43 protein-coding genes (1 of these 43 running past the window's edge) are annotated in these 44,084 nt (G+C 70.1%); 25 read left to right on the plus strand and 18 right to left on the minus strand.

Annotation, left to right across the window (positions count from 1 at the left end; genetic code table 11):
• The 15 genes from prmC to ACIBJB_RS43230 all read left to right on the plus strand — a co-directional run.
• A protein-coding gene (gene prmC, locus ACIBJB_RS43160) for a peptide chain release factor N(5)-glutamine methyltransferase (RefSeq protein ID WP_306976307.1) crosses the window boundary here: on the plus strand, nt 1–618 show its 3' portion. 222 nt of this gene lie to the left of the window's left edge; the window shows 618 of its 840 coding nt (coding positions 223–840); its start codon lies off the left edge, out of view; the stop codon is at nt 616–618.
• A 52-nt stretch (nt 619–670) separates the two neighbouring features.
• Nucleotides 671–1,318 carry an L-threonylcarbamoyladenylate synthase gene (locus ACIBJB_RS43165; RefSeq protein ID WP_057612085.1) on the plus strand — a complete coding sequence of 216 codons (648 nt, stop codon included), beginning with the start codon at nt 671–673 and terminating at the stop codon, nt 1,316–1,318.
• Nucleotides 1,315–1,986 carry a protein-tyrosine-phosphatase gene (locus ACIBJB_RS43170; protein ID WP_398939593.1) on the plus strand — a complete coding sequence of 224 codons (672 nt, stop codon included), beginning with the start codon at nt 1,315–1,317 and terminating at the stop codon, nt 1,984–1,986. Before ACIBJB_RS43165 ends, ACIBJB_RS43170 begins: the two co-directional genes overlap by 4 nt.
• A 112-nt stretch (nt 1,987–2,098) precedes the next feature.
• Nucleotides 2,099–3,340 (plus strand): serine hydroxymethyltransferase, encoded by a 1,242-nt coding sequence (gene glyA, locus ACIBJB_RS43175; protein ID WP_398939595.1) that lies wholly within the window; start codon nt 2,099–2,101, stop codon nt 3,338–3,340.
• A gap of 129 nt (nt 3,341–3,469) precedes the next feature.
• Nucleotides 3,470–4,792: an MraY family glycosyltransferase gene (locus tag ACIBJB_RS43180; protein WP_398939597.1), complete on the plus strand. Its 1,323-nt coding sequence runs from the start codon at nt 3,470–3,472 to the stop codon at nt 4,790–4,792.
• A 310-nt stretch (nt 4,793–5,102) separates the two neighbouring features.
• Complete coding sequence (locus tag ACIBJB_RS43185) at nt 5,103–5,534, plus strand: hypothetical protein (RefSeq protein WP_057612081.1); 432 nt, start codon at nt 5,103–5,105, stop codon at nt 5,532–5,534.
• A gap of 225 nt (nt 5,535–5,759) precedes the next feature.
• Entirely contained in the window at nt 5,760–6,581 is an 822-nt protein-coding gene (gene atpB / locus ACIBJB_RS43190) for a F0F1 ATP synthase subunit A (protein ID WP_398939598.1), read from the plus strand.
• 74 nt (nt 6,582–6,655) lie between these two features.
• Complete coding sequence (locus ACIBJB_RS43195) at nt 6,656–6,892, plus strand: ATP synthase subunit C (RefSeq protein ID WP_043683105.1); 237 nt, start codon at nt 6,656–6,658, stop codon at nt 6,890–6,892.
• Between the two features lie 41 nt (nt 6,893–6,933).
• The gene (locus ACIBJB_RS43200) at nt 6,934–7,476 is read left to right on the plus strand and encodes a F0F1 ATP synthase subunit B (RefSeq protein WP_398939601.1); all 543 of its coding nucleotides are present in this window, start codon (nt 6,934–6,936) and stop codon (nt 7,474–7,476) included.
• Nucleotides 7,473–8,288 (plus strand): F0F1 ATP synthase subunit delta, encoded by an 816-nt coding sequence (locus tag ACIBJB_RS43205; RefSeq protein WP_398939603.1) that lies wholly within the window; start codon nt 7,473–7,475, stop codon nt 8,286–8,288. The genes ACIBJB_RS43200 and ACIBJB_RS43205 overlap by 4 nt, the downstream gene beginning before the upstream one ends.
• Nucleotides 8,289–8,412: 124 nt before the next feature.
• Nucleotides 8,413–10,005: a F0F1 ATP synthase subunit alpha gene (atpA, locus tag ACIBJB_RS43210; protein WP_398939605.1), complete on the plus strand. Its 1,593-nt coding sequence runs from the start codon at nt 8,413–8,415 to the stop codon at nt 10,003–10,005.
• Nucleotides 10,006–10,025: 20 nt separating this feature from the next.
• Entirely contained in the window at nt 10,026–10,943 is a 918-nt protein-coding gene (locus ACIBJB_RS43215; RefSeq protein ID WP_392778471.1) for a F0F1 ATP synthase subunit gamma, read from the plus strand.
• Nucleotides 10,943–12,379, plus strand: coding sequence for a F0F1 ATP synthase subunit beta (gene atpD, locus ACIBJB_RS43220; RefSeq protein ID WP_398939607.1), 1,437 nt, complete (start codon nt 10,943–10,945; stop codon nt 12,377–12,379). Before ACIBJB_RS43215 ends, atpD begins: the two co-directional genes overlap by 1 nt.
• Before the next feature lie 110 nt (nt 12,380–12,489).
• The gene (locus tag ACIBJB_RS43225; protein WP_037721615.1) at nt 12,490–12,864 is read left to right on the plus strand and encodes a F0F1 ATP synthase subunit epsilon; all 375 of its coding nucleotides are present in this window, start codon (nt 12,490–12,492) and stop codon (nt 12,862–12,864) included.
• Between the two features lie 142 nt (nt 12,865–13,006).
• Nucleotides 13,007–13,453, plus strand: a complete 447-nt coding sequence (locus ACIBJB_RS43230; protein WP_057612075.1) for a DUF2550 domain-containing protein — start codon at nt 13,007–13,009, stop codon at nt 13,451–13,453.
• Between the two features lie 5 nt (nt 13,454–13,458).
• Here ACIBJB_RS43230 and ACIBJB_RS43235 read toward each other — a convergent pair whose 3' ends face one another.
• From ACIBJB_RS43235 to ACIBJB_RS43245, 3 genes are all read right to left on the minus strand, one after another.
• Nucleotides 13,459–15,282, minus strand: a complete 1,824-nt coding sequence (locus ACIBJB_RS43235; protein ID WP_398939610.1) for a glycosyl hydrolase family 18 protein — start codon at nt 15,280–15,282, stop codon at nt 13,459–13,461.
• A gap of 118 nt (nt 15,283–15,400) precedes the next feature.
• The gene (locus ACIBJB_RS43240) at nt 15,401–16,042 is read right to left on the minus strand and encodes a response regulator (protein WP_398939611.1); all 642 of its coding nucleotides are present in this window, start codon (nt 16,040–16,042) and stop codon (nt 15,401–15,403) included.
• Nucleotides 16,039–17,202 (minus strand): sensor histidine kinase, encoded by a 1,164-nt coding sequence (locus ACIBJB_RS43245; protein ID WP_398939614.1) that lies wholly within the window; start codon nt 17,200–17,202, stop codon nt 16,039–16,041. The genes ACIBJB_RS43240 and ACIBJB_RS43245 overlap by 4 nt, the downstream gene beginning before the upstream one ends.
• 150 nt (nt 17,203–17,352) lie before the next feature.
• Here ACIBJB_RS43245 and ACIBJB_RS43250 point away from each other — a divergent pair, with 150 nt between their 5' ends.
• A complete protein-coding gene (locus ACIBJB_RS43250; RefSeq protein ID WP_398939616.1) occupies nt 17,353–17,883 on the plus strand; it encodes a hypothetical protein in 531 nt (176 codons plus the stop codon).
• Here ACIBJB_RS43250 and ACIBJB_RS43255 read toward each other — a convergent pair.
• Nucleotides 17,880–18,452: a cob(I)yrinic acid a,c-diamide adenosyltransferase gene (locus tag ACIBJB_RS43255; protein ID WP_398939618.1), complete on the minus strand. Its 573-nt coding sequence runs from the start codon at nt 18,450–18,452 to the stop codon at nt 17,880–17,882. The two genes, ACIBJB_RS43250 and ACIBJB_RS43255, sit on opposite strands and share 4 nt — an antisense overlap.
• A gap of 318 nt (nt 18,453–18,770) precedes the next feature.
• Between ACIBJB_RS43255 and ACIBJB_RS43260 the strand changes: the two genes are divergently transcribed.
• From ACIBJB_RS43260 to ACIBJB_RS43270, 3 genes are all read left to right on the plus strand, one after another.
• Entirely contained in the window at nt 18,771–19,619 is an 849-nt protein-coding gene (locus ACIBJB_RS43260; protein ID WP_398939620.1) for a 3-hydroxyacyl-CoA dehydrogenase family protein, read from the plus strand.
• Nucleotides 19,620–19,770: 151 nt separating this feature from the next.
• Complete coding sequence (locus ACIBJB_RS43265) at nt 19,771–20,094, plus strand: STAS domain-containing protein (protein WP_031040714.1); 324 nt, start codon at nt 19,771–19,773, stop codon at nt 20,092–20,094.
• A 230-nt stretch (nt 20,095–20,324) separates the two neighbouring features.
• Complete coding sequence (locus ACIBJB_RS43270; protein WP_398939622.1) at nt 20,325–22,862, plus strand: ATP-binding protein; 2,538 nt, start codon at nt 20,325–20,327, stop codon at nt 22,860–22,862.
• 74 nt (nt 22,863–22,936) lie between these two features.
• On the opposite strand, the gene nucS is transcribed toward ACIBJB_RS43270, so the two are convergent.
• On the minus strand, nt 22,937–23,620 hold the full coding sequence (nucS, locus tag ACIBJB_RS43275) for an endonuclease NucS (protein WP_398939624.1): 684 nt from the start codon (nt 23,618–23,620) through the stop codon (nt 22,937–22,939).
• Nucleotides 23,621–23,876: 256 nt separating this feature from the next.
• Between nucS and ACIBJB_RS43280 the strand changes: the two genes are divergently transcribed.
• Nucleotides 23,877–24,269 carry an SCO5389 family protein gene (locus ACIBJB_RS43280; protein WP_007384741.1) on the plus strand — a complete coding sequence of 131 codons (393 nt, stop codon included), beginning with the start codon at nt 23,877–23,879 and terminating at the stop codon, nt 24,267–24,269.
• An 84-nt stretch (nt 24,270–24,353) separates the two neighbouring features.
• Here the strand turns inward: ACIBJB_RS43280 and ACIBJB_RS43285 are convergent, their stop codons facing one another.
• Nucleotides 24,354–25,382: an LLM class flavin-dependent oxidoreductase gene (locus ACIBJB_RS43285; protein ID WP_387722929.1), complete on the minus strand. Its 1,029-nt coding sequence runs from the start codon at nt 25,380–25,382 to the stop codon at nt 24,354–24,356.
• 223 nt (nt 25,383–25,605) lie between these two features.
• Between ACIBJB_RS43285 and ACIBJB_RS43290 the strand changes: the two genes are divergently transcribed.
• Nucleotides 25,606–25,947: an ATP/GTP-binding protein gene (locus ACIBJB_RS43290; protein ID WP_311714566.1), complete on the plus strand. Its 342-nt coding sequence runs from the start codon at nt 25,606–25,608 to the stop codon at nt 25,945–25,947.
• A gap of 4 nt (nt 25,948–25,951) precedes the next feature.
• Here ACIBJB_RS43290 and ACIBJB_RS43295 read toward each other — a convergent pair whose 3' ends face one another.
• From ACIBJB_RS43295 to mce, 7 genes are all read right to left on the minus strand, one after another.
• Complete coding sequence (locus tag ACIBJB_RS43295) at nt 25,952–26,830, minus strand: ABC transporter permease (RefSeq protein WP_398939627.1); 879 nt, start codon at nt 26,828–26,830, stop codon at nt 25,952–25,954.
• Entirely contained in the window at nt 26,827–28,110 is a 1,284-nt protein-coding gene (locus ACIBJB_RS43300) for an ATP-binding cassette domain-containing protein (protein ID WP_398939629.1), read from the minus strand. Before ACIBJB_RS43300 ends, ACIBJB_RS43295 begins: the two co-directional genes overlap by 4 nt.
• A gap of 112 nt (nt 28,111–28,222) precedes the next feature.
• Nucleotides 28,223–28,993 (minus strand): ABC transporter permease, encoded by a 771-nt coding sequence (locus tag ACIBJB_RS43305; protein WP_398939631.1) that lies wholly within the window; start codon nt 28,991–28,993, stop codon nt 28,223–28,225.
• A gap of 2 nt (nt 28,994–28,995) precedes the next feature.
• Nucleotides 28,996–29,964 (minus strand): ABC transporter ATP-binding protein, encoded by a 969-nt coding sequence (locus tag ACIBJB_RS43310; protein ID WP_398939634.1) that lies wholly within the window; start codon nt 29,962–29,964, stop codon nt 28,996–28,998.
• A 151-nt stretch (nt 29,965–30,115) separates the two neighbouring features.
• Nucleotides 30,116–31,051, minus strand: coding sequence for a hypothetical protein (locus ACIBJB_RS43315; RefSeq protein ID WP_057612062.1), 936 nt, complete (start codon nt 31,049–31,051; stop codon nt 30,116–30,118).
• 183 nt (nt 31,052–31,234) lie between these two features.
• On the minus strand, nt 31,235–35,146 hold the full coding sequence (gene scy, locus ACIBJB_RS43320; protein ID WP_398939660.1) for a polarized growth protein Scy: 3,912 nt from the start codon (nt 35,144–35,146) through the stop codon (nt 31,235–31,237).
• Between the two features lie 232 nt (nt 35,147–35,378).
• Entirely contained in the window at nt 35,379–35,819 is a 441-nt protein-coding gene (gene mce / locus ACIBJB_RS43325) for a methylmalonyl-CoA epimerase (protein ID WP_007384751.1), read from the minus strand.
• 148 nt (nt 35,820–35,967) lie between these two features.
• Between mce and ACIBJB_RS43330 the strand changes: the two genes are divergently transcribed.
• Entirely contained in the window at nt 35,968–37,170 is a 1,203-nt protein-coding gene (locus ACIBJB_RS43330; RefSeq protein WP_398939637.1) for an acetyl-CoA C-acetyltransferase, read from the plus strand.
• 34 nt (nt 37,171–37,204) lie between these two features.
• Nucleotides 37,205–38,161, plus strand: coding sequence for a methylmalonyl Co-A mutase-associated GTPase MeaB (meaB, locus tag ACIBJB_RS43335; RefSeq protein WP_398939639.1), 957 nt, complete (start codon nt 37,205–37,207; stop codon nt 38,159–38,161).
• A gap of 24 nt (nt 38,162–38,185) precedes the next feature.
• Here the strand turns inward: meaB and ACIBJB_RS43340 are convergent, their stop codons facing one another.
• A complete protein-coding gene (locus tag ACIBJB_RS43340; protein ID WP_398939641.1) occupies nt 38,186–38,818 on the minus strand; it encodes a PepSY domain-containing protein in 633 nt (210 codons plus the stop codon).
• Nucleotides 38,819–38,943: 125 nt separating this feature from the next.
• Between ACIBJB_RS43340 and ACIBJB_RS43345 the strand changes: the two genes are divergently transcribed.
• The gene (locus ACIBJB_RS43345) at nt 38,944–39,612 is read left to right on the plus strand and encodes a response regulator transcription factor (protein WP_398939643.1); all 669 of its coding nucleotides are present in this window, start codon (nt 38,944–38,946) and stop codon (nt 39,610–39,612) included.
• Nucleotides 39,609–40,997 carry a sensor histidine kinase gene (locus ACIBJB_RS43350; protein WP_398939645.1) on the plus strand — a complete coding sequence of 463 codons (1,389 nt, stop codon included), beginning with the start codon at nt 39,609–39,611 and terminating at the stop codon, nt 40,995–40,997. Before ACIBJB_RS43345 ends, ACIBJB_RS43350 begins: the two co-directional genes overlap by 4 nt.
• A 13-nt stretch (nt 40,998–41,010) precedes the next feature.
• Here the strand turns inward: ACIBJB_RS43350 and ACIBJB_RS43355 are convergent, their stop codons facing one another.
• From ACIBJB_RS43355 to ACIBJB_RS43370, 4 genes are all read right to left on the minus strand, one after another.
• Nucleotides 41,011–41,487 carry a MarR family winged helix-turn-helix transcriptional regulator gene (locus tag ACIBJB_RS43355; protein WP_053851684.1) on the minus strand — a complete coding sequence of 159 codons (477 nt, stop codon included), beginning with the start codon at nt 41,485–41,487 and terminating at the stop codon, nt 41,011–41,013.
• Between the two features lie 92 nt (nt 41,488–41,579).
• Nucleotides 41,580–42,377, minus strand: a complete 798-nt coding sequence (locus ACIBJB_RS43360) for an AIM24 family protein (RefSeq protein WP_398939647.1) — start codon at nt 42,375–42,377, stop codon at nt 41,580–41,582.
• Nucleotides 42,374–43,024, minus strand: coding sequence for an AIM24 family protein (locus ACIBJB_RS43365; protein ID WP_398939649.1), 651 nt, complete (start codon nt 43,022–43,024; stop codon nt 42,374–42,376). Before ACIBJB_RS43365 ends, ACIBJB_RS43360 begins: the two co-directional genes overlap by 4 nt.
• A 1-nt stretch (nt 43,025) precedes the next feature.
• Nucleotides 43,026–43,658 (minus strand): AIM24 family protein, encoded by a 633-nt coding sequence (locus tag ACIBJB_RS43370; RefSeq protein WP_031051516.1) that lies wholly within the window; start codon nt 43,656–43,658, stop codon nt 43,026–43,028.
• Between the last annotated feature and the right edge of the window lie 426 nt (nt 43,659–44,084).

Genomic DNA, 44,084 nt, shown 5'->3' on the forward strand with positions numbered 1-44,084 from the left:
CGGTACCTCGAACTCCAGGTGGGACCCGGTGTGTTCGTGCCGCGGCCCGAGACGGAGTCCGTGGTCGGCTGGGCCATAGACGCCGTACGCGCGATGGACGTCGTCGAGCCGTGCATCGTCGACCTGTGCACCGGCTCCGGCGCCATCGCGCTCGCCCTCGCCCAGGAGGTCCCGCGCTCCCGCGTGCACGCCGTGGAGCTGTCCGAGGAAGCCCTGCGGTGGACCCGTAAGAACGTCGAGGGGTCGCGGGTCGACCTGCGGCAGGGCAACGCCCTGGACGCCTTCCCCGACCTCGACGGCCATGTCGACCTGGTCATCTCCAACCCGCCCTACATCCCGCTCACCGAGTGGGAGTACGTCGCTCCCGAGGCGCGGGACTACGATCCCGAACTCGCCCTGTTCTCCGGCGAGGACGGCCTCGACCTCATCCGCGGTCTGGAACGGACCGCACACCGGCTCCTGCGCCCGGGCGGCGTCGTCGTCATCGAGCACGCCGACACCCAGGGCGGCCAGGTGCCGTGGATCTTCACCGAGGAGCGGGGCTGGGCCGACGCGGCCGACCACCCCGACCTCAACAACCGCCCCAGGTTCGCGACGGCCCGCAGGGCGATGCCGTGAGCCGCACTCCCCAGACTTCAGAGCAGTACGTGTACGAGGAGGCCCGCTAGATATGGCACGGCGATACGACACCAACGACGCGACCGACCGCACGACCGGTCTGCGCGAAGCCGCGTCCGCCGTCCGCCGTGGCGAGCTCGTGGTCCTCCCGACCGACACGGTGTACGGCATCGGCGCCGACGCGTTCTCCTCCGAGGCCGTCTCCGACCTCCTGGAGGCCAAGGGCCGGGGCCGCAACATGCCCACCCCCGTGCTGATCGGCTCCCCGAACACCCTCCACGGTCTCGTCACCGACTTCTCCGAGCTGGCCTGGGAGCTCGTCGACGCCTTCTGGCCGGGCGCGCTCACCCTCGTCGCCAAGCACCAGCCGTCCCTGCAGTGGGACCTGGGTGACACGAGGGGCACGGTGGCCGTCCGGATGCCGCTGCACCCGGTCGCCATCGAGCTGCTGACCGAGGTCGGCCCCATGGCGGTCTCCTCCGCCAACCTGACTGGTCACCCGGCACCGGAGAACTGCGACGCCGCCCAGGAGATGCTCGGCGACTCGGTCTCCGTCTACCTCGACGGCGGCCCGACCCCCGGAAACGTCCCCTCCTCGATCGTCGACGTCACCCGCGAGGTGCCCCTGCTGCTGCGCGCGGGCGCGATCTCCGCGGACGAGCTCAGGAAGGTCGTACCCGACCTCGAGGTGGCGAATTGACGGCCCCTGACGCGGGGCGTGGCATATGGGACGGGGAAGAGACGCGGACCTTCACAGGGCTCCCGCATGACAGCTTCCGCATCCTCCACGTCAGCACCGGCAACGTGTGCCGCTCGCCGATCACCGAGCGGCTGACCCGGCATGCCCTGGCGGACCGGCTCGGCGACCCACTGTGGGGCGGGGTCGTCGTGGAGAGCGCGGGGACCTGGGGCCACGAGGGCGCGCCCATGGAGGCCAACGCGGAGACCGTCCTTGCCGAGTTCGGCGCGGACGCCTCCGGCTTCACGGGCCGGGAACTGCTGGACGAACACGTCATCATGGCGGACCTGGTCCTGACCGCCACCCGCGACCACCGTCAACAGGTGATCTCGATGGGCCACTCGGCGGGTCTGCGCACCTTCACGCTGAAGGAGTTCACCCGTCTGGTGAAGGCGATAGACACGGCGACCCTGCCGCCCCTGGAGGAGGGCCTGGTGATCCGCGCACGCGCCCTGGTCCGCGCCGCGGCGGCTCTACGCGGGTGGCTCCTGGCCCCGACCGCCGAGGCCGACGAGGTCTTCGACCCGTACGGAGCACCGCTGCCCTTCTTCCGCTCGATCGGGGACGAGATACACGAGGCGCTGGATCCGGTGGTGACGGCGCTGACGGGGGTTCCTGCGCGCGCGTGACGCGGGGCGGGGGTGCGTTGGGGGTGTACCCGCAAGGACGCAACGACCGGGCACCCCACGGGCCCCGGGCCTACATTGGACGTACGTCATCGTCGACGCCCCGGAGTCCACCATGTCGGTCACCCATGCGCCCCAGACCGCCGACGTCCTCGCGCGGCAGGACCCCGAGCTGGCCGAGATCCTGCTCGGTGAGCTCTACCGGCAGTCGTCGACGCTCCAGCTCATCGCCGCCGAGAACTTCTGCTCACCGGCCGTACTCGCCGCGCTGGGCTCCGCGCTGGCCAACAAGTACGCCGAGGGTTATCCCGGCGCCCGGCACCACGGCGGCTGCGAGATCGTCGACGTCGCCGAGCGGCTCGCCGTGGAGCGGGCGAAGTCCCTGTTCGGCGCCGAGCACGCCAACGTGCAGTCCCACTCCGGCTCTTCGGCGGTCCTGGCCGCCTACGCCGTGCTCCTGCGCCCCGGCGACACCGTCCTCGCCCTCGGCCTGCCCTACGGCGGCCACCTCACCCACGGCTCGCCCGCCAACTTCTCCGGCCGCTGGTTCGACTTCGTCCCCTACGGCGTCGACGCCGAGACCGGGCTCATCGACCACGACCAGGTCCGCACCCTGGCCCGCACCCACCGGCCCAAGGCGATCGTGTGCGGTTCCATCGCCTACCCCCGGCACATCGACTACGCCTTCTTCCGCGAGGTCGCCGACGAGGTGGGCGCGTATCTGATCGCCGACGCCGCCCACCCCATCGGACTCGTCGCCGGGGGAGCGGCGCCCAGTCCGGTGCCGTACGCCGACCTCGTCTGCGCCACCACGCACAAGGTGCTGCGCGGCCCCCGCGGCGGCATGATCCTCTGCGGCGCCGAACTGGCCGAGCGGGTCGACCGGGCCGTCTTCCCGTTCACGCAGAGCGGCGCGCAGATGCACACCATCGCCGCCAAGGCGGTCGCGTTCGGCGAGGCGGCGACACCGGCGTTCGCCGCGTACGCCCATCAGGTGGTGGCCAATGCGAGGGTTCTCGCGGCCGCCCTGGCCGACGAGGGCCTCGTCGTCACCACCGGCGGGACCGACACCCACCTGGTGACGGCCGATCCGGCGCCCCTCGGCGTCGACGGCCGCACGGCCAGGGGACGGCTCGCGGCCGCGGGCATGGTGCTCGACTGCTGTGCGCTGCCTCACGCGGACACCCGCGGACTGCGCCTGGGGACAGCCGCCGTCACCACCCAGGGCATGGCCGAGAAGGAGATGGAGCAGATCGCCGCCCTGCTCGCAGGGGTGGTGCGCGGCGAGGTCGAGAGTGTCAGGGCACGTGAAGAAGTGCGGGATCTGGTCGGTGGATTTCCGCCGTATCCGGCCTGAGCGGGGGTATCCGCACCTGCGGGCACAGCCGCCCGTGCAACCATCGGCTCTACCCGGAAGTCCCCAACCATATGCATGCGTCGCTAGGGTGTGGGGCTGAGATGGCCAGCGAGACCTGTGGGGAAGCCTGTGCGTGAATACCTGCTGACGCTCTGCATCACGGCCGCGGTGACGTATCTGCTGACAGGGCCGGTACGGAAGTTCGCGATCGTGGCCGGAGCGATGCCGGAGATCAGGGCCCGTGACGTGCACCGGGAACCGACTCCGAGGCTCGGCGGTATCGCCATGTTCTTCGGACTGTGCGCGGGCCTGCTGGTCGCCGACCACCTGACCAACCTCAGCGAGGTCTTCGAGAAGTCGAACGAACCGCGCGCCCTGCTCTCCGGAGCGGCCCTGATCTGGCTGATCGGTGTCCTGGACGACAAGTTCGAGATCGACGCCCTGATCAAGCTCGGCGGCCAGATGATCGCCGCGGGCGTGATGGTCATGCAGGGTCTGACGATCCTGTGGCTGCCGATCCCCAGCGTCGGTTCGGTCGCGCTGACCCAGTGGCAGGGCACCCTGCTGACGGTCGCGCTGGTCGTCATCACCATCAACGCGGTGAACTTCGTGGACGGCCTCGACGGTCTCGCGGCCGGCATGGTCTGCATCGCGGCGGCGGCGTTCTTCCTGTACGCCTACCGGATCTGGTACTCGTACGGCATCGAGGCGGCCGCCCCGGCGACGCTGTTCTCGGCGATCCTGATGGGCATGTGCCTGGGCTTCCTGCCGCACAACATGCACCCCGCGCGGATCTTCATGGGCGACTCCGGCTCGATGCTCATCGGCCTGGTGCTGGCAGCGGGCGCGATCTCCATCACCGGGCAGATCGACCCGGACGCGCTGAAGCTGTTCGCCGGGTCCGAGAAGGCGGCCGTGCACCAGACGGTCCCCGTCTACATCCCGCTGCTGCTGCCGCTCAGCATCATCGCGGTGCCGGCCGCCGACCTGATCTCGGCCATCGTGCGCCGTACCTGGCGCGGCCAGTCGCCGTTCGCCGCCGACCGCGGGCACCTGCACCACCGGCTCCTGGAGATCGGGCACTCGCACAGCCGGGCGGTGTGGATCATGTACTTCTGGTCGGCGCTGATCGCGTTCGGCTCGCTCGCCTACTCGGTGAACTCCGCGTCCATGTGGATCGTGCTCGGCGTCGTGTTCCTCAGCGCGATCGGGCTCGTCCTGCTCCTGCTGCCGCGCTTCACCCCGCGCGTCCCGATGTGGGCGCAGGCCCTCGTGCCGCCGCGCTACCGCCGCGGGCGTCCCGTGGTCGCGGAGTCCGTGGAGTCCATGGAGTCCACGGAGGTGGAACAGCGCACCCCGGTCGCCGTCGGGGTGGCGGGCGTCAACGGCGCGACCGCGCTGAGGACTCGTCCGCACGCCCCGGAGAGGCGTAAGGCCGAGACCTCGCGCTGACGCCCAAGGTAAGAATCTGACTAAAGCATTGCCAACGCGTGGGAGTTCGGCGGGGCGACAAACTGCCCTTATACCAGACAAGTCGCCCGCGTTTCCGCACAGACGGGCAGCTTCACTCTCATGTGTGACGGCGAGCACACCATCTAGGTAAAGACCGCATCAAATAGTTTGTGATACGGTTCACGAGAACCCAGGGCGGAGCCGAAGGACCGTAGTGCGACGGTCCCTTGGCGTGAGGGTCACCCTCAGCCCGGGACTACGCTCGTCCATGACGACACCCTGCCCCCCTTTTGAAAGCGGAGTTGCCGCCATGCCGTCCAACGACGTCCGGATCCTGGCTCAGGCCGCCGTGCCCACGGCTGCCGTCGGCGCTGTCGCCGCCGTCGTCAGTGGTGTGGTCGCCGGTGGCAAGGGTGCGATCGGGGCGGGGGTGGCGACGCTGATCGTGATCCTCTTCATGGGTATCGGCCTCTACGTCCTGCAGCGCACCGCCAAATCGCTTCCGCACCTGTTCCAGGCGATGGGCCTGATGCTCTACACGGCTCAGATCCTGCTGCTGTTCGTCTTCGTCGCGGTGTTCAAGAACACCACGCTGTTCCACCCCAAGGCTTTCGCTCTCACGCTCGTCGTCGGCACCCTCACCTGGATCGCCGCACAGACACGCGCCCACATGAAGTCCAAGATCCTCTACGTCGAACCCGATTCGGGCACCAAGCCCGAAAAAACGGGGCACTCGTCGTGAGAGGTAGGGCCGGGATAAATGCGACTGAGAGACCCTGCTATCGTCCGGTGCCAACTGCGGCATCGCGGGCGCGGGCATCCGAGCTGACGCCTGCTCGAACGCGAGGCTCGATGCCCCCCGGCCGCCCCCACATCCGTAACACCAGTCCAGTGCCGAACCGCGGCTGCGCGCCGCGCCGACACAACGAGGTTGCCGTACCTATGCGCCACGCTGAAGGAGCCCGCGGTGAGTGCTGACCCGACGCAGGTGCTCGCCTTCGAGACCGATTGCCACATCTTCGACGGTTGTGGCTTCCCGGCACCCGGCCTGCACTCGTTCCTGTTCGAGCCCCTCCTGGGGGACGGCGACAGCAACGTGTACTTCAACAAGCCGATGCTGCTGGCGCTGATCGGCTCGGTCATTGTTGTCGGCTTCTTCTGGGCCGCCTTCCGCAAGCCGAAGGTCGTCCCCGGCAAGCTGCAGTTGGTCGCCGAGTCCGGTTACGACTTCATCCGCCGCGGTGTCGTCTACGAGACCATCGGAAAGAAGGAGGGCGAGAAGTACGTACCGCTGGTCGTCTCGCTGTTCTTCTTCATCTGGATGATGAACCTCTGGTCGATCGTTCCGGTCGCCCAGTTCCCGGTGACGTCGATCATCGCGTACCCGATCGTCCTTGCGGCGATCGTCTACATCACCTGGGTCTCTCTGACGTTCAAGCGGCACGGATTCGTCGGCGCGTTCAAGAACTTCACCGGCTACGACAAGTCGCTCGGCCCGGTTCTTCCGCTGGCGATGTTCATCGAGTTCCTCTCGAACCTGCTCGTCCGGCCGTTCACGCACGCGGTGCGACTCTTCGCGAACATGTTCGCGGGCCACACACTGCTGCTGCTCTTCACGATCGCCAGCTGGTACCTGCTCAACGGCATCGGGATCGCCTACGCGGGTGTCTCGTTCATCATGGTGATCGTCATGACAGCCTTCGAGCTGTTCATCCAGGCTCTGCAGGCGTACGTCTTCGTGCTGCTGACCTGCACCTTCATCCAGGGCGCGCTCGCCGAGCACCACTGAGCACCGCCTCCCGAACCCCCCTTGGTGTCCGGCGGCCAACCCCCGCCGGTCCGTACAGATAAGGAAGAATCAGCATGGCTGCCACTGAGACCCTCGCCGCCGTCTCCGGCTCCCTCGGCTCGATCGGCTACGGCCTCGCCGCCATCGGTCCCGGCGTCGGCGTCGGCATCATCTTCGGTAACGGCACCCAGGCTCTTGCCCGTCAGCCCGAAGCTGCCGGCCTGATCCGTGCCAACCAGATCCTCGGCTTCGCCTTCTGTGAGGCCCTTGCCCTCATCGGCCTGGTCATGCCGTTCGTCTACGGCACCTGATCTGTCGATCAGCAACTGCCCACTAGACGAAAGGCACTGACATGAGCCAGCTGCTCATTCTGGCGGCCGAGAAGGAGAACCCTCTCGTCCCGCCGATCCCCGAGCTTGTCATCGGCCTGATCGCCTTCGTCATCGTCTTCGGCTTCCTCGCCAAGAAGCTTCTCCCGAACATCAACAAGGTTCTGGAAGAGCGTCGCGAGGCCATCGAGGGCGGTATCGAGAAGGCCGAGGCCGCGCAGACCGAGGCCCAGAGCGTCCTTGAGCAGTACAAGGCACAGCTCGCCGAGGCCCGCCACGAGGCCGCGCGCCTGCGCCAGGAGGCTCAGGAGCAGGGCGCCACGCTCATCGCCGAGATGCGCGCGGAAGGCCAGCGGCAGCGCGAGGAGATCGTCGCCGCCGGTCACGCGCAGATCGAGGCCGACCGCAAGGCCGCCTCGTCCGCGCTGCGCCAGGACGTCGGCAAGCTCGCCACCGACCTGGCCGGCAAGCTCGTCGGCGAGTCCCTCGAGGACCACGCCCGGCAGAGCCGCGTGATCGACCGCTTCCTCGACGACCTCGAGGAGAAGGCCGAGGCGGCGCGATGAACGGAGCGAGCCGCGATGCCCTGGCAGCCGCACGCGAGCGTCTCGACGCGCTGACGGACAACACGTCCGTGGACGCCGGCTCGCTCGCTGACGAGCTGGCCGCCGTCACCGCGCTGCTCGACCGCGAGGTGTCACTGCGTCGGGTCCTGACCGACCCGGCGCAGCCCGGCGAGGCCAAGGCCGAACTGGCCCAGCGCCTGATCGGCACGCAGGTCGGCGGCCCCGCCACCGACCTGGTGTCCGGCATGGTGCGCTCCCGCTGGTCGCGCTCGCGTGACCTGGTGGACGCGCTGGAGGAGCTGGCCGACACCGCCGACCTCACCGCCGCGCAGCAGCGGGGCAAGCTCGACAACGTCGAGGACGAGCTGTTCCGGTTCGGCCGGATCGTCGCCTCGAACACCGAGCTGCGCGCCGCGCTGACCGACCGCGCCGCAACGGCCCCGGCCAAGCGTGAGCTGCTCGGCAGCCTGCTCGGCGGCCGCGCCGATGCGACGACCGAACGTCTGGTGACGCGCCTTGTGGCCGCGCCCCGGGGACGTAGCCTGGAGGCGGGCCTCGAGTCCCTGTCCAAGCTCGCCGCCGACCGCCGGGACCGCATGGTGGCCGTCGTCACCTCGGCGGTTCCGCTGAGCGACCGGCAGAAGCAGCGTCTGGGCGGTGCCCTGGCGAAGCTCTACGGCCGCCAGATGCACCTCAACCTCGACGTGGACCCCGAGGTCCTCGGCGGGATCCGGGTGCAGGTCGGCGACGAGGTCATCAACGGCTCGATCGCGGACCGCATCGAGGACGCCGGCCGCCGCCTGGCGGGCTGACAGCAACTTCATAGCAGTACGTACGGACGACGGCCCTGGTTGGGCCGTACAGAAGAATCCTGGGGGCCGACCCCAGACCCCCAAAGTGAAACTTCGGGCCCAACAAGGAGAGCAGGGAACCCAGATGGCGGAGCTCACGATCCGGCCGGAGGAGATCCGGGACGCGCTGGAGAACTTCGTCCAGTCGTACAAGCCGGACGCGGCCTCGCGCGAGGAGGTCGGTACGGTCACCCTTGCCGGCGACGGCATCGCGAAGGTCGAGGGTCTGCCCTCGGCCATGGCCAACGAACTGCTGAAGTTCGAGGACGGCACCCTCGGCCTCGCGCTCAACCTGGAAGAGCGCGAGATCGGCTGCGTCGTCCTCGGTGAGTTCAGCGGCATCGAGGAGGGTCAGCCGGTCTCCCGTACCGGTGAGGTCCTCTCCGTGGCCGTCGGCGAGGGCTACCTCGGCCGCGTCGTCGACCCGCTCGGCACCCCGATCGACGGCCTCGGCGAGATCGAGACCAGCGGTCGTCGCGCGCTTGAGCTGCAGGCTCCGGGCGTCATGGCTCGTAAGTCGGTGCACGAGCCGATGGAGACCGGCTACAAGGCCGTCGACGCGATGACCCCGATCGGCCGTGGCCAGCGTCAGCTGATCATCGGTGACCGTCAGACCGGCAAGACCGCCCTGGCCGTCGACACGATCATCAACCAGCGTGACAACTGGCGCTCCGGTGACCCGAAGAAGCAGGTCCGCTGCGTCTACGTCGCCATCGGCCAGAAGGGCTCGACCATCGCCTCCGTGCGTGGCGCCCTCGAAGAGGCCGGCGCGCTGGAGTACACGACCATCGTCGCCGCCCCGGCGTCCGACCCGGCCGGCTTCAAGTACCTGGCGCCGTACACCGGTTCGGCCATCGGCCAGCAGTGGATGTACGAGGGCAAGCACGTCCTCATCATCTTCGACGACCTCTCGAAGCAGGCCGACGCCTACCGCGCCGTGTCCCTGCTGCTGCGCCGCCCGCCGGGCCGTGAGGCCTACCCGGGTGACGTCTTCTACCTGCACTCCCGTCTGCTGGAGCGCTGCGCGAAGCTCTCTGACGACCTGGGTGCCGGCTCGATGACCGGTCTGCCGATCGTCGAGACCAAGGCCAACGACGTCTCGGCGTTCATCCCGACCAACGTCATCTCCATCACCGACGGCCAGTGCTTCCTGGAGTCGGACCTGTTCAACGCCGGTCAGCGCCCCGCGCTGAACGTCGGTATCTCCGTCTCCCGAGTCGGCGGTTCCGCGCAGCACAAGGCGATGAAGCAGGTTTCCGGCCGTCTGCGCCTGGACCTCGCCCAGTACCGTGAGCTGGAGGCGTTCGCCGCCTTCGGTTCCGACCTGGACGCCGCGTCGAAGGCGCAGCTGGAGCGCGGTCAGCGCCTGGTCGAGCTGCTCAAGCAGGCTCAGTACCAGCCGATGGCCACCGAGGACCAGGTCGTCTCCATCTGGGCGGCCACCACCGGCAAGCTGGACGAGGTCCCGGTCACCGACATCCGCCGCTTCGAGAAGGAGCTGCTGGAGTACCTGCACCGCAAGGAGCAGGGCCTCATGACCTCCATCAAGGAGGGCGGCAAGATGTCGGACGACACGCTCACCGCCATCGCCGACGGCATCGCGGACTTCAAGAAGCAGTTCGAGACCTCGGACGGCAAGCTTCTCGGCGAAGACGCGCCGGCCGCCACGGCCAAGTGACGACGGAAGGGACCTGACTCATGGGAGCCCAGCTCCGGGTCTACAAGCGTCGCATCCGATCCGTCACCGCGACCAAGAAGATCACCAAGGCGATGGAGATGATCGCCGCCTCGCGCGTCGTCAAGGCGCAGCGCAAGGTGGCGGCCTCCACGCCGTACGCGCAGGAACTGACGCGTGCGGTCACGGCGGTTGGTACCGGCTCGAACACGAAGCACCCGCTGACCACGCAGGCCGAGACGGTCGTGCGGTCCGCGGTGCTGCTCCTGACGAGCGACCGTGGTCTTGCCGGTGCCTTCAACTCCAACGCCATCAAGACGGCCGAGAAGCTCACCGAGCGGCTGGAGCGTGAGGGCAAGGAGGTCGAGATCTACATCGTCGGCCGCCGTGGTGTCGCGCACTACAACTTCCGTGAGCGCAAGATCACGGAGTCGTGGGGCGGCTTCACCGACCAGCCCACGTACGCGGACGCCAAGAAGGTCGCGGCACCGCTGATCGAGGCCATCGAGAAGGACACGGCCGAGGGCGGCGTGGACGAGCTCCACATCGTCTTCACCGAGTTCGTCTCGATGATGACGCAGACGGCGCTCGACGACCGCCTGCTCCCGCTCAGCCTCGAAGACGTGGCGAAGGAGGCCGCCCCCCAGGGCGAGATCCTCCCGTTGTACGACTTCGAGCCCTCGGCGGAGGACGTCCTCGACGCCCTTCTGCCGCGCTACGTCGAGAGCCGTATCTACAACGCGCTGCTCCAGTCGGCCGCCTCCAAGCACGCCGCCACGCGGCGCGCGATGAAGTCGGCCACCGACAACGCGGGAGACCTGATCACCAGCCTCTCCCGACTTGCCAACGCGGCCCGCCAGGCCGAAATCACCCAGGAAATCAGCGAGATCGTCGGTGGCTCCGCAGCCCTGGCCGACGCGTCCGCGGGGAGTGACAGGTAATGACGACGACAGTTGAGACGGCCGTTGCCACGGGCCGCGTCGCCCGGGTCATCGGCCCGGTCGTCGACGTGGAATTCCCCGTCGACGCCATGCCGGAGATCTACAACGCCCTTCACGTCGAGATCTCCGACCCGGCCGAGGCCGGTGCGAAGAAGACGCTGACCCTGGAGGTCGCCCAGCACCTGGGTGACGGCCTGGTCCGCACCATCTCGATGCAGCCCACCGACGGTCTGGTCCGCCAGGCCACCGTCACCGACACCGGCACGGGCATCACCGTCCCGGTCGGCGACTTCACCAAGGGCAAGGTGTTCAACACCCTCGGTGAGGTGCTGAACACCGACGAGAAGTACGAGGGCGAGCGCTGGTCCATCCACCGCAAGGCCCCGAACTTCGACGAGCTCGAGTCGAAGACCGAGATGTTCGAGACCGGCGTCAAGGTCATCGACCTTCTCACCCCGTACGTCAAGGGTGGAAAGATCGGCCTGTTCGGCGGTGCCGGCGTCGGCAAGACGGTGCTCATCCAGGAGATGATCTACCGCGTCGCCAACAACCACGACGGTGTCTCCGTGTTCGCCGGTGTCGGTGAGCGCACCCGTGAGGGCAACGACCTCATCGAGGAGATGGCGGAGTCGGGCGTCATCGACAAGACCGCGCTGGTCTTCGGTCAGATGGACGAGCCCCCGGGCACCCGTCTGCGCGTGGCCCTCGCCGGTCTGACCATGGCGGAGTACTTCCGCGATGTGCAGAAGCAGGACGTGCTGTTCTTCATCGACAACATCTTCCGCTTCACGCAGGCCGGTTCCGAGGTCTCGACCCTGCTCGGCCGGATGCCCTCCGCGGTGGGCTACCAGCCGAACCTGGCCGACGAGATGGGTCTCCTCCAGGAGCGCATCACCTCGACCCGTGGTCACTCGATCACCTCGATGCAGGCGATCTACGTCCCCGCGGACGACCTGACCGACCCGGCCCCGGCCACCACGTTCGCCCACCTCGACGCGACGACGGTTCTCTCCCGTCCGATCTCCGAGAAGGGCATCTACCCGGCCGTGGACCCGCTGGACTCCACGTCCCGGATCCTGGACCCGCGCTACATCTCGGCGGACCACTACAACACGGCCATGCGTGTCAAGGGGGTCCTGCAGAAGTACAAGGACCTCCAGGACATCATCGCCATCCTCGGCATCGACGAGCTCGGCGAGGAGGACAAGCTGGTCGTCCAGCGTGCCCGCCGCGTGGAGCGCTTCCTGTCCCAGAACACACACGTCGCCAAGCAGTTCACCGGCGTGGACGGCTCGGACGTGCCGCTGGACGAGTCGATCACCGCGTTCAACGCGATCATCGACGGCGACTACGACCACTTCCCGGAGCAGGCGTTCTTCCTGTGCGGTGGCATCGAGGACCTCAAGGCCAACGCCAAGGAGCTCGGCGTCTCCTGACCCCCGTGTTCGTCTGAGGGGGCGGGGCACGTCCCGCCCCCTCTCCCATGCCTACTAGACTTGTAACCAACACCCGGCACACCCGCCGGGTGGTGACCCGAGGAGCCACCTTGGCTGCTGAGCTGCACGTCGCGCTGGTCGCGGCCGACCGAGAGGTCTGGTCCGGCGAGGCCACCCTGGTCGTCGCGCGCACCACGTCCGGCGACATCGGCGTCATGCCCGGTCACCAGCCGCTGCTCGGTGTGCTGGAGTCGGGCCCGGTGACCATCCGTACGAGTGACGGCGGGACGGTCGTCGCCGCAGTGCACGGCGGTTTCATCTCGTTCGCGGACAACAAGCTGTCGCTGCTGGCCGAGATCGCCGAGCTGTCGGACGAGATCGACGTCCAGCGCGCGGAGCGGGAGCTGGAGCGCGCGAAGGCGGAGGGCGACGCCGCCGCCGAGCGTCGCGCGGACGTACGACTGCGCGCGGCGACGTCGCGCTGAACCAGCGCGGAGCCGTATGACGTTCCTCAGCCGCGGCTGGCACCGGAGTGATCCGGAGCCGGTCGCGGCTGAGGCAGATCTGGATGTTTTTTCCGTTCCGTTACCTATTGAAGGTACCTAGGAGACGAGGAGGTCGGTGTCGATGGTCCTCGCTCTGACTGTGTGCGGAATCGTCGTGGCCCTGGTGGTGCTGGGGCTGTTCGTCTTCGGTCTGCGGCGCAGACTCATCCAGCGCTCCGGCGGCACCTTCGACTGTTCCCTGCGCTGGGACGTGCCGGAGAAGACCGACACCAGCGGCAAGGGCTGGAGCTACGGCGTCGCCCGCTACAACGGCGACCGTGTCGAGTGGTACCGCGTCTTCTCCTACGCCTATCGCCCGCGCCGGGTGCTGGAGCGCGCCGCGATCGAGGTCGCCGGCCGCCGCCTGCCCGAGGGCGAGGAGGAGCTGGCGCTGCTCTCCGACCACATCGTCCTGACCTGTCTGCACCGGGGCACGCGTCTCGAACTGGCGATGAGTGAAGACGCGCTGACCGGGTTTCTCGCGTGGCTGGAGGCAGCCCCGCCCGGTCAGCGCGTCAATGTGGCCTGACAGGCTTATTGCAGCCCGCTGTTGATGGCGCTCACCAGCTCTCCGTTACCGGTGTCGCCGCTGAACTCCCAGAAGAACGCGCCGCCCAGACCCTGGTTCTTGGCCCAGGTCATCTTGCCGGCGATCGTGGCGGGAGTGTCGTAGGACCACCAGTTGTTGCCGCAGTAGGCGTATGCCGTGCCCGCGACGGTGCCGGTGGTGGGGCAGGACGTCTTGAGGACCTTGTAGTCCTCGATGCCCGCCTCGTAGGTGCCGGGTGCCGCGCCGGTCGCCGAGCCGCCGGGGGCGGCCTGGGTGACGCCGGTCCAGCCGCGGCCGTAGAAGCCGATGCCGAGCAGCAGCTTGTTCGAGGCCACGCCCTTCGACTTCAGCTTGGCGATCGCGTCGGCCGAGTTGAAGCCCGCCTGCGGGATGCCGGCGTACGACGTCAGTGGCGAGTGCGGGGCGGTCGGGCCCTGCGCGTTGAAGGCACCGAAGTAGTCGTAGGTCATCACGTTGTACCAGTCGACGTACTGGGAGGCGCCGCCGTAGTCGGCCGCGTCGATCTTGCCGCCGGAGGAGCCGTCGGCCGTGATGGCCGCGGTGACCAGGTAGCTGGGGCCGAACTCCGAACGCAGCGCCCCCATCAGGTTCTTGAAGGCGGCGGCCCCGCTGGTGTCGCAGGTCAGACCGCAGGCGTTCGGGTACTCCCAGTCGATGTCGATGCCGTCGAAGACATCCGCCCAGCGCGGGTCCTCGATGACCGACTTGCAGGAGGCGGCGAAGGCGGCGGGGTTTGCCGCGGCCTGCGCGAAGCCGCCGGAGTAGGTCCAGCCGCCGAAGGAGTACAGCACCTTGATGTGCGGGTACTTGGCCTTGAGCTCACGCAGTTGGTTGAAGTTGCCGCGCAGCGGCTGGTCCCAGGTGTCGGCGACGCCGCTGACGGACTGGTCGGCGGTGTACGCCTTGTCGTAGGCCGCGTAGGTGTCGTCGACGACGCACTTGCCGTCCTTGACGTTGCCGAAGGCGTAGTTGATGTGCGTGATCTTCGAGGCGGAGCCCGAGGTCACGAGGTTCTTGACGTGGTAGTTGCGGCCGTAGACGCCCCACTCGGTGAAGTACCCGAGCTTGACCTTGGAGCCGGTGGGCGGTGGGTCGGTGGTGCCGCCGGTGGTGTGCACCGCGACCGCGCCGCTGGCCGGTCCGGTCTGGTCGGCGGTGTCACGGGCCTGCACGGTGTACGAGTAGTCGGTGCCGGCGGTCAGACCGGTGTCCGTGTACGAGGTCGTCGTCACGGTCGCCACCTTGGCACCGTCGCGCAGCACGTCGTAGTTCTTGATGCCCTTGTCGTCGGTGGCGGCGCTCCAGGCCAGCTTCACCGAGGTGTTGGTGATGCCGGAGGCGGTGGGGGTGCCGGGGGCGGACGGTGCCGCGTCCCCCGGAGTGGAGCCGCCGTCACAACTGCCGCCGTTCAGCTTGCAGTTGGCCGGGGAGCCCGCGCCGGTGCCGTTGAAGCCGAAGGAGACGGAGGCGCCCGGGGCGAGGGTGCCGTTCCAGGACTTGTTCTTGGCGGTCCAGTGGGTGCCGGAGGAGGTGACGTCGGCGTCCCAGGCGGAGGTGACGGAGGTGCCGGAGGGGAAGTCCCACTCGACGGTCCAGGAACTGAGGCTGGCGGTACCGGTGTTCTTCACCGTCCACTTGCCTTCGAAGCCGGTGCCCCAGTCCTGGGTCTTGGCATAGGTCGCCGTGGCGGAGGTCGCGGCCTGGGCGGGGCTCGCGAGGCCGACCAGGCCGGCGATGGGGAGCAACAGTGTCGCGAGTCCTGCCGCGGCTCTGTGTCTGAAGCGCATCGTGCGCCTCCTAGGGGAGTTGGGGGCGTGACTGAGCCTTCACACCCACGGTGCCGCGAGAATAGAAAGGTCTGGACCACAGGTCAATAGGTCTGGACCACTCTGGTTCACGGCGCAACTAGACGCCCAACTCCTGTGCCAGTACGGCCGCTTGTACCCGGCTGCGCAGCTCCAGCTTCCCCAGCAGACGGCTGACGTGCGTCTTCACCGTGGCCTCCGCCATGTCGAGACGGCCGGCGATGTCGGCGTTGGACAGGCCCTCCCCGAGACAGGAGAGCACCTCGCGTTCCCGGCGGGTGAGGGTGTCCAGGACGGCCGGGTCGGTGTTCGTCCCGCGGACCGGCCTGGCGGCGAACTCGGCGATCAGACGCCGGGTGACGGCAGGGGCGACGATTCCCTCCCCCCGCGCCACCGTGCGCACGGCGGTGATGAGGTCCTTGGCCTCCGTGTTCTTCAGCAGGAAACCGGCGGCCCCGGCCCGCAGGGCCCCGAACACGTACTCGTCGAGATCGAAGGTGGTCAGCACCAGGACGTCCGCGAGCCCTTCCGCGACGACCTGCCGGGTCGCCGCCACCCCGTCCAGGCGCGGCATCTGAACGTCCATCAGCACCAGGTCCGGCCGCAGCTCACGGGCCAGCGCCACCGCCTGCTCACCGTCCGCCGCCTCGCCGACGACCTCGATGCCGGGGGCGCTGCGCAGAATGAGGACCAGCCCGGCGCGGACGGCGGACTGGTCCTCGGCGACGAGGACGCGGATCATTCGGGGACTCCTTCACGCAGGGGCAGGGTGGCGCGTACGGTCCAGTGCGGCCCGTCGGGACCGGCGTCGAACGTGCCGCCGAGCAGCGCGGCCCGCTCCCGCATCCCGACCAGCCCGGCGCCGGAGCCGGGGGCGCGGGGTCCGTCCCGGTCGCCGTACGGACTGCTCACCGCGACGGTCAGCGCACCGTCCCGCTGTGCGAGGCTCACCGTGACCCGGCCCGGACACGCGTGTTTGAGGGCGTTGGTCAGCGACTCCTGGACGATGCGGTAGGCGGCGAGTTCGACGGGAGCGGGCACGGCGCCGTGGTGGCAGGCGTCCAGGGTGACGTCCAGACCGTTGGCGCGGGCGCCGTCGACGAGGGCGGTGAGGCCGTCGAGGGTCGGGACGGCGGCGGGCTCGTGGTCGCCGTCGCGCAGGATGCCGATCAGCCGGCGCATCTCGGCGAGCCCGTCGACGCTGTTCTCCCGGATCACCGAGAGCGCCTCCCGCGAGGTCGCGGGGTCGTCGATGGACAGCGCGGCCGTGGAGTGGATGGCGATCGCCGACAGGTGGTTGGCGACCATGTCGTGCAACTCCCTTGCCATCCGCGCACGTTCGGCCGTGACGGCCTGCGTGCGGTCCATCTCGGCGAGCAGCGCGGTCTGTTCGGCGCGCAGCCGGGCGGCCTCGGCGGCGTCACGGTGGTTGCGCACGATCCACCCGGTCGCGGCCGGCGCGTACGCCACGACCCCCACGACCACACCGATCAGCAGCGCCTCCGGCACCCGCCACACCGCGAACGGCACCAGCGTCCCGGCCACGGTCAGCAGGCCGGTGATCCACTGGATGCGGCGGGCCGAGGCGAGCGGACCGTAGAGCACGGCCGCGTAGACGACATCGGTGAACATCAGGAGGGTGGCGAGACTGCCCTGGGTCATGACGTCGGCGCAGATCGCGAGGGTGCCGGTCAGCAGGGCCGTGCGGGGCGCCGTCCGGCGCAGCAGCTCGCAGCCGGCCAGCACGGTGAGCGGCACGAGGACCGGCCAGGGGCCGTCGAAGAGGGTGATCGGGTCGTCGGCGGGCCGGGTGCTCAGGCCGATACCCACCAGCAGCAGGCCGCCGAGCAGCCCGCCGGCCGCGATGTACACGTCGAAGCGGTGCGGGCGGGGGAGGGCCATGACTCCATCCAACACGGTGTCCGCGCGCCGCGCCTGATGCCCGGGAACGGTCCTGGACTGCATCTTTCGATGTACGGCGGTTTCGTCACCGGCGACGACGAAAGGGGCAGCGCGCGCCGAGAGCCTGGAGGGGAGACGAAGGGAGCGGTCGTGATCGTCGGACTGATCGTCGCGTGCGAGGTGGCCTTCTGGGTGCTGCTGGCAGCCGGGCTGACCTTCCGTTACGGGCTGCGGATGCCGCGCGTCGGGCTGGCCCTGCTGCTGTGCGAGCCGTTGCTGGAACTCGTGCTGTTCACCGTCACCGCGGTCGATCTGAAGAACGGTGCCGAGCCCGACTGGAAGCACGGCCTGGCCGCCGTCTACATCGGTTTCACCGTGGGCCTCGGTCACTCCACGATCAAGTGGGCGGACACCAGGGTCGCCCACCGGTTCGCGGGCGGCCCGCCGCCGGTGAAGCCGCCGAGGTACGGCATGGCCCGCGCCGTCCACGAGTGGAAGGTCGCGGGCCGCTGGATCCTCGCCGCGGTGGTCGCCGTGGTTCTGCTCCAGGCCGCGGTCTGGTACGTCGGCGACGGGCAGAGCGACTCGCTGCGCGCCTGGCAGCAACGCATGCTGTGGCTGATCGGCATCAACGTGGTCATCGCCGGCAGCTACACACTGTTCCCCAAGCGAAGGCCCTAACGCTCCCCACCCGGCACCCAGAGCACGTCCCCGACATCCTTGTTGGCCGTACGGGCCAGAATGAAGAGCAGGTCCGACAGGCGGTTCAGGTAGGTCGCCGTGAGGGGGTTCATCACCTCGCCGTGGACCTCCAGCGCCGCCCACGTCGAGCGCTCGGCGCGCCGTACGACCGTGCAGGCCTGGTGGAGCAGGGCCGCCCCCGGGGTGCCGCCCGGGAGGATGAAGGAGCGGAGCTTCTCCAGCCGCTCGTTGAAGCGGTCGCAGTCCGCCTCCAGCTTGTCGACGTAGAACTGCTCGACCCGCAGGGGTGGGAACTCGGGGTTCTCGACGACGGGCGTCGACAGATCGGCTCCGACATCGAACAGGTCGTTCTGCACACGGGTGAGGACCTTGACGACCTCCTCCTCGAGAGCGCCCAGGGCGATCGCCGTGCCGATCACCGCGTTCGCCTCGTTGGTGTCCGCGTACGCGGAGATCCGCAGATCGGTCTTGGCGACCCTGCTCATGTCGCCGAGGGCGGTGGTGCCCTGGTCGCCGGTCCTGGTGTAGATGCGCGTCAGATTGACCATGAGGCCAGCGTAAGTACGCTCCGGCCGTCGAGGCGAGCCGGAAGAAGGCCTGATCGCCGGTCAGATCGACCCCCGGGCGCAATCCGGACGAAGTATCACGAGAGGTGCTGGTACTTCTCGACGAGTAGGAGGAGCTGTTGAGCGATAAGGTGCTCAACTACGCCGTACGAGACCACTCGTGACAGCTACCGGTGTGATGTCCGTCAGATGAGACGTGACGCGCATTACTAACCGGTCACACAGCTCCTCACGAGCGCTAGGGTCCGCCGAAGAGGCAACGTAAACAGGGTGTAAGGCGTTTAAAGGGGAGTCGCAACAGTGGCACGGAAGCTTGCCGTCATCGGCGCCGGCTTGATGGGTTCCGGTATCGCCCAGGTCTCCGCCCAGGCGGGCTGGGACGTGGTCCTCAGGGACGTCACCGACGAGGCGCTGACCCGCGGCACCGACGGCATCAAGGCTTCGTACGACAAGTTCGTGAGCAAGGGCAGGCTGGAGGCGCACGACGCCGACGCCGCGCTCGCCCGGATCACCGCGACCACCGACCTGGACGCGGCCGCCGACGCCGACATCGTCGTCGAGGCCGTCTTCGAGAAGCTCGAGGTCAAGCACGAGATCTTCCGCACGCTCGACAAGATCGTCCGCGCGGACGCCGTGCTCGCCTCCAACACCTCCGCGATCCCGATCACCAAGATCGCGGCGGCCACCGAGCGCCCGGAGCGCGTCGTCGGCGTGCACTTCTTCTCGCCGGTGCCGATGATGCAGCTCGTCGAGCTGGTCCGCGGCTACAAGACGAGCGACGAAACCCTCGCCACCGCACGGGAGTTCGCCGAGTCGGTCGGCAAGACGTGCATCGTCGTGAACAGGGACGTGGCGGGGTTCGTGACCACCCGTCTCATCTCCGCCCTCGTCGTCGAGGCGACCAAGCTCTACGAGTCGGGCGTCGCGACCGCCGAGGACATCGACCTCGCCTGCAAGCTGGGCTTCGGCCACGCCATGGGACCGCTCGCCACGGCGGACCTGACCGGCGTCGACATCCTGCTGCACGCCACCAGCAACATCTACACCGAGTCCCAGGACGAGAAGTTCGCCCCGCCGGAGCTGATGCGCCGGATGGTGGACGCCGGTGACATCGGACGCAAGAGCGGGCAGGGCTTCTACAAGCACTGAAACCGCACAAGCCCCTCAGGTTTCACACCCGAGGGTGAATTCGGTATCGGTTCGCTTACAGACGGCAACCTCAGACCGCCCAACGCAGTCAGAGGTGTCATCACTGGACATCAGATTCGTGGAGTACTACACGCACTCACGGGGAGCGCATATGTACATCAGGGGCGACCACGCCGAGCTGGTCGTCGGGGGCCGCCTCGACGTCCGCAGCGCGGCGGACGCCCGTACGGTCCTGCACTCGGCCGTCGACGACGGAGTCGGCGACCTGGTGCTCGACCTGTCCGAGCTGGATTCCTGGGACGCCACCGGGCTCGGGGTGATCATGGGAGCACACCGCCGAGCCGGCCGCTGCGGTCGCCGGCTGGTGCTGCGCGACGTACCGCCGCAGATGCAGCGCCTCCTGGTCGCCACCCGGCTGCACCGGATCCTGGCGATCGAGGGCGGCATCGGGGTGGAGTCACTGCCCCGCGTGTGACCCCGGCCAACCAGGCGAAACGTATCCCGCGCGCAATCCTCACGAGACTGTGACGTCTCGGGCGGCGCGGGACCCCGGGCTGTCGTAGATACTGTGCGAAGGTTTAGGGTTCGGTCGCCTGCTGTCTGTATCCCTTCCAGCGGGCCCGGACCAGAAGCGACAGCGCAGTGTGCTGCAGGCCGGGAGGGGCCACTGACGGCACACGAGACGCTTTTGGGGGGCTTGAACCTATGGACCCGAACAACCGGGGACCCGAGGAGTACGGCCATGACGACGACGGTGGCTCGCCGCGTCAGCGGCCTCCCAGGGACTCCCTCACGCCGGATTTCGGCCAGCACTCGCCCGCGCTCGCCCGCACCGTGCAACTCGTCGCCGGTGACTTCCTGCTCACCGTCAACCCCGTCGACGGCAGCGAGATAGAGGCCTGCCCGCCCGGTGAGCGGCCCGGACGGCCCGAGAGATACAGCGCCGCCGAACGCGCCGAGGTGGACCGGGCGGCCCGCCCGCCCGTCCCGCCCGGACCGACCCGCACCGCGCTCTCGCTCCTGGCCCGCCAGGACGAGCGCGAACGGCTCGTGCGGCTGCTCGCCCGCGGCCGCTCGGTACGCCTGACCGGCCCCGCCGGCTCCGGCCGCACCAGCCTCCTCGACCTCGTCGCCGAGGACTGCGCGGACCTCGCCCCCGACGGGGTGGTCCGCCTCACCGGCTTCAACCGTACGGCGAGCGAACTGCTGTACGACCTCTTCTACGCCGTCTTCAACGCGCCCCTGCACCGCCCCGACCGGGACGAGTTGCTTTCCTGCGTCCGGGAGGTCGGCGCGGTCGTCGTCCTCGACGACATCGAGTTCGGCGGCGCGGCCCTCGACGAACTGCTGGACGCCACCCCCGAGTGCGCCTTCGTCATCGGCGCGACGCCCGACGTGCCCGCCCCCTCGGCCGACTCCGCCGTCGAGGAGATCTTCCTCAGCGGTCTGGAGCGCGCCGACGGCCTGGAGCTCCTGGAGCGTTCCGTGGGCCGGGTGCTGACGGAAGAGGAGTCGAACTGGGCGGGCGACCTCTGGTTCGAGTCCGAGGGTCTGCCCCTGCGCTTCGTCCAGGCCGGTGCTCTGCTCAGGCAGCGCGACCGGCTGCGGGCCGGGGCGAACGCCGTCGACGAGTTCGGCGTCTTCGCGGACGCGGCCCCGGTCGACGCCCCGCTCACCCCCGACGAGGGCGAGGAGATACCCCTGCCCGCGCTCGGCGAGGCCGCGGCACCGGCCCCGCTGCTCGCGTCCCGGCTGAGCGAGTCCGCGCGCGCCACCCTGCGGTTCGCCGTCGCGCTCGGCGGCGAGGTGCCCCACCAGGCGCACCTGCCCGCACTGGTCGGCGACACCCACGCGGACGCCGCACTCGGCGAGCTCGCGGACTGCGGTCTGGTCTCCCCGGTCGGCTCCCGCTACCGGCTCGCCGCCGGCGTCCTCGCCCAGCTGGAAGCCGCCGGATACGGCGACGACATCGAGACCCCCGCCCTCACCGCCGCCCAGCACTACGGCTGGTGGGCCGGACACCCCTCGGTCACCCCCGAGCGGGTGTGCGCCGAGGCCGACGCCCTGCTCGCCGCCCTCGCCGTCCTGGTCCCGGCCACCACCGCGCCCCTCGAGGGCGAGGAGGTCACCACCGTGCAGCTGGCCCGCACCGCGGCGCCCGCGTTCGCCGCCGGCGGTCACTGGGGGGCCTGGGAGCGTTCGCTGCGGGCCGGTTCCGAGGCGTCCCGGCTGGCCGGCGAGGTGTCCGAACAGGCCTACTTCCACCACGAGCTCGGCATCCTCGCGCTCTGCGGCGGACAGCTCGACCGGGCCCGCGCCGAACTGGAGGCCTCCATCGGCCTGCGCGGCGCCCTCGCAGACAAGCGCGGCACCGTCGCGGGCCGCCGCGCCCTCGCCCTGGTCTCCGACCGGGACGGCAGCGCGCCCGGCCTGGCCGGCCTCGGCGCGATGGCGGGCGAGGAGATACCCGACGCCCGGTACGACGAGTCCGCCTCACCGCCCGGGGGAGTCCCCGCGGCCTTCCCGCCGCTCCAGCCGCCGGCCGACTCGCAGACGATCGTCGTCCACCGTTCACCTTCCAGGCCCGCGCCCTCTCGCAAGGCCCGGGGCGGACTCAAGGGCCTCGCCAAGCGCAACCTCGTCGCGGCCGGCGCGGGTGCGCTGCTGGTCGCGGTCCTCGGCACGGTCGTGACCCTGGGCGCCACCTCCGACAACGACCCGAACTCCCCGTCCAACGAGGTGGGCGTCAACCCGTCGGCCAGCGTCGGCATCGACGACGGCAACCTCGGCGCGGACGTCCCGAAGAACGACGACGGCAAGGGCGACACGGGTACGGCCACGTCCCGTCCGACCGACCCGGGGCCTGACGGGACGTACGGGACTTCGGACGATCCGACGCCTACGGGGACGGCGGAGCCTTCGGACAGGCCGAGTGGGACGCAGCGTCCGGGGAGCGGCACGCCGAGTTCACCGAAGCCGACGACGCCCAAGCCTTCGACGACGAAGCCGTCGACCTCGCCCACCGGCAGGCCGACCAACTCCGGTTCCCCGTCAACGACGCCAACCGGACCGTCGGGCTCGCCGACGGCCAGTCCCTCGCCCACCCCGACCACCACGACCCCGACCAACTCCAACTCGGCCAGCGGCCCCGCCTCCACCACCCCGGTGGAGACCAGCAGTTCCGCCAGTGCCCCGCAGAGCAGCACCGTGAGCTCTCCGAGCAACTCGGCGCAGGTCATCTGACGTACAGCGCGACACAAGAGGGCCGGGTCCACGTATCGGACCCGGCCCTCGTCGTCGTAGAAGAAGAAACCCTGTCAGAACAGCCGCAGCTTGTCGTCCTCGATGCCCCGCAGCGCGTCGTAGTCCATGACGTGGCAGCCGATGCCGCGGTCGGTCGCGAGGACGCGGGCCTGGGGCTTGATCTCCTGGGCGGCGAAGATGCCGCGGACCGGGGCGAGATGGGGGTCCCGGTTCAACAGTTCGAGGTAGCGGGTGAGTTGCTCGACGCCGTCGATCTCGCCGCGCCGCTTGATCTCCACCGCGACCGTCTGGCCGTCGGCGTCCCGGCACAGGATGTCGACGGGGCCGATGGCCGTCATGTACTCGCGGCGGATCAGGGTGTAGCCGTCGCCGAGCGTTTCGATGCGGTCGGCGAGCAGCTCCTGAAGGTGCGCTTCCACGCCGTCCTTGATCAGGCCAGGATCCACGCCGAGTTCGTGCGAGGAGTCGTGGAGAACTTCCTCCATCGTGATGATGAGCTTCTCGCCCGCCTTGTTGATGACGGTCCAGACGCCCACAGCGCCGTCGGGAAAGTCCCCGGACTCCTCCTTCAACGTGCAGGGCGGCGACATCCAGTTCAGGGGCTTGTAGGCCCGGTCGTCGGCGTGGATGGAGACGCTGCCGTCCGCCTTCACCAGGATCAGACGGGGGGCCGAGGGCAGGTGGGCGGTGAGCCGGCCCGCGTAGTCGACGGAACACCGGGCAATGACGAGACGCATGGTCGGCAACGCTACTCGACGGGCGCATGTCCACGCGATTCGGCCCGTAAGGCTGTGGAGAAACCCTGTTCACTTGTGGCCGATTGTGGGCCTGTTGGGAGTGCTCTTTGTTCGCATTCTCCTGGTGCCGTCACCGTCGGTTGCCTACCGTAGTAAACGGGAGGTCGCGAGGCGTGTACTGAGCGTGTCCAGGCAGCGCGAACTCCCTCATCTGTCCGGCAACCCCTGAGAAATCGGGGGTGCGAGAGGAGAACCCATGTCGCTCGACGTCTCACCGGCCCTACTCGAGAAGGCCGAGCGAGGCGAGGTCGACGAAGCGGAATTCGTCGACTGCGTCCGGACCTCCCTGCCCTACGCATGGGAGATGATCAGCTCCCTGGTGGCCCAGCTGAAGGTGGACGGCGGCAACTTCGCCGACAACCAGACGCCCCCGCCGGACGAGCAGGCACGCGGTCAGCTGCTGCGTGCGCTTGCGAGTGACGCGATACGCGGCGCGCTGCAGCGGCACTTCGGTGTGCGGCTGGCCTTCCAGAACTGCCACCGGGTGGCGGTGTTCCCGTTGGACTCCTCGGTCGACGAGACGCTGGTCCGCTTCACCTCGGTGCGCAGTCAGCTGCTGAACCAGTCTCCGGAGTTCCGGGACTGCTGACGCGGCGCCGCTTGCTTGCCGCTCCGTACGCGGGAGGTGCATCAGTACCGGGGCGGCAAGCTCCCGCCGGACAGTGGTTCCGTTTCAGGTCAGATGCGGCAGCACTTCCGCACCCAGCCGCCGTACGTTCTCCTCGGTGGCCGCCAGGTCTCCCGAGCCCTCGACGAGCAGGGCGAAGCGGGAGACACCCGTCCGTTCGCTGGTCGCCGCGAGGCGGTCGGCGCACAGCCGCGGGGTCCCCACCGGGTGCAGCCCGCAGAGCAGTTCCGTGTAGGCCACCGGATCGCGCATCTGCCGTGCCCGGCCGTCGACGGTGACATGGGCGCCGAGTCCCTGCCTGAGCCAGCCCGGCATCGCCTTCACCAGGGCCTCCACCGCGTCCGTGCGCCGGTCCGCGATCTGGCAGACGCCGGCCGAGACATGGGGCGCGTCCAAGACCTTCTCCGGCGCGTGTCCGGCGGCGCGCGCCTGCCTGCGCCACAGGGCGACCATCTCCGCCTTTTCCTCGTCCCCGACATGCATCCCGAGCAGCATCGGCAGCCCGCGCTCGGCGGCCAGCCGGACGCTCGCCGGGGAGGTGCAGGCGACGATCACCTCGGGACCGTCCGCTTCCGTGAGCGACTCCGACGGCCGGGGGACGACGGGCACTTCGCGGAAGCGGAAGCGCTCGCCGTCGGCTCCGACGGAGGGTTCGCGCAGCCAGCGCACCAGCAGATCGAGTGATTCCGGGAACCCCTGCTCGTATGCCTGGAGACCCGACCCGAACACCTCCAGGTCGACCCACGGACCGCCGCGCCCCACGCCCAGTGAGAAGCGCCCGCCGCTGGTCATGTGCAGCAGCGCGGCCTGTTCGCCGAGGGCGACGGGGTGGGCCGTGGGCAGCACGCTGACGGCGGTGCCGACGCGGATACGGCGGGTGCGGCCCAGCAGTAAGGCCGCCAGGGTGATCGCCGACGGGCAGGTGCCGTACGGCACGAAGTGGTGTTCTGCCAGCCAGACCGCGTCGAGTCCGGCCTCCTCCGCGACCTCGGCCGAGCGGACCGCGCGGTGCAGCGCCTCCCCCTGGCCCTGCCCCGGGAACTGGGCCGCCAACACGAAACTTCCCACATGCATGTGCTTTTCCTGCTTCCTTGGCTCCGACACGGAGCTCCCCCACCCGGCATAACCGTCTGACACGTGCCGAGGACACGGCCTGGCGGAGAGATTTGCCGATTGTCTGCAGAATGGGTCGCCCCGGAGGGGCACTTGTGGGGGTTGGCGCCCTACACGTACCCCGCCTCGTCCCGCGTAGGCTGGACACGGTCCCTGCTCCCTGTATAGCCCCGTGAGGTGTCCTGTGTCCCCGCGTCGCAACCGACCCAAGGGTTCCGGTTCGTCGGACTCGGCCGGCCGGAGTGCCGAGGACGACCGTTCAGGCCGCTACGGCGGCTTCCAGTCCTCGACGCACTGGCAGGGCGAGGACTGGAACATCCGGCATGTGGCAGGGGCGAGCGCGCAGGGCAAGACGTACCGCTGTCCGGGCTGCGACCAGATGATCCCGGACGGTGTCCCGCACATCGTGGCCTGGCCGGACCACTCGGGTGTCGACGAGCGCAGACACTGGCACAAGGCGTGCTGGAACGCGCGGGACCGCCGCACCACGCGGGTGCAGCGGTCCCGTAACGCGCCGAGGTTCTAGCGGATCAGACGTCCCGGCTCTCCAGCAGGGCGAAGGCGCCGGCGAACGCGACGGCCGTCACGCCGAGGATGATCCACAGCGGGTCCCAGCCCGAAGGGCCGGAGTCGGTCAGGGAGTTGGAGTAGAACACGCTGAGCTGGTTCGGGATGGAGTACTCGAACAGCGCCTGGCGCACGTCCTCCAGGGACTGCGAGACCATGAACAGCGCGATGACCAGCGGGGCCAGCACGACACCGATCATGAGGGTTACCGCGCCCGCCGAGTGCCGGATGATCGAGCCGACGATCAGCGAGAGCAGACCGAGCAGCGCGATGTAGAGCGAGATGCCGAGGGTGCCCTTCAGCCACTCCTGGCCGGTCGGGGTGCGGGCGCCGTCCAGCAGGGCCACGTCCGCGAGGGCGACGACGATGACCGGGACGAGGGTGGCCACGAAGGCGACGGCGAAGAACACGATCGCCTTCGCCGCGAGGACACGGCCGCGCGAGGGGCAGGCGACCATCGTCGTACGGATCATTCCGGTGCCGTACTCCGAGGCCGTGGTCAGCACGCCGAGCGTGATGACGCACATGCTGCCGAGCAGCAGACCGAAGAAGCCCATGGGCAGCGGGCTCTCGCCCGCCATGCTCTCCTGCGAGGCGTTGGCCGCGACCAGGGCGGCGGCCCCCAGCCCGATCCCGATGACGAGCAGCACGAACACGCCGAGCGTCCACATCGTCGATCGCACCGAGCGGATCTTCGTCCACTCCGACGCGATGGCATGGCCGAGATGCGTGCGCACGACGGGGATCGGCGAGGTGTAGCCGGGGTACGACGGCCCATCCGCCGCCTGCCGGTTCGGCACGGCGGCCTGGGCCTGCTGCATCGAAGGCTGCGGGGTGCTCATCGGGCGTCCTCGGGCTTGGTCGGGGTGGCGGGAGCGGATGCCTGCGGCTGCGGCTGCGGCACGGGTGCGGTCGGGAAGGCTCCTCCGGGCGGGGCGGCAGAGGGCTGAGCCGCCGGAGCCTGGAAGGGCGGCTGAGGCCGGCCCTGAGGAGCCGCGGGGCCCGCCTGGGCGTACGGGTTGGGCGTGCCGGCGCCGGGACCGCCGTACGCGCCCGCCTGCGCCTGGCCCTGCGGGCCCGCGAACGGCTGCCCGCCCTGCTGGGGCGGCGGCGGGGCGTACCAGCCCGGCTGGCCCTGGCCCGGGACCGGCATGGGGGGCTGCGCGCCCGGCGGGAGCGGCTGCATCAGGCCCGCCTTCTGGTCGATGGTCGAGCGGTAGTCCACCGCGCCCTGCGTCATCCGCATGTACGCCTCCTCCAGCGAGGCCTGGTGCGGCGACAGCTCCCACAGGCGTACGTCCGTGTCGTGCGCGATGTCGCTGATGCGGGGGAGGGCCAGCCCCGTGACCCGCAGCGCCCCGTCCTGCTCCGGCAGGACGTGCCCGCCCGCCTCCGTGATCGCGGCCGACAGCTTCTCGCGCAGCTGTGGTTCGGTGTCCGGCGTCCGCACCCGTGCGAAGCCCGCGGAGTTCGCGGCGATGAAGTCCTGGATGCTCATGTCGGCGAGCAACTGCCCGCGTCCGATGACGATGAGATGGTCGGCGGTCAGCGCCATCTCGCTCATGAGGTGGGAGGAGACGAAGACCGTACGGCCCTCCGCGGCCAGCGCCTTCATCAGGTTGCGCACCCACAGGATGCCCTCGGGGTCGAGCCCGTTGACCGGCTCGTCGAAGAGCAGCACCTGCGGATCGCCGAGCAGGGCGGCCGCGATGCCGAGCCGCTGGCCCATGCCGAGCGAGAAGCCCTTGGAACGCTTCCTGGCCACGTCCTGGAGGCCGACCACGCCCAGCACCTCGTCCACCCGGCGGGCCGGGATCCCGGACAGCTGGGCCAGGCACAGCAGGTGGTTACGGGCCGCCCGTCCGCCGTGCACGGCCTTGGCGTCGATCAGCGCACCGACCTGCCGGGCCGCGTTCGGCAGCCTGCGATAGGGGTAGCCGCCGATCGTCACCTGCCCCGAGGTGGGGTTGTCAAGGCCGAGGATCATCCGCATGGTCGTCGACTTGCCCGAGCCGTTGGGGCCCAGGAAGCCGGTGACGGTACCGGGACGCACCTGGAAGGAAAGGTTGTACACAGCGGTCTTGTCGCCGTAGCGCTTGGTCAGGCCGACTGCCTCGATCATGCTCCGCACCCATCGCAAGGTTCAGGACAGCGGGGCACACGCCCCCCGTAAGGGTTAGGAGCTTATCGGGACGCTGACGGTTCCGCTCAAATGAAAGCAAAGGCTCGTCGCGTCACGCGTCCCGCTTCTTCAACAGGACATAGCCGCCGATCAGCGCCACCGCCACCCACAGCGCCATGATCCCGATCCCGCCCCAGGGGCCGTAGGGAGTGTCGTCGTCGATCGGGGTGACCACCTGCATGATCCTGCTGCCGGCCTGGTCCGGCAGGAACCGGCCGATCTTCTTCGTCGCCGAGACATTGCCCAGGATGTTCGAGATCAGGAAGAAGAACGGCATCAGGATGCCCAGCGACAGCATCGGCGAGCGCAGCATCGCGGCGACGCCCATCGAGAACATCGCGATCAGGGTCATGTAGACGCCGCCGCCGATCACGGCACGCAGCACGCCCGGGTCGCCGATCTCCGCCCGGTGCGAGCCGAGCATCGCCTGCCCGAGGAAGAACGTCACGAAGCTGGTGACGAGGCCGACGACCAGCGAGAGCCCGGTGGCGACCGCGATCTTGCTGGCCAGGAAGGTGCCGCGCTGCGGAACAGCGGCCAGCGAGGTGCGGATCATGCCGGTGCTGTACTCGTTCGAGACGACGAGCACCCCGAACACGATCATCGCGAGCTGTCCGAGGCTCATCCCGGCGAAGCTGATGAAGGTCGGGTCGAAGGAGAGCTTGTCCTCGCGGCTCATGTCGTCGAACTCGTTCTTCGACAGGGCCGAGATCAGGATGCCGAGCCCGATGGTGACGACCACGGCGAGGGAGAGCGTCCACACCGTGGAGGCCACCGACCGGATCTTGGTCCACTCGGAGCGGATGACCTGGGTCGCCGCCATGGTCACTTCCCCTTCCAGCCGTCGCCCCACTGCTGCTGGGGCGGCAGCGGTGCGTCGACGGGTGTGTCGCTGTGGGCGTGGTACTCGACCGACTCTGCGGTCAGCTGCATGAACGCCTCCTCCAGGGAGGCCTGTTGGGGGCTCAGCTCGTGCAGCACGATCTGGTGCTGCGCGGCCAGCTCACCGATGTACTCGGACTTGCTTCCGTCGACCTCCAGCGTGCCGTTCCCGGTCTCCACGACGGTGACCCCGGCCGTGTGCAGCACGTCGAGCAGCCGCTCGCGCTGCGGGGTGCGGATGCGGACGTAGGACCGCGAGTTCTGCGCGATGAAGTCGGCCATGGAGGTGTCGGCGAGCAGCCGTCCCTGGCCGATGACGACGAGGTGGTCGGCGGTCAGCGCCATCTCGCTCATGAGGTGGGAGGAGACGAAGACCGTACGGCCCTGCGCGGCAAGGGACTTCATCAGGTTGCGGATCCAGTGGATGCCCTCGGGGTCGAGCCCGTTGACCGGCTCGTCGAACATCAGGATCCGCGGGTCACCGAGCAACGCGCCCGCGATGCCGAGGCGCTGGCCCATGCCCAGCGAGAAGCCCTTGGCCTTCTTCCTCGCGACGGCGGTGAGGCCGACCGTGTCGAGGACCTCGTGCACCCGCTTCTTCGGAATGCCGTTGCTCTGCGCGAGACACAGCAGGTGGTTGAAGGCGCTGCGCCCGCCGTGCATGGCCTTGGCGTCCAGCAGGGCGCCGATGTACGTGAGCGGGTCCTTGAGCTGGTCGTAGTGCTTGCCGTCGATGCGGACGTCCCCGGCGGTGGGCCGGTCCAGGCCCAGCATCATGCGCATGGTGGTCGACTTGCCGGCGCCGTTGGGACCGAGGAAGCCCGTGACGATGCCCGGTCTGACGGTGAAGGTCAGATTGTTGACCGCCACCTTCTCGCCGTACCGCTTCGTCAACCCCGCCAGCTCGATCATGCGGACCACGCTAGGGGCGGGGCCCGGCAGATGCCAATCGTATGGGCAAACGGAGGCGACGAGAGAGGTAAACAACTGGCATCCGGACACGCCGAAGGCCCGCACCTGTCGGGGGAGAAGGTGCGGGCCCTTGATGTGCCGTCAGGCGGTGTTACCGGGACTGCTGGGCCGGAACCCCACGGGAGATCGGCTCGTCGTCGGCCGGGGAGCCGGCGGCGGCCACCGCGGCGCCCGTGAGCGTGGCGAGCATCTCGCGGACGTTCGTCAGCTGGGCGTTGATCGAGTCGCGACGGTTCGTCAGAGCCGCGAGCTCCCGCTCGGATTCCGAACGGATGCGGTCGGCCTTGGCGTTGGCGTCGGCCACGATGTCCTCGGCCTGGCGCTGCGCGGTCTCCACCGTCTGGCGGGCGCGGCGCTCGGCGTCGGTGCGCAGCTTCTCGGCCTCCAGGCGCAGCTGCTCCGCGCGGTGCTCGATCTCCGCGAGACGCTTCTCCGCCTTCTGCTGACGCGAGGCCAGGTCGCGCTCGGACTGCTCGCGGCGCTTGGCGAGGTTGGTCTCGAAGTCGGCGGCGGCCTGCGCGGCCTTGGCGCGGGTCTCCTCGAAGAGGGCGTCCGCCTCCTCACGCTTCTGCTGCGCGTCCTTCTGCGCCTCCTGACGGAGCTGAGAGGAGTCGCTCTTGGCCTTCTCGACAATCCGGACGCCCTCGTCCTCGGCCTTGGCCTTGCGCTCCGCAGCGAACGATTCTGCGTCGTTGCGGACCTGCTGGGCCGCCGACTCGGCGAGTTCGCGGTGCTGCTCGGCCGCGCGACGGGCCTCCTCGCGCAGATCCTTGGCCTCCTCCTCGGCGAGGCGGAGGATCTTCTCGACACGCGCGCCGAGGCCGGCGTACGACGGCTCGGCGTCGGAGACCTGGGCCTGGGCGTTCTGCGTCTCGAGGTGGAGCTCCTCGATGCGCTTCTCCAGGGCGGTGATGCGGGAGAGAGCGCTGTCACGGTCGGAGACGAGCTTGGAGATCCGTTCGTCCACCTGAGCGCGGTCGTACCCACGCCGCACAAGCTCGAAGCCGTAGGGGGAAGTGTCGCTCATGGGGTTCCTGTCAAATGAGACCGGTGAGGTGATAGGGGGAATCCTAGGGGCCGAAGCGGTGTGTCATCGAGCGGATACGTGTTTGATCTGGAGAATGACACCCCTTTTGAGTGGCTAACCCTGGGACGGCTTGCCAAAAACTTGGTCAAAGGCCCCAGATGACACCGGATTCCGACCAGTCGGTCAGCTGTCCGACGGCTTACCCGAACGAGGGGCGCCGACCGCCGCGCCCGCCTTGACGCCGCCGTCCTTGCCCGCCGACGGGGCCTCGAAGGACTCCAACGCCTCCAGGACATCCTGGACACGGGAGATCTCGGTGTTGATGTCCTCACGGCGGCGGACGAGGACCTCGAGCTCGCGCTTGCCCTCCTCGACCGTGCGCTTCGCCTCGCGGATCGCCTCGGCCTTGAGCTCCTCGGCCTCCCGGACCAGGGTGGCCTTCTTCTGCTCGGCCTCCTTGAGGAGCCCCTCGGCCTTCTTGACCGCGGCGATACGCACCTTGCCGGCCTCCGAATTGGCCTCCGAGACCAGCTCCCTGGCCTTCGCCTGGGCCTTGGCGAGCTGCTCCTCCGCGGCCTTGATGAGCGCGTCGCAGCGGTCGCCGGTCGACTTCATGGTCTCCGCGGCCTCACGGCGGGCCCGCTCGTGCAGCGCCTCGATCTCGCCCGTGATCCGGTCGCGCAGCTCCTCGGCGCGCTCCCTTATCGCGGTGGCGTCCCGGCGGGCACCGACGAGCAGTTCGTCCGCGTCCGTGCGGGCCTTCTCCACGCGCGCGTTGCCCTCGACCGTCGCCTCGGACACCAGCCGGTCGGCCTCCTGGCGGGCCGCGCCCACCATGGTGTCGGCCTGCGCCTCCGCGTCCGCGGTGGTCTTGAGCGCCTGCTGCTGCGCCTCGGTGAGCAGCTTGTCCGCCTCGGCGGCGGTCTCCGTGATGAGCGTGTCGACCTGCTCGGCCGCCTCGGAACGCCGCTTGTTGGCCTCCTTGCGGGCCTCGTCGAGAGTGCGGTCGGCCTCCGCGCGCGCGGAGTTGACCAGCTCCTCCGCCGCGGCCGCCGCGTCCGCCCTGACCCGCTCGGCCTCGCTGCGGATCCGCTCCGCGTGCTGCTGGGCCTGCCCGACCGTCGCGGCGGCCTCGGCGCGCAGCCGCTCCGCGTCCCCGGATGCCTCCCCGATCAGCTGCTCGGCCTTGGCGATCGACTCGGCGCGCACCCGCTCGGCCTCGGCGACGGTCTCCGTCCGCAGCCGCTCGGCCTCGGCGACCGTCTCCGTCCGCAGCCGGTCGGTGTCGTTGATGGTCTCCTCGGTGAGCCGCTCCGCCTCGCTGCGCGCCTCGGTGATGAGGGTGTCGGCCTGGGTCGCCGCGTCCGAGCGGATGCGGTTGGCGTCCTCGCGGGCGTCCGCCCGGGTGCGGGAGGCGTCCTGCTCGGCCTGGGCGACGGCGTCCGAGGCCTCGGTGCGCGCCCGCTGGGCGTACTCGGCCGACTCCGACCTGAGCCGCTCCGCCTCCGCGATCGCCTCCGAGACGGTGCGCTCGGCCAGGGCCTTGGCGGCGTCCGTCTCCGCGGTGGCCTCGCGCCGGATCCGGGCCGCGTCCTCACTGGCCCGCTCCCGCTCGGAGTAGGCGTCCGAGCGGACCCGGTCGGCCTCCTCCTGAGCCTCGCGCCGGGTACGGTCCGCCACGTGCTCGGCGGCCGAGCGCAGCCCGGTGATCTCCTCCTGCGCCTGCTCGTGCAGCCCGGCGACCGAGTCCCGCACCTGCTGGGCGTGGAGCTCGGCGGCCGACACCATCTCGCCGGCCCGCCGGTCCGCCTCCTCGACGAGCCGTACCGCCTCGGCCTGGGCCTCCTCCACGCGGTTGCGCGCCGAGGCCAGCAGCTCCTCGCTCTGCTCGCGGGCCCGCTCACGCTCCTGGTCGGCCTCCTGGCGCGCCGAGCCGAGGTACTCCTCGGCCTCCCGGCGGCGCCGGTTGGCCTCCTCCTGGGCGGCGGCCAGCGTCTCGGACGCCTCGGCGGCGAGCCGCTCCGCGGCGGCCTGCGCCTCCGCCCGGACCCGGTCCGCCGTGTCCTGCGCCTCGGTCTTGAGCCGCTCCGCCTCCGCGGCGGCCTCGGAACGCAGCCGTACGGCGACGGCCTCGCCCTCGGCACGGGAGGCGGACGCGTCGGACGCGGCCTCGGTGCGCAGCCGGTCGGCCTCCGCCTCGGCCTGCTGCTGCAGGGTGCGGATCCGCTCGGCGGCCTCGCCGCGCAGCCGGTCGGTCTCCTCGGCGGCCTCGCGGCGAATCCGCGCGGCCTCCTGGCGGGCCTCGGTGAGGGCCTGCTCGGCGGCGGCGAGACGCTCCTCGGCCTCGGTGCGCAGCCGGGTCAGTTCCTCGGCTGCCTCGGCACGGCGTGCCTCTATGGCCCGCTCGGTCTCCTCGCGCAGCTCGCCCGCGGCCCGCTCGGCGGCGGCTGTGATCTCCTCGGACAGCTCGACGGCCTCGGCGCGCTGCCGCTCGGCCTCGTTGCGGGTGCGCTCCAGGGTCTCCTCGGCCTGCCGGCGCAGCGCGGTGGCGCGCTCGATGGCCTCGGTGCGGACCTTCTCACTGTCCGTGGTGGCGGTCTGGCGCAGCTCGTCGGCGTCCGCCTTCGCCTTGGAGAGCAGCTCCTCGGCGGTCTTGGCCGCCTCCTCGATCTGCTGGACGGCCTCCTTGCGGGCCTCCGCGCGGATCTTCTCGCCCTCGGCGACCGCGTCGGCGCGCAGCTGCTCGGCCTCGCCGCGCAGCCGGCGGGCCTCCTCCTGCAGCTCGACCGTCTTGGCGCGGTACTCCTTGGTGTCGTCCTTCGCCGTGCCCTTGAGCTGCTCGGCGATGTCGTGCGCCTCGGCGCGCAGCCGGTCCGCCTCGGTCTCCGCCTCCCGGCGGATCCGCTCGGCCTCCTCGGTGGCGGCCCTGGTGGTCCGCTGCGCGTCCTCCTGCGCCTTGTTGAGGACGTCCTCGGCGGTCTTGGCCGCCTTGGACAGCTGGGTCGCGCTCTCCTCGGCGGTGAGCGTGCGGGCCTTCTCGGCGGCCTCGGTGACGATCTTCTCGGCCTCGGCGCGGGCGTCCGCGACGATCTGCTCGGCGGCCTCCTTGGTCGCCTCGGCCTCCTGGCTGGCCTCGGTGACCAGCCGGGCGACCTGCTCCTTGGCCGTGCGGGTGCGCTGTTCGTTGGCCGACTCCGCGCTCGCGAGCGCCTTCTCGGCGGCCGCCTTCGCCTCGGTGAGCACCTTCTCGGCCTCGGCCTGCGCCTTGCGCAGCGCCTCCTCGGCCTCCGTCATCCGCTGTTCGGCGGCCCGGCTGAGCTCCGTGGCCTGGCGGCGGGCGCTGTCCGACTCGGTCGCCGTGGACGTGCGCAGCTGCTCGGCGTGGTCGGTGGCCTCCTGGGCCCGCGTGGAGGCGGCGTCCAGCAGGCGCTCGGCGTCCGCGCGGGCGCGGCGCAGCAGCTGTTCGGCCTCCGCGCGGGCGGCCTCGGCCTCGCTCTGCAGACGCTGGCGGGCCTCGGAGGTGACCCGCTCGGCCTCGGCGCGGGCGGCCGCCATGGCCTGCTCGGCCTCCGCCCGGGACTCCTCCAGGAGCCGGCGGGCCTGCGACTCGCTGCGGGCGCGCAGCTGCTCGGCCCACGCCACGTTCTCGTTGACGTGCGACTCGACGGTCTGCCGGCGCTCGGCCAGCTCCTGGTCGAGCTGCTGACGGCGGGTGACGGCCTCCTGGTGCAGCTCCGCCTGCAGCCGCGCGGCCTGCTCGGCGTGCTCCTGGAGGATGCGCTGGGTCTGGGCGCGGACCTGGCTCAGTTCGCGCTCGGCGTCCTGGCGCAGCTGGTCGGCCTGGATCTGGGCGTTGCGCAGCAACTGTTCGGCCTGGTAGCCGATGTCACCGCCGCCGAATTCGGGCCGGGACATGAGGGTGCGCCGCGCCTCGTGCAACTTGGCGCGCAGCACCTCGACCTGGTAGCCGAGGTCCTCGGCGTGCTGGATCGCCTTTTCCCGCTCGGTCTTCAGCCGCTCCATCTCGGCCTCGAACCGAGAGAGGTGGTCGACGTCAGCCGCCGGCTCTCGCTCCTGGCGTTCGTAGCCCCGCACTGCGCGGTCCCATCCGTCCCCTGGTCGCAAGTCTCTCCTGACGAGCCCTGTCCATCCGCCGAACGGGGCCCCCGGGGAATGGTGTCAGATCAACGGCGGAGCATGGGCTGCTGCCCGCCGCTCGCCCCCCGAAACCCGGACCCCGGCTCGGTTCTGCCGTCATGGGCAGGACCCGGTCGCCCTGGGAAGAGCGGCGACCGCCCCCAACCCTACCGGCCCATATGTACGAGGGTCAGTGCTCAGGTGACTCAACAGGCGCCGAAGTGACCAGTTCTGTCAGTACGCCGTGGCAATCCTTCGGGTGCAGAAAGGTGATCCGTGACCCCATGGAGCCGCGTCGCGGCTCCTCGTACAGGACGCGTACGCCCTTGTCCTTGATGTCCGCCGCGTCCTGGTCGACGTCCGCCGTACCGAAAGCGATGTGGTGGACACCCTCGCCGTTCTTGTCCAGCCACTTGGCGACGGTCGAGTCGGGGCGGGTCGGCTCCAGAAGCTGCAGGTAGGAGGCGCCGCCGTCGGAGGTTTCGTTGATCTTGAGCATGGCCTCGCGCACGCCCTGCTCCTCGTTGACCTCGGAGTGGAACACCTCGAAGCCGTAGGTGGCCCGGTAGAACTCGACGGTCTTGTCGAGGTCGAAGCAGGCGATCCCGATGTGGTCGATTCGCGTCAGCATGTTGTCAGTGCAGCGCTCCTCCGACGGTTACGCAACGTGCGCGCGATCACACCGACGGCCCGGTGACGGCACGGAGTGCCACTCAGTACATTTTAAGTAAACCCTCGTTCACTCCTCGGCAGTGCAGCCGGTAAGGGGATCACAGCTCATGTCTGGATCGAACAGCACGACCTCGGTGATCGTCGCGGGCGCCCGTACGCCCATGGGACGGTTGCTGGGCTCGCTGAAGTCCTTCTCCGGAGCCGACCTCGGCGGTTTCGCGATCAAGGCCGCCCTCGACCGTGCGGGGATCGGTGGCGACCAGGTGCAGTACGTCATCATGGGCCAGGTCCTCCAGGCCGGCGCGGGTCAGATCCCGGCCCGCCAGGCCGCGGTCAAGGCCGGCATCCCGATGAGCGTCCCGGCGCTCACCATCAACAAGGTGTGTCTCTCGGGCCTCGACGCGATCGCGCTGGCCGACCAGCTGATCCGCGCCGGCGAGTTCGACGTGATCGTCGCGGGCGGCCAGGAGTCCATGACCAACGCCCCCCACCTGCTCCCGAAGTCCCGCGAGGGCTTCAAGTACGGCGCGATCGAGATGCTCGACGCGATGGCCCACGACGGCCTGACCGACCCCTGGGAGAACATCCCCATGGGCCAGTCGACCGAGACGCACAACACCCGCCTCGGCATCCGGCGCCCCGAGCAGGACGAGATCGCCGCCCTGTCCCACCAGCGGGCCGCCGCCGCACAGAAGAACGGCATCTTCGAGGCCGAGATCACCCCGGTCGAGATCCCGCAGCGCAAGGGCGAGCCCGTCGTCTTCAGCAAGGACGAGGGCATCCGCGCCGACACCACGGCCGAGTCCCTGGGCAAGCTGCGCCCCGCGTTCACCAAGGACGGCACCATCACCGCCGGAACCTCCTCGCAGATCTCGGACGGTGCGGCGGCCGTGGTCGTGATGAGCAAGGCCAAGGCGCAGGAGCTCGGCCTCGAGTGGATCGCCGAGATCGGTGCCCACGGCAATGTGGCGGGCCCGGACAACTCCCTGCAGTCCCAGCCGTCCAACGCGATCCTGCACGCCCTCAAGAAGGAGGGCCTGGAGGTCTCCGACCTCGATCTGATCGAGATCAATGAGGCGTTCGCGGCCGTCGCGGTCCAGTCGATGAAGGACCTCGGCGTGTCCACCGAAAAGGTGAACGTGAACGGCGGCGCCATCGCCCTCGGCCACCCCATCGGCATGTCCGGCGCCCGGCTCGTGCTGCACCTCGCCCTGGAGCTCAAGCGGCGCGGCGGCGGTGTCGGCGCGGCCGCGCTGTGCGGTGGCGGCGGTCAGGGTGACGCGCTCGTCGTGCGGGTACCAAAGGCCTGAGCACGCGTACGTCGTCCACGTGAACGGAGCTGTGATGCAGGACGTCTCCACCCTGGTGGCCCAGGCCAGGGAGGGCCGCCCGCGGGCCGTGGCCCGGCTGATCTCCCTGGTGGAGGGGGCGTCCCCGCAGCTCAGGGAGGTCATGCAGGCGCTCGCCCCGCTCACGGGCAACGCGTACGTGGTGGGCCTGACGGGCTCGCCGGGGGTGGGCAAGTCGACGTCCACCTCGGCCCTCGTGACCGCCTACCGCAAACAGGGCAGGCGGGTCGGCGTCCTGGCCGTCGACCCGTCCTCGCCGTTCTCCGGCGGTGCCCTGCTCGGCGACCGGGTGCGCATGTCGGAGCACGCCTCCGACCCCGGCGTCTACATCCGCTCCATGGCGACCCGCGGCCACCTCGGCGGTCTCGCCTGGGCCGCCCCGCAGGCCATCCGAGTCCTGGACGCGGCCGGCTGCGACGTGGTCCTGGTCGAGACGGTCGGCGTCGGCCAGTCGGAGGTGGAGATCGCCGCCCAGGCCGACACCTCCGTGGTACTGCTCGCGCCGGGCATGGGAGACGGCATCCAGGCCGCCAAGGCCGGAATCCTGGAGATCGGCGACGTGTACGTCGTCAACAAGGCCGACCGTGACGGCGCGGACGCGACCGCCCGCGAGCTCAACCACATGCTGGGCCTGGGCGAGTCCCGCGGCCCCGGCGACTGGCGCCCGCCGATCGTCAAGACGGTCGCAGCCCGCGCCGAGGGCATCGACGAGGTCGTGGAAGCCCTGGAGAAGCACCGCGCGTGGATGGAGGAGCGCGGCGTCCTCGCCGAGCGCCGCCGCACCCGCGCCGCGCACGAGGTCGAGACCATCGCCGTCACCGCCCTGCGCGAACGCATCGGCGACCTCAAGGGCGACCGGCGCCTGGACGCCCTCGCGGAGCGGATCGTCGCCGGCGAACTGGACCCCTACCGGGCGGCGGACGAACTGGTGGAGGGCCTGACCCGGGGCTGAGCCCCTGCCCCGTCGGCGGCCGGGTCAGTCGTCGTCCCGGTCCTGGGTGACCTTGCCCGTGTCGAGGGCGACGTTCCACTCGCTGTGCTTGCCGTCCTTCATGGTCTCCGCCGTCCAGGCCACGGTGCCGTGGTCGTCGTCGATGCCGACCTCGGTCACCGTGCCCTTGTGCGCGGCGGCCAGCGCGGCCTCGCGGGCGTCGGTCTGCGCGCCCTTCACCGCGGCCGGCTCGGCACGGTCGTCGGCGTCGTTGTCGTCGTCGGTGTCGCGCTGGGCGCCGAGGACCTTGCCGGAGTCGGGGGCGATCCGTACGTCGTACTCGGTGCCGTCGGCCTTGACGACGGTCACCTCCCACGCGGTGGCGGCGTCGTCGTCGAGATCGACGGAGAGCGCGGTGCCCGGGGTGTGCTTCAGGGCGGCCGCGATCGCCTCGGCGGCGCTGAGGCTGCCGCTGGAGAGCGCCGAACGGTCCTCGGAGGCGTCGTCGTCCCGGTCGTCCGCGGAGTCGTCGTCGCGGTTCGCGGCCGCCTGGGCGCTCGTGTGCGTCTGGCGCTGCGTCTCCGCCGCCTCGTCGTCGCCCGCGGCGAAGGCCGCGACGGTGCCGCCGGTGGCCAGCGCGGCGGCGGTGAGGGTGGCGATGACGATGTTGCGCTTCATGGGGATTCCTCCAGAGCCGGTCTGCTTCGTTCGCTTTCGACGACAACCAAGCTGCCGGAAGGGAGCTGAAACGGACCTGAAGCCACCTGAAGGCGCCTTCAGGTTCCGTTTGCCACCCTGTACGCATGCGTCTGTTGATCGTCGAGGACGAGAAGCGACTGGCCCTGTCCCTCGCCAAGGGCCTCACCGCCGAGGGCTATGCCGTCGACGTCGTCCACGACGGCCGGGAGGGGCTGCACCGGGCCGCCGAGGGGTCGTACGACCTGGTGATCCTCGACATCATGCTGCCCGGCCTCAACGGCTACCGGGTCTGCGCCGCCCTGCGCGCCGCGGGCCACGAGGTGCCGATCCTGATGCTCACCGCCAAGGACGGCGAGTACGACGAGGCCGAGGGCCTGGACACCGGCGCCGACGACTATCTGACCAAGCCCTTCTCGTACGTCGTCCTCGTGGCCCGTATCAAGGCACTGCTGCGGCGGCGCGGCAACGGGGCCGGGGCCTCGCCGGTGCTGGAGACCGGGGCGCTGAGGATCGACACGGCCGCCCGCCGGGTCTTCCTCGACGGCACCGAGGTCACCCTCACCGCCAAGGAGTTCTCGGTCCTGGAGCAACTTGCAGTGCGGGCCGGCGAGGTGGTCTCCAAGGCGCAGATCCTGGAGCACGTCTGGGACTTCGCGTACGACGGCGACCCCAACATCGTCGAGGTGTACGTCAGCACCCTGCGCCGGAAGCTGGACGCGGGCCTCATCCGTACGGTCCGCGGTGCCGGGTACCGGCTGGAGGCCGGGAGATGAAGCGGCTGTTCGGCTCGGTCCGGGCCCGGGCCACGCTGGCCGCGACCGCGGTGGTGGCCGTGGCCCTGGTCGCCGCGGGCGCCGTCGTCCTGCTGTCGCTGCGCAGCAACCTCGCGGGTCAGGCGGACACGGCCGCCGACAGTGCCGCCCGCAACGTGGCGGCGCAGATCGCGCAGGGCGTGCCGTACCGGGATCTTGACCTGGACGAGGACCATCCGGTCCAGGTGGTCGACCGGGACGGGCGGGTGCTCGCGGTGAGCGAGGACCTGGAGGCGATCAGCGGCACAGGCGCCCCCGACGTCACTCCCGTTTCGAGCCCCGACACGGGACGGGACGACGACGAGGACGAGCCCGAGGTGGGTGAGGTCGGTGACGTCACCTGGCACGGGCCGGGCCGGGCCACCGTGGACGGCGAGAGCGTCGCCTACCGGTTCGCCCAGGTCGAGGTCACGGACCGGAGCGACCGAACGGTCCGGGTGTACGCCGGTGCCTCGCTCCAGGCCCAGCAGGACGCGGTGCACACCGCCGCCACGGTCATGCTCATCGGCCTGCCCGTGCTCCTCGCCGTGGTCGCCTGGGTGACCTGGGCGGTCACTCGTCGCGCCCTTCGTCCGGTCGAGGCCATCCGCCAGGAAATGGCGGCGATCACCGCCTCCGAGGACCTCGCCCGCCGCGTCCCGGTGCCGGACACCCACGACGAGGTCGCCCGTCTCGCCCGCACCACCAACGAGACGCTGGCCGCGCTGGAGACCTCCGTCGAGCGGCAGCGCCGGTTCGTCGCCGACGCCTCGCACGAGCTGCGCAGCCCGATCGCCTCGCTGCGCACCCAGCTGGAAGTTGCCGCCGCGCATCCCGAGTTGCTGGACCTGGACGGGGCGGTCGAGGACACCGTACGGCTGCAGCACCTCGCGGCGGACCTGCTGTTGCTGGCCCGCCTGGACGCGGGGGAGCGGGGCGCCGGCGCGCGGGTCGAGCTGGCGGCGCTGGCCCGGGAGCGGGCCGCCGGACGGGCCGGGGTGACGGTGCGGGCGGACGCCGTGGAGGTCACGGGGTCCCGGGGGCAGTTGGAGCGCGTGCTCGACAATCTGCTGGACAACGCACGGCGGCACGCGCGGTCGGCGGTCGTGGTGACGGTACGACGGGACGGTGACCGAAATGCCGTGGTCGAGGTCGCCGACGACGGCGACGGGGTGCCGGCCGGGGACCGGGAGCGGATCTTCGAGCGGTTCGTACGGCTGGACGAGGCGCGGGCACGGGACGACGGCGGGGCCGGGCTGGGGCTCGCCATCGCCCGGGATGTCGCCGCCCGGCACGGCGGCACGCTGACGGTCCGTGACGCGCCGGCAGGCGGAGCCCTGTTCGAACTCCGCCTGCCGATCGCCTAGTTCTGTCCCGGTGTCACGGGCGCCCGCGCTGACCGCGCAGATGCTCCGCGATCGGCTTGAGGGCCTTGTCCAGTTCCGTCAGGGACTCGGGCGGCACGAGGTCGATGAAGTGCCTCCGCACAGACGCCACATGATGGGGCGCGACCTTCTTCATCGTCTCCATGCCGTGCTCGGTCAGGACCGCGTACAGGCCGCGGCGGTCGGACTCGCAGTTCTCGCGCCGGACCAGGTCCGCGTTCTCCATGCGGGTGATCTGGTGCGAGAGCCGGCTCTTGGACTGGAGGGTGGCGGCCGCGAGGTCGCTCATCCGCATCCGTACGCCCTCCGACTCGGAGAGATTGACCAGGATCTCGTAGTCGTTCATCGTCAGGCCGAACGGCTGAAGGTCCCTCTCGAGCTGATACGTCAACAGCCTGTTGACCTCCAGGTGGGTGCGCCAGGCGCACTGCTCCGCATCGGTCAGCCAGCGCGTGGCCGTCTCGGTCTCCATGAATGAAGTCTACCTAAAAGGTTGAAAGGCGAACTAATGAGGGTGGTGTGACTGTGCGCACGCGTTCGATGTCACACTCCGCAGACTACCGCTCACAGCCCGAAGCGACGCTGGAGGTCCCCCAGCTGTCCGGGAAGGCGCGGTGCCCCCGGCTGCTGTGGATGCCCTGTGGGTGCCCCATGGCCGCCGGGTACTCCGGCCTGCTGCGGAGTCGCTCCGACGGCCTGCTCGGCCATCAGGACCTCCGTCGACTGGAGCAGTACGGTGCCGGCCCCCACGAACTCGAACTGGTGCTCCTCCCCGGAGGCGCCGCCGATGCCCGTCATCGCACGTAGACCGCCCATCAGACCCGCCATGTACCCGTGGTCGTAGTGGTGGCACGGCGAGGGGCAGTCCGCCCAGCCCACAAGCGCTTGCGGGTCCACCCGGATCGGGGGCTCCATGAACACCACGGGACCGTTCGAGGCGGCCACGAACTTTCCGGTTCCGATGAGGGTCAGGAAGCCGGGCACGATCGACTGCTTCAGCGCGAGAGTTGGCTGAAAAGCGAGCAGGTTGCCCGAGCGAATGGTCAGGTTGCCCTCTTCGAGGTCGTAGGAATTCACGTCGAAGGCCCGGTCGGCGAGGAGCATCTTGCCCGAACCCTGCGCCACGACCCAGTCGCTCGCGTGCAGAGGCGAATGGAAGGACGTACGGATGAGACCGTCGAGACGGCCGTGTCCGATGCCGTTGAAATCCATCTGGCCGTAGTAGGCGATCATCTTCCCCTTCTGCAGGAACCACTGGCTCCCCTTGAGCTCCACGCAGAAGGTGTAGTTGTTGACGTTGTCGTCCGACGGCAGCGTCATCGGGTCGTAGACGGTGGGGCCCGCGCCCGGGTAGTGGCTCACAGCTTCTCCTCCGAGGCCTGGACGAACACCACGCCGTTCCCGCTGAGTTCCAGCTGGAAGGCCTCGCCGGAGCCGCGGCCCACCATGTCGCGCCAGCCGAGCGCCGTAGACAGCTTGTTGCGGACGTCGCCGTAGTGGGCGACGTAGGCCTGCGGGTCGACGTGGACCGGGCGCTGCGGGGTGATGGGGACCTCGAAGACCCCGCCGTGGGCCATCACGGCCACCGAGCCGTGGCCCTTGAGCGTGGTCGTGAACAGGCCCTGGCCGCTGATCTGGCCGCGCACCATGCCCATGACGCCGCCCTGCGAGCCCATGAACATGGTGCCCTGCTGGAGGGTGCCCTCGAAGGCGAGCAGACGGTCCGCCTCGACGTACAGCGTGTCGCCGCTGAGGTTGATGACCGTGACGTGGTGGCCGCCGTGCCCGAACAGGACGGTGCCGCTGCCCTCGACGGTCATCAGGGGCGTGTCCTCGTTGGCCACCCGGCGGCCGATCATCGACATGACGCCGCCCTGGCCGCCCTGGAGGTTCGGGGTGAAGGACACCTCGCCCTTGTACGCCAGCATCGCGCCGCGCTGGCTGAACAGCCGCTGGCCCGGCAGGACGGTCGCCTCGACCATCTTGGAGTTGATCTCACGGAAGGGCATGTCACACATCCCCCGCGATCGTGTTCCGCTCGCTGGGCTGGACGTACACCAGGCCGTCGCCCTCGAAGCGGATCTGGAAGGCCTCGCCGCCGCCCTCGCCCATGAACGTGCGGAACGTCACACCGGACTGGAAGGACTGGCTGAGGTTGCCCTGGTGGGCGATGTAGGCGCCGGGGTCGACGGTGAGGGGGTACTGGCGGCTGACGCGCAGCACGACCGCGGGGCCGTCCGACATGATCGCGGCCTGGCCGTGGCCCTCGACCGTGGTCGTGAACAGGCCGTTGCCCTGTGAGGCGCCGCGCAGGCCGGTGAAGCTGGTGCCGGTCCTGAGTCCGGCGTCGGTCGCGAGCAGGTTGCTCGACTCCACGTACAGCTTGTCCCCCTGGAGGCTGACGAGGTTGATCTCCGAGGCCCGGTCCGCGAACCAGCACGTGCCGTGCCCCGACACCTCCATCACGGTCATCTGCTCGCCGGTGATGCGCCGGGTCACCATGCCGCGGATGCCCTCACCACCGCCGCTCATCTTCTTGAACGCCATCTGCCCGTCGTACGCGACCATCGAGCCGTTCTTCGCCTTCACGGCGTCTCCGGTCATGTCGACGGCGAGCACCTTGCTGCCTTGGAGTCGAAACATCGCCACGGGGTGAAGGTATCGGGCGGGGGCGGTTGCCGACAGGTGCGGGTGGGGTGGGGGCGGGCGTTTTTGCGCAGTTCCCCGCGCCCCTGAGTGCCTGCGGCGGCCTGTTTCGGCTCCGGTGGGGGCTGGGGTAGCGCGTGCGGTCTGGTGGGTGGGTCGGGGCCGGGGGGGGGGGGGGGGGGGGGGGGGGGGGGGGGGGGGGGGGGGGGGGGGGGGGGGGGGGGGGGTGGGGGGGGGGGGGGGCGGGGGGGGCCCCCCCGCCCCCCCCCCCCCCCGGGCCGCCCCGCCGGGGCCTCTTGGCCTGCGGGCGGGGGGGCCCCCCCCCCGGGGGGGGGGGGCCCGCCCCGCGCCCCCCCCCCCCGACGGGGTGCAGGTCGTCCATGTGCCCGCCGGGCCGCCGGCCCCGATACCCAAGGACGAACT

The sequence above is a fragment of the Streptomyces sp. NPDC050759 genome (genome assembly GCF_044456945.1).
In the GTDB taxonomy this organism is placed as follows: Bacteria; Actinomycetota; Actinomycetes; order Streptomycetales; family Streptomycetaceae; genus Streptomyces.

Coding starts and splice junctions, on each gene's coding strand:
- ACIBJB_RS43165 (WP_057612085.1), top strand. CDS start 671: ATGGCACGGCGATACGACACCAACGACGCGACCGACCGCACGACCGGT.
- glyA (WP_398939595.1), top strand. CDS start 2,099: ATGTCGGTCACCCATGCGCCCCAGACCGCCGACGTCCTCGCGCGGCAG.
- ACIBJB_RS43185 (WP_057612081.1), top strand. CDS start 5,103: ATGCCGTCCAACGACGTCCGGATCCTGGCTCAGGCCGCCGTGCCCACG.
- ACIBJB_RS43195 (WP_043683105.1), top strand. CDS start 6,656: ATGGCTGCCACTGAGACCCTCGCCGCCGTCTCCGGCTCCCTCGGCTCG.
- ACIBJB_RS43200 (WP_398939601.1), top strand. CDS start 6,934: ATGAGCCAGCTGCTCATTCTGGCGGCCGAGAAGGAGAACCCTCTCGTC.
- ACIBJB_RS43205 (WP_398939603.1), top strand. CDS start 7,473: ATGAACGGAGCGAGCCGCGATGCCCTGGCAGCCGCACGCGAGCGTCTC.
- atpA (WP_398939605.1), top strand. CDS start 8,413: ATGGCGGAGCTCACGATCCGGCCGGAGGAGATCCGGGACGCGCTGGAG.
- ACIBJB_RS43215 (WP_392778471.1), top strand. CDS start 10,026: ATGGGAGCCCAGCTCCGGGTCTACAAGCGTCGCATCCGATCCGTCACC.
- atpD (WP_398939607.1), top strand. CDS start 10,943: ATGACGACGACAGTTGAGACGGCCGTTGCCACGGGCCGCGTCGCCCGG.
- ACIBJB_RS43230 (WP_057612075.1), top strand. CDS start 13,007: ATGGTCCTCGCTCTGACTGTGTGCGGAATCGTCGTGGCCCTGGTGGTG.
- ACIBJB_RS43235 (WP_398939610.1), bottom strand. CDS start 15,282: ATGCGCTTCAGACACAGAGCCGCGGCAGGACTCGCGACACTGTTGCTC.
- ACIBJB_RS43240 (WP_398939611.1), bottom strand. CDS start 16,042: ATGATCCGCGTCCTCGTCGCCGAGGACCAGTCCGCCGTCCGCGCCGGG.
- ACIBJB_RS43245 (WP_398939614.1), bottom strand. CDS start 17,202: ATGGCCCTCCCCCGCCCGCACCGCTTCGACGTGTACATCGCGGCCGGC.
- ACIBJB_RS43255 (WP_398939618.1), bottom strand. CDS start 18,452: ATGGTCAATCTGACGCGCATCTACACCAGGACCGGCGACCAGGGCACC.
- ACIBJB_RS43265 (WP_031040714.1), top strand. CDS start 19,771: ATGTACATCAGGGGCGACCACGCCGAGCTGGTCGTCGGGGGCCGCCTC.
- ACIBJB_RS43270 (WP_398939622.1), top strand. CDS start 20,325: ATGGACCCGAACAACCGGGGACCCGAGGAGTACGGCCATGACGACGAC.
- nucS (WP_398939624.1), bottom strand. CDS start 23,620: ATGCGTCTCGTCATTGCCCGGTGTTCCGTCGACTACGCGGGCCGGCTC.
- ACIBJB_RS43280 (WP_007384741.1), top strand. CDS start 23,877: ATGTCGCTCGACGTCTCACCGGCCCTACTCGAGAAGGCCGAGCGAGGC.
- ACIBJB_RS43285 (WP_387722929.1), bottom strand. CDS start 25,382: ATGCATGTGGGAAGTTTCGTGTTGGCGGCCCAGTTCCCGGGGCAGGGC.
- ACIBJB_RS43295 (WP_398939627.1), bottom strand. CDS start 26,830: ATGAGCACCCCGCAGCCTTCGATGCAGCAGGCCCAGGCCGCCGTGCCG.
- ACIBJB_RS43300 (WP_398939629.1), bottom strand. CDS start 28,110: ATGATCGAGGCAGTCGGCCTGACCAAGCGCTACGGCGACAAGACCGCT.
- ACIBJB_RS43305 (WP_398939631.1), bottom strand. CDS start 28,993: ATGGCGGCGACCCAGGTCATCCGCTCCGAGTGGACCAAGATCCGGTCG.
- ACIBJB_RS43310 (WP_398939634.1), bottom strand. CDS start 29,964: ATGATCGAGCTGGCGGGGTTGACGAAGCGGTACGGCGAGAAGGTGGCG.
- ACIBJB_RS43315 (WP_057612062.1), bottom strand. CDS start 31,051: ATGAGCGACACTTCCCCCTACGGCTTCGAGCTTGTGCGGCGTGGGTAC.
- mce (WP_007384751.1), bottom strand. CDS start 35,819: ATGCTGACGCGAATCGACCACATCGGGATCGCCTGCTTCGACCTCGAC.
- ACIBJB_RS43330 (WP_398939637.1), top strand. CDS start 35,968: ATGTCTGGATCGAACAGCACGACCTCGGTGATCGTCGCGGGCGCCCGT.
- meaB (WP_398939639.1), top strand. CDS start 37,205: ATGCAGGACGTCTCCACCCTGGTGGCCCAGGCCAGGGAGGGCCGCCCG.
- ACIBJB_RS43340 (WP_398939641.1), bottom strand. CDS start 38,818: ATGAAGCGCAACATCGTCATCGCCACCCTCACCGCCGCCGCGCTGGCC.
- ACIBJB_RS43345 (WP_398939643.1), top strand. CDS start 38,944: ATGCGTCTGTTGATCGTCGAGGACGAGAAGCGACTGGCCCTGTCCCTC.
- ACIBJB_RS43350 (WP_398939645.1), top strand. CDS start 39,609: ATGAAGCGGCTGTTCGGCTCGGTCCGGGCCCGGGCCACGCTGGCCGCG.
- ACIBJB_RS43355 (WP_053851684.1), bottom strand. CDS start 41,487: ATGGAGACCGAGACGGCCACGCGCTGGCTGACCGATGCGGAGCAGTGC.
- ACIBJB_RS43365 (WP_398939649.1), bottom strand. CDS start 43,024: ATGCCCTTCCGTGAGATCAACTCCAAGATGGTCGAGGCGACCGTCCTG.
- ACIBJB_RS43370 (WP_031051516.1), bottom strand. CDS start 43,658: ATGTTTCGACTCCAAGGCAGCAAGGTGCTCGCCGTCGACATGACCGGA.